Below are 57,671 nucleotides of genomic sequence, written 5' to 3'. Positions count from 1 at the left end.
AGTGGCGGGTATGCGGGGTGATGTTCAGGCTCTGGCATATTCATGCCGCCGTTCGGCAAGATGGTTTAGGTCTGTGGATACTGACAGTTCAGCATCGAAGTCCATCATGCGTACACCTCGTCGATCACACCGTTGGCCGTGTCCATGCTGTCGACCTTTGCGTAACGGAGGTCGTCGAGGTCGAGGTTGACCCGAATTGCATTGAAGTGGCACTCCGCCGCGTAAACCTTGCCCCTCTCGACCGGACGCAGCAGCTCGGGATCGATCGAGCCCTTCGTTTCGAAAACCAAGTAGCGGCTGCCGTCGGGGCGCTTGATGACGACCGCCCAGTCTGGGTTGTAGTCGCCGAGTGGTGTTGGGATGGTGAATGCCGCAGGTAGCTTTACGAATGTGCTGACGTCGGTGCGCTGCTTGAGTGCGATGGCGAAGGCGCGCTCGATAGCAGAGTCGACGACGATGTACTTGTACGGCGACTTGGCGTCGAATGCGAGCAGTTCGCCGTCGTCCCCGGTGACGATGTTGCCGCCCGGGCCCCTGTAGCCGGCGAGATCCGCCTCGGCGAAGATCGAGAGGGGGTACCGGCGGGCAGCATCGGGCCTGGTGTCGTCGACGAGTTCGTAACGGAGGCCCGTGACGAGCAACTGTTCTTTCGCATTATTGATCGCTTGAGTGGCTTGGTCGACATAGACCTGTGGGTTCCTTTGAAACTGCACCAGCGTGCCCGATTCTGTCAACGCCTGGGCGAGGGTTCGGCGGGTGAGCTGGGTGCGGTCGGCAAGGACGGACAGGATGTCCGGCAAGTCGTCGCGGTCCGCGTAGACCACGTCGACCCGCTCGCTGCGCATGGTGGTGCTTCGTAGGCCGCCCTGGTCGATGTCATTGACGACGGTGGTCTCCCACACTCCCTTGCGCTCCGGCACCGGAGGCAGGGCGCGCAAAGCTGAGACGATGGCCGCCTGCAGCCCGGCTTCGTCGACGTTGACGCGAAACTGGGTGCGGTGCTTGATTCGCTCCCACAGCGCCTGGAACTCCGGGCTCTCCAGACGCTCGCCGACCACTGGAACGGAGACCCGGTTATCTGCCTTCTTGACGTCGATGGGTTTGACGAGCCGCTTGATAAGGCGCTGGACAACGATCCGAGCCGTCGCACTGGGAACGGCCGCCGCGATGAGCGCGCGCAACTCCTCGGTGTCACCCGCGACAGCCTCACGCAGACGGTCCTCGACCCTGGCGACGCCCTTACCGCTGGGCGCGACATACCCGGCGGCGGCCAACGCCTCGAAGAGGGCACGGGCGGCCTCGTCCCCGACCGGCACCGGCCGGGCATCGGGTGCGGGCTTGTGGGTGAGGCGGGCGAAGCCGTCGATGCTCACGCGGCCGAACTCGATGCCGAGGTCGTCGGCGAGCTCGCGTTGGAGCTGCTCCGCGAACTCCTCGTACGACTCGTTCGCGATCACCGTGAGGCGGTTGACGTCGAAGCCGGGGACGCGCTTACCGTCGCCGTCGACACAGATGCGCAGGCCACGGCCGATGCTCTGCCGTCGCCACCGCTCAGTGCCCATCGTGCGAAGCACGCAGACTTGGAAGACGTTCGGGTTGTCCCAGCCCTCCTGCAGCGCGGAGTGGGTGAAGACGAAGCGGATCGGGGTGCCGGGAGTGGTCAGCTCAACCTTGCCCCTCATGATCTGCTCGTAGGCCAAACTCGCCTGCTGGCGGCCCTTGTCGTTGGTTTCCGAGGTGTCCACAAGCCGCTCGGATTTGCCCTTGGACCGGTCGATGGAAAAGTAGCCCTGATGGGCGTGACACGCGACCGCGTCAGCGGGATCGGACCCCAGCAGGCTGCGGAACTCCGGCGCGGCGGCGATCCTCGCGTACTCCTCCTCGAAGATCCGCGCGTACTCGCCCGGCTGAGCCCCGCCATCACCGTCGTAGACGCGGTACTTCGCGACCGAGTCGACGAAGAGGAGGCTGAGCACCTTGATCGCTTTGCCCGCGGCGGCGAACTCCTGCTCCTTGCGCAGGTGCTGCCGGATCGTCTGGGCAATCATCTGCCGAGCACGCTCGTCGACGCTGATCTCCGCACCGACAGCCTCATGGACCTTCAGCTCGATGAGGTCACCGAAGCGGACCGACTCCGATCCGAGGACCACACTGACCGCGTCGAGGGTGAGGTCGCGGTAGCGTGCGCGCCCGGTCACGTCCTCCAGGTTGGCCCCGACAGGCACGTCGACAGCCTTGCGCTTGATCTGGTTGCCGACTTCGACGTCGACCTCCAAACGGGCCTTCATCGTGGAGCCCGTCCGCTTGGTCTGGAGCAGGCGGACATAGGGCGCGGTGCCACTGGCCTCGGTGACCAGGGAGTCGACCTCGATCTGTTTGACGAGGGCCTGCTCGTATGCGGCGATCGCGTCAAGGCGGTAGACGAGGTTCGCCTTGTCGTGTCGGGGATGTGTCGCGGAGTAGCGCAGCACCGCTGTGGCGTGCATGCCCTTTGCCAGTGACTGTTTGCCGACAGTGCTGTCTTCCGGGGTTGGCAACCGGCCTTCGATGGCGACTCGGCCTGCGCCTTTCGTCTTGCGCGGGTTGCCGTCATCGCCGTAGACACTCTGCGGCTCGTCGACGATGACGATGGGGCGGGTGCTGCGGATCAGGTCCATCGGGATTTCGAAGCCAAGGTCCTCCACCTGCTGATGCACCTTGTTGGTGGCCTTGTTGATCGCCGCGGCGGTGGTGATCATCACCTCGATGCCTGATGAGGTGGCGAAGGAGCGCACCCGCGAGAGGTTGCCGCCATCGAGCCGGAACGAGGAGAGGCGCTGGCCGGGGTAGAGCGCCTCGAAGTGTTCGCGCAGCAGGGCGATCGAGGTGGTCACGCCCTCGCTGATGGCGACAGAGGGCACCACGACGACGAACTTCGTGAACCCGTAGAGCTTGTGGAGCTCGTGCATCGTGCGCAGGTAGACGTAGGTCTTGCCGGTGCCGGTCTCCATCTCGATGGTGAAGTTGACCGAGTTGAGCTGCTCGTCGTGGGCGATGCCTGCGCGGTCCTGCACAGTGTGCAGGTTGGCCAGGATGACATCGGTGTGCAGGCGCAGCCGGTTGCCGACACCGAGGGTCTGCACCCCCAGGTCGGCCTCGTCCAGCCCGAGCGTGTCGTCCTTCAGGGACTTGCGCGCCCGGACGGTGAACTGGCCCGTGAGGGAGTCCTGCCCTCGGAAGAGGTCGGTGACGGCGCCGATGGCGGCGCGCTGGTAGTCGAGGTTGGCCTCGAAGGTGAATTTCATGTCTGCCTCAGATGCTGCGCAGGGTCGTGACGCCAGCCTGCCGCAGCGCCGCAGCGAGGTTCAGCTTGGCCCCGGAGTCGAGGAAACCCGTGTCCCGGACCACGACGGTCACGTCGGAGTCGACCGGGTCCTCCTCTCGCCACCCAATGATCGCCCTTGCGACTTCGTCCGCCTTCGCGGTGTTTAGATCGCCACCGAAGAAGGCGTACAGCGTGCCCGCGATGCTGTAGAGGGTGGACCCGGCGACTTCCCTGGTCTCTACCGGTGTCACCAGGTCGATGCCCAGTCGGAGCATCATCTCCACCAGGAGATCGTCGGTGCTTCGGCCGCCGACGAGGTTGTTGACGGACTCACGCAGGTCCAGCTCAGCGGTACCGTCCCAGGGCTTCACGTTGGAGTCGGCCAGCTTGTAGGAGCGGAAGCCGGTATCGATGTCCTGCGCGTCCAGCGTCCGCTGCTCGGCGATCTGCGCACCCGCGCGACGCAACCGCTCACGGGTGATGTCGGCAATGGTCGCGTAGCCGTCCTTGTTCACCGGCTCGTCAAGCTGGACCAGGATGTAGCGGCGGTTGCCGCCATCGGCCGCGTTGAGGTCCATCACCGCATGACCAGTCGAGCCAGAGCCGGCAAAAAAATCAAGAACCAGCGCCTTCGAATCAGACTGTGAGACAAGGTCAATCCATCGAGCAAGAACGCCGACGTCCTTCGGAAACTCGAAGATATCAGAACCGAGAAGACGCTCTAGCGCCTGCGATGCCGAACGTCGGGGCTGTTCAAATACTGACAGTGTGACCTCATCGGTCTGTTCTGCCAGATAGCGCTTGTAGTATGCCAGAGTCGTATGGTCCGCCCCGAAGAGGATGCGACCTTCGGCAATTTTTCTCTCCATTGTTTCACGGGAGAACACCCAGCCGTTTGGATGACGCCTTACGGGCTCGCCTGTCAGCGGATGAGGCAGATCATACATCAGGTTTTCGCGCGGATTGGGCGAACGAAGGTTGTCTCCGTAGTAGACCCGGCCTTGATCATCAATTCGGTTGTAGTTCGTAAGAGACGCCGTAAACCGACCCCGCTGCTCCGCAAACCACGCCTTCAATTTTTCTGTCGCTTGCACCTCTTCCTGATCCGACTCTATCCAGATTCTAGAGGCAACTTCGAGAACCTCATCTATCCCGCTTTTCCTAGCTCGCCAGCGAACGTTGAGATTGCGCAGAAGGGTCTCATTTTTTGCGTAAATGAGCATGTAGTCGTGACTGTCTGAAATATACCGAGAATCGTTCTTTTTTACTCCCTGCCAGATCACATTCGAGATCAAGTTTTCGGCACCAAAGACGCGATCGAGCGACAGCTTCAGCCGAGCGTGCTCGACATCATCTATCGCGACAATAATGACGCCGGTTTCCTTGAGGAGATGATGAGCAAGTAGAAGGCGGGGGTACATCATTGAGAGCCATTTCGAGTGACGCGATGCGCCGGCTCGGCGGTCAGCGGCAAGATCGGACGCTTGGCCGTTCTCTAGTGTGCCGCTCTCATCACGAAACCCCGCAACCTCCTCAGTCTCGACGCGGCTTGTGGTGTACCTGTCGTCATAAACGAAGTCGTTGCCGGTGTTGTACGGCGGGTCGATGTAGATGACGTCGACCGCGCCGGTGTAGCCCCGGCGCAGCAGCCGGAGGACCTCGAGGTTGTCGCCCTCAATGACGATGTTTCGGGTGGTGTCCCAGTCCACCGACTCGTCCGGGCGCGGGAGCAGCGTCTGAGTGGCTGGCTGGGCCGAGAGCCTGCGAGCCTCGTTCATGCCGGGCCAGCGCAGGCCGAAGCCCTCCACGCCGCTCCGGTCGGCCTTCTGGCCGATCAGGTCGGCCAGAACGTCGAGGTCGACCCTTCCGTCGACGACGGCGTCGGGGAAGAGTCGGGCAAGGATGTCGATGTTGCCCTGCACCTCTCCGGGGCCGTGGTGGTCGCGCTTGTCGTTGATCGGCTCGAACGGGTTGCTGTCCGCGGTCACGTCGTCGTCTCTCCCGGGGTCGTGCATCGGCGATGTGGGGTCTCGCCGGATCACTTCGATGGGTCGGCACTGTAGAGGTCGGTACGTACCGTAGCGACCTGCTGCCTCAACGCCTTGGCCGTGGTGTTGAGTGTGATGCGCGACTGCTGCGACCTCGCGCGCTTCGCCTCCCGCGTGACGGCGTCGAGCTCCGCCTGGAGAGCGGTAAGCCGATGGTGCAACCGCACCGCCTCATCGGTCCCGAGCGCGGCCGACGCGGGACGGCCTCCAGTCGCGGCGATGCGCACCAAGTCGCGATAGAGCGCCCACAGGTTGGTACGGTCGCGGCGGTTGGTATCGAGAACGCCGTCGGGTAGCTCGGCCACCGGGACGGTGATGCTGGCGTCGATGACCGAGGTTCGCTTCTCGGGGTCGGTGCGGCTGACGTGGGTGAGAGCGAGGGCCAGCTCGCCCGGCAGGTCGGGACCGTCGAGGAAGAGCACCACGAGCCGGGGCATGGCCCGCTGGACCAGCTCGACCAGGCGCCGTCGGTCGGACGGGGCGATCTTCTGCTTCAGACGTAGGTGCAGGACGGCGATGTCGGTGACTTCCCGGCGGTCAGTCCCGTCGCGGCCGTGGTCGCGATATGCGGGTATCAGGATCGTCTCCGGCCGGAGGATTCCGACCACTTGTGCCGAGGCGACGACCCTGTCGACGAACTTGCCTTCCGGGGTGCTCCCCGTGCCGCCGCCGACCTGTTCGCGCAGCAGCCGCTTCGTGAGCCGCTCGGAGAGTCGGGCTCGCTCGGGCAGACCCAAGAGCTCCGCTGGGTCCAGAGAGGTCTTCTCGCTCACGGCACCACCGCCAACCAGGCGACGACATCGACGGCATCGAGACCGATGGCACCGCCGTTGGCGCCCAGGGTTGAAGGCCCTGGTGAGAAGAGGGAAGCCACAGCGGTCTCTGTCGCCTGCCTGGAGGCCGCCGTGACGGCTACGTCGAGCAGGCCCCGGTAGTGGGTCATCCGAGCGCCGTGCATGGTCGTCCGATGGAAGGCTGAGAGTGCGGCCGCATCGGGCTCCGTGCGGTCCAAGCAATGGCGGCGCAGGACGTCGAGGGCGAGCTTCGGCTCATCGATGGGATGAGCCAGCACGCCGTCGTCCCCGACGTAGGCGAGCAGGTGGGGAGCCAACGGGTAGGAGCCCGGTATTGCGATTGCGTCCCCCCGCACCCGGAGCAGAAAGACCGCGCCCGGTGTGAGCCCGTCGGCGGCGAGTGTTTGATCGAAACGGGTGACGCCGAACAACGCCAAGGGCCAGCCGGCCAGATCCTTGCGCTGCCGCCACGGGCGCGAGGCGGCATCCATGCGGAAATCACCCAAGGTGAGATCGGTGATGCTCAGCCCTCCGGCCAGGTCCTCCATCGTCGGAGCGGCGTTCTGCATCTGCTCGAGCTGCTTGCGGCGGTAGTCCAGGTCGTTCATCGCTTCGGCGTCGAGGATGTTTTCTTCACCGGTGGCCGACACGTCGAGGAGGGTCATTCGACTGGAGACGCGCTTCTCCAAGTTGATGTAGGTGTCCAGGTCGATGTCGGGCCAGAAGTTGACCAGTTGCACAGACTTGTTGGTGGTGCCGAGGCGGTCGACGCGGCCGAAGCGCTGCACGATGCGGACTGGGTTCCAGTGGATATCGTAGTTGACGACCATGTCACAGTCTTGAAGGTTTTGCCCCTCGGAGATGGTGTCCGTGGCGATGACGATGTCAATCTGCTCGGCAGCTGGGTCGCCGCCCTTCGAACGGGGCGAGAATGCCGTCAGCAGGCTGTGCATGTCGTTTCGCGTGCCCAGAGTGCTCTTGTTGCTGGTACCAGTGATGAGCGCGGCATGCAGGTCGAGCTCCGAACGCGCCCAGCTGGCTATTTCGGCGTAGAGGTAGTCGGCAGTGTCGGAGTAGGCGGTGAAAACCAGCGCCTTCCGACTTCCCTCGTTGGTGGGCTTCTCTGCCTTCTGTCGGAGTACGTCTTTGAGTGCCAAGAGTTTGGCGTCACGACCGGGGTTAACGGCCTCGATATCGGTCAATACCACGCTTAGCCGGTCCCGGTCGTCGCGCAGATCCTGGAGCCAGGCAGGGCGGTCGATGTCGGCCAGCAACACCTTCAAAGTGCCGCCGATGACGTCCTCCAACTCTTGATCATCGAGATCACCGACGTCGTCCAGGCTCTCAATGGAGACGCCGGTGTCACCTGCGGCGTCGTACTCCTCCACCCTGGTGATCACTGCATCGACCTTGCCGAGGATCTTCGCCACAGTGCGGGTGAGCGACGCCACCGACGACTCCAGCCGCTTCAGCAGCCCGATTCGAACGAGGTGAACGACGTTGGCGTCACGGTCGGACTGCCGCCATACTCGGGCGCCACCGGTGCGCAGTCGCTGGTCGTAGAGCTCGGCGTACTTCTTCGCCTTGCTGGGCAGCACATAGGAGGTCGGGCGGTAGGCGGCCAGGTTGAGCATGAGGAGCGTATCGTTGAGCTGCTCGGGTCGCATCAATCGACCGTCGATGTCGATCGTCGGTGAAAGGTTTACCGGCGCAAGTCGCTCAGGGAACTTCCCGACGTCCACCGTGCCGTAGTACTTTTCGATGTGTTTGCGAGAGCGGGCGATTGTGACCAGATCGAGGAGGCGGATGTAATCCATGCCGAGCACGCCGACCAGCGACTTGGTCGACCTGGTAGTTGCGTCGCTTTTCTGCCAGGTCGTGAATTGAAGTTGCGCCTTGCGCAGTGTCTGCTCGATGGAGCTGATGCCGCTGCTCGCGAGGGCATCGTCGACACCTTCGGTGGCGAAGAGTACCTGGTTTTTCAGATCGGCCAAGCGGGTGTTCACCGGGGTGGCACTGAGCATGAGAACCTTCGTCCGTATCCCTGACTTGAAGACTTCATCCATCAGCCGCTGGTAGCGGGTGACGTGACCCTTGAGCTGCGGGTTATTTCGGAAGTTGTGGGATTCATCGACGACGACCAGGTCGTAGTTGCCCCAATTGACATGGGCCAAGTCGATGTCACCCGACCTGCCCTCGGCACGGCTAAGGTCGGTGTGGTTGAGCACGTCGAAGGCGAACCTGTCGGCGAGTAGCGGATTGCGGGCATCATTGGCACGGAAGATCGTCCAGTTCTCCCGTAGCCGCTTCGGCGCTAGCACAAGGACACGATTGTTGCGCAACTCGTAGTACTTGATGACGGCCAAGGCCTCAAAGGTCTTGCCTAGACCGACGCTGTCGGCAAGAATGCAGCCGTTGTGGAGTTCCAGCTTCTGAATGGCGCCGAGCACGCCATCGCGCTGGAACTTATAGAGCTTTCGCCACACCTCAGTGTCGAAAAATCCGGTCTTGCCGCGCTCCTCGGTCTCGTCGCCAGCCTCACTCACGAAGTCCGCAAAAAGTGCGATTAGAATTCGCAAATAGACCGACTCCGGCGGATTGTCCCGATGGAGCAACTCGATTGCTGTCAAGAACCGCTCGCGCGCGTCCTCGCTAGCATGCTCGTTGTGCCAGATTTTTTCGAAATTCGCGGCAAGTCGTTCGACGTCGGCGACATCGCTGATCTCCTCCGGAAAGATCAGGTCGTCCGACGGCACCAGTCCGAGCCCTTCGGCGTCAAGGCCAGAGCCGCTCACGGCGTACGGGAACATCCCATTGACACTCACCCACGAGCGCCGGGTACGCCTCGTCAACCTGCGAACCTGCAGTCGTTCTCTGGCCCACTCGGCACAATCCATGGCGATTCGATGCTGGTCCAGCTTGGCACGCAGGTGGTGTTCATTGCCTAGGCCATTAAGCGGGTACGAGTCCAGTGAGCCATCCCACAGGAGCAGGCGGGACGAAATGTCTGAGGCGCCCTTCATGATCGCGTCGTAGACAAACACCGAGAACGACTCGCTGAGCGCGTCCACGCTTGTCGCTCCGGTGAGGTGGCGACGAAGGCTGTCGACGATCGGTCCAACGGCCCCTGCGTCTGCCATGTTAGTCCTCACCGGTGCTGAAGTCTTGACCACCCGTCAGGATTTGCGTGGGTGGCGTCTAGACATCGATCCTAGGGGTTCTGAGGTTGTCCTCGAAGACCGGACACCGGATCTTATTGAGTCAAAAGTATTAAGTTGCCTACATGATGGCGTAGCGGACGTGTGGGGCCCCGAAGCAGCCACGGACGATGTGCGGCTGGTGTTGACGGTGGCGCAGGAAGCGCTGGGTCTCATGCGCGAGCCGGTCGACGTTGCGGGCTCGTCACGTGTTGACGTTGCGCTTGAGGTCGGCGCCTGAGCAACTACCTCGGGGTTGCGTTCGGGTCCTGTAGCCGGGCATCAGGTGCGGCTCGACCGAGTCGGCGTTGGCTTGCGACCAGGCGCGGACGGTCTTCTTCGGTGCACCGGGTGCCGGTCGGCGATGACGTGGACCTCCCGATCTGCCTGACGGGCCATGCGGTCAAGGAATGTAGTGAACATGGGTGGCGGTGAACACGGTGAACCACAACGCGGCCCACGGGGCGACCGCGGACATGACGTTGACCGCAGCCGTTTCCCGCCTCACCCGCACCACCGGCGTGCGGCCCTTCGGCGCCCAGGACCGACCCGGTGGCGCGGTATCGGAGCGCAGTCCGCACCGCTCGACCCACGCGATCGCCGCCCCCCGGTCTTCGCACGTGCCTCAATCGCCGGGAAGTCCTCGTCTAGTCAGGCCCGCACCGCGGCGGGCTGCTGTTCGTAGGAACGTCGGGCCGGTCACTGCGGGGTGAACCCGTGCCTTTGGAGCCACAGCCCCACGCCCTGCTCGGTCATGTGGATCTCGACCACCAGCCGGATCGGCAGTCTCACAGGGCCGGGGCGACAGGGGCGTCCTGATCATGTCGAGCAAACACCGGCCCGGTAGACACCGACTTGAGCCGATGATGCGTGATCGGACCTCACCGAAGGCCAACCCACCGACGCCGCCGCCATCCTGACCCAACGGTGACCAACCACGACCAACGGGCCGAAAGCGGGTTCGGCTACGCGTCTGACCTGGGCGGATGCGGAAGGTTCGGGAAGGTTGGCGAAAATCACCCGATCGAGAAGATCAAACTTGACCCCTCAACGAGATCAACAGCCAGCAGGAGGAGTTGATCTCCAATTTTCTCCTTACCGGCCGGTAGGATGATCTTTTCCTCTACAGGGAACGATCAACACCGTGCGGTCCGGGAGAGATCAAAACGCCCGCCGACCTGGGATTTCTTCCAGAGTCGACGGGCGTCTGATGACCGTCGGGCTGACAGGATTCGAACCTGCGACCCCTTGACCCCCAGACGTGCCCCGATCACGGCCTGACCTGGGGAAACGTAAATCAACACTCTCGGTTGACGTTCACTGCGGTCGGCTCGGTGCACTTGTCGTCGGGTCAAGCGCGTTGCGATCTCCGCTTTCGCCCCTTCCATCCGACACCGCCATCTGCGACTGGTGGTTCGTCGTCCGCGTCTACAGCCCCCATGACACGGCGATCGACAACGCCAAGGTGGCCGACCCCGAAACCGTCTCCGAAGGCCGGCAGCGGCAACAGCGCCACCAAGGCTGCGGGCGACAGCGGATCCGGTCGCAATGTCGTCTATCGCAACCTCGACTCCGCCGACGACCGGCCGAGGGGTGAGGGCGAAGAACCCGAACATGAGCTGCCTGCCCGGCGGGCGCGTCTCCAACGGCAGCAAGCCCGGTTTCACGTCGCGGTACATTTCCACGACGAAGGACGTGGGCGTCCTGGAGGAGTGGAACGAGGGCAGGGCGGTGCGGATCGACCTCGACGAGTTCGGCGGTCGGGTGATCGACGCCTCGACGCAGGCGGCCTGTGCCGCGGGGGGCATCCGGGGCGCCACCGCGAATCGACTGGCGGAGAACTCGGAAGAGGTCCTGCTTGAGGGGTTCGTCCCGTCGGGAGCGGTCAGGTGGCTGGGAAAGGTCTGAGTGAGATGACCGGTATCGCGGATCGGCTGATGGACGCGTGGGGTGATTACATCGTCGCCCTGCGGTCGAACGAGGGCTTCAAGGAGGACCTGTACGACAGGTTGGTCTCGGTACTGCGCGACTGCGCACCGGAGTGGCGCGACGCCGAGGCCATTCCCAAGCTGGCTGTGAACGTGCTGGTGGACATCGTGTCCGTGAGCCAGGCCGTGGCCGAGTCCTACTCGGAGCCGGTCCGGCAGCGGGTCTACGAAGCCAATTTCGAGCTCTACGACCTGATCGTCGAATGCGTGGGGGCGGCGCCGAGCTGATGCGCCTGTCGGGGACCGAAGGGGTGAGTACGAGACGAGGGGTGCTGGCCGGGCTGGGGCCCTGCTGACGGCGGCGGCGTCGGTGGTGGTGCCCGCGGGCGTCGGGCACGTCGGGGTTGCCGTTGTCCGGGTTCGGGGATGTGGTGGTCGATGCCGCGCACCGGCAGGTGTTCGTGTCCGGGGGGCGTCGTCGAACAGTGTCGTGGTGGTCGACTTCAACGGGTTGGCGCGGAGGACGATTCCGAACCAGGCGGGGACCGACGGGCTGGAGTTGAGCGCCGACGACTCCCCGGCTGTTCGTGGCCCTGTCACCCGGCAACGCGCACGTGGTCACCGGCACCTCCGCCACCGACCTCCTGATCTACCCGACAGGCGGCGCCACCCCGACCCGCACGATCACCCTCGACGGCGGCGAGGCACTGCTGCCACGCGGCCTCGCCTGGTCAGCGGACCAGGAGTACCTGGCCGTGGTCAGCCGCTACGGCAACGAAGCGCAGCCGCGCCTGTCGCTCAAGTACCGCCCCCTGGGCTGGCAGGCCGTTCCCGGGACCGTCGCCCGGAGCCCCCGGGCGACGGCCCCCTTTCGCGGTCACCGGGGCTTGGCCGCGATTTCGAGAACCGACAGCGCCTCCGACAGAACTCCCGCTCGGTCACCGTCGTGCACGACGGCAAGCGGGTGTCATCGATTCAGAGTTGCGGCGGGTGCAAGCCTGTTCAACACCAGATCGAGATCTGGCACGACCCCGGCGGCCGGTTCACCACCTGCGACGCGCCGGTGCTGGTGCCGTTCACGAAGAACGTCCGCCGCGACCTGCTCAACGCCCCGTGCATCCTCTGGCCGATCAGCCCTCACGGGTCGAGCCTCTCCGAGGACTTCGTGGGCGAGAAAGCTGTGATCCGCAAGGCGAACGCGCAGCTCAGGACCACCGTGCGCACTGAGGTCGAGCAGCTGATCCCGGTCCAGCTGACCGGGCGGGATTCGCTCACGGTGACCCAGGCGATCATCGCCGCCGGTGGCCTCCCGGCCATGGTCCGGGCCTTTCCGCGCGTCGGGTTGTCGTCGGCACCATCGCACCCCACTGACGATTGCCGCGGGTCGCACTGTTCGGCGAAGCGGCGTTGTCAACTGGCGAGCAGGGTTGTGGCGGGGAGTTCGTCGCGCAGGATGTGTTCGAAGGCTTCGCGCACGTTCGGGCCCGGTTCCACGCCCAACTCGCTGCCGAGCCTGTCACGCAGTTCGTGATAGACGCCGACGGCGGTGGCCTGTCTCCCGCTGTCGGCCAGGGCGAGCATGAAGCAGATGTGCAGTGTCTCGTCCAGGGGTTCGTGATGGGTGGCGGTCGCCAGGAAGGGGACGGTGGCAGGCAGTTCGCCCTGCAGCGCCGCCACCCTGGTCAGTTCGACGGCGGTGGAACCGAAGCGCAGCCGTATGGGGAGAGTGGGCCAGTGGAGGTCCTCTCCCACTCCGATGTCCGCCGCTACGCCGCCTTCCCACAGGGAGAGGGCAGTTCGCAGTTTCTCCAGTGCGACATGCAGGTCACCTCGGTGCTCGGCGACCAAGCCCTGAGTGCGCAGGTGCTCGAACCGCAGCAGGTCGAGGTGCTCCGAATCGGCGTCGTACTGGTAGCCGCCTCCGGTGGACTGTATGTAGCGGGAGTCGCCGCGACGGCGATGCCCCGGTTCGAGTATTCGCCGCAACCGGGCCACGTAGGTGTGCACGAGGTTCACCGCTGATCGCGGCGGGCTCTGGGGCCACACCATCTCCACCAGTTCATCGCGCAGGACGGTGGAGTTCGCCCGGAGCGCCAAGGCGGCCAGCACGCGGCGCTGCTTGACCGGTCCTGGGTCGAGCGCAACAGGGCCGCGGTACAAGCGCACCGGTCCGAGCACTTTCAGGAAGACCTGGCTGTCGTCGACGGCTCCGCCGACCGATTCGGTCGTCGACGCGTACGGCATCATCGGGCTTCTCCCTGTGTGGTTGTTCTGCGACTGGTACATCACTACAGACATCGGATGATCCTTTCGTGGCCACCGTATGCACCAGCCATCAGGGAGTCAATGGTCCTTTCCGGTGTTCCGTCGTCAGTACCCGTGAACTGTCGGATGGAAACGTCCGAATATTGAGAACTAGGAAAATTTCTCCGAAAACAGATTATTCCGGACCTGCCAGAGATATTCCAGAGCGCATACAGACCGACCTGTCAAGGTGGTGCCGAAGCGCCGCGGCGTCCCGGCAGCTCCTCGGCGGGCCACCCTGAAGCGGTGGCCGCGCACACCTGAGACCGCATATCCAGAACGGTGGGAAACGATGTCCGTGAGCACGAGAACCGGTATGGTCGTGGACCCCGCGCTCAGCGAGGTCCGCGCCACCCGGTACAAAGCGAAGGTCGAGTCGGTATCACCGAAGGCCAACCGGACCGCATTCGAGGACGCCGACGAGTGCTTCCTCGGTGTCAGTCTCGAGAACGACAGCTTCGACGTGCCGAAGCTGGAGGGTATCGTCGAGTGGATCTCGCGGCGGTTTCGCCGCTGCACGGTGCTGGTGGGTGACAGCATCCACCGGTTGACCCTCAGCGCGACGGCGGCGCTGTCGCCGGAACCCGCCCTGGCCAGGGCGCTGGAGCTCGGTCGGGAATTCATCGCCGACCGCCAGCCGGTGTTCGATCTGTTCAGCGACCGCACCGACTTCACCGTCGTCACCTGTGCGGAGGTGCGGTGGTGGGCTGATCACGACGGCTTCCACCGGCGATTGCGCTCCCAGTTCGCCGAGGACCCGGTTTTCCGAGCCTCGGTGGAGTCCTTCGGGCGCAGATACCACTCCCGCGGTGCAACTGACCTGGATGGGCAGGAACTGGCGAAGCGTGTGGCGATCTCGTCGGAATACTTCCTGGAGGAGTTCGCCGTCTTCTGCTGCCTACGGGCCAGAGGTCTGTCGGTGATGGTCTACCCGGGCTCATTCAGCAGTCTGGCCGAGGTGGCCGAGGGCGCGCACCCCGACGCACCACGGGAGCTGCGCGATTTGACCGTGGTTTCCCTGCAACTCAAAGGACGGTGAGATGAGTACTGAAGCGACTCCTGTAGCTCGGGGCCGAATCTACCGCGACGTCTACGCCAAGCGCGTGGACACTGACCCGGTCACCGCCACCGCAGACCTCCGCCGCGCCGAACTGGACGCTGACGGACTGCACTTTGTCTCCGTCGGTGACCGCGCCGCAGCCCTGTCCGACGGCGTCTTCCTGGTGCGGATTCCTGACGGCATTCCGATCCCGGACGGTGACGCATTCGCCTCCGGTTTCCACAGGGGGCCGGAGCACCCGCCCTACGGAAGATTCCGCGACATCACCGCCGGCCGTTTCGGCGACCCTCTGCTGGGCTTCCACCAACGGGTCAATCAGATTGAGCAGTTCTTGCTGGAACGCCGGTTCTGGCCCACCGACTACCCTCAGGAGATCGCCCGCCTCGGCGAACGGCTGACCATGCTGTCCAGGCTGATCCTCGCCTCCGTCCTCGACCACGTCGGTGTCCCGACCGAGGAGCGGCACACGGCCACCGGCGGCTGCTCGGATGGCACCGGTTCCTACCACCTGACCTTCAACCACTACCGGCCCACGATGTCCTCGGTCGGACTGAGCTCGCACAAAGACGACGGTTTCCTGACGATCCTGCGCACCACGACGCCCGGCTTGGAGGTCAATCGGAACAACCGTTGGGAACGGGTACCGGTCGATCCGGACCACTTCGTCATCAACTTCGGGTTGTCGATGGAATTGCTCACCGCCCGGTCGGGCAGCCCAGTGGCGGCCATCATGCACCGCGTCACGCAACAAGGTGAGGACAGGTGTAGTTACGGTCATTTCTCATCGAGCAATTGCCTGCCCGGCAGTGACGACGGAGTGTACCAGTGGAGTCCGACCGAGGGCCTGACCCGCATCTGCGGATCCCGGGAGCTCATCGACCTGAATGACTACGAAATCTACGCCGGGACTGACGTTCCCGAGGAGGAATCCGATGGTTGAGCAACGGGCGCCCGAACCGGTGGTCCTCGAACGGGCGGCGGTTCGCGGCGGCGGGATCGTGTTCGCCGAATCCGATGGACTCGGCCGTGCGCTCGACGCCGGGCTCTTCGCGCTCGCCGTGCCCGAAGGCCTCGACCTGCGGCCCGGGGTTCGGCTGTGCAGGGAGTTCCACCGGCCCCGCACGGGTGCCGACGCCGCGACGAGGCCCTACCGCGGGATGCGCGAACTCGAGGGCGTGTACTTCGACCGCGAGCACTTCCAGACCGAGCACCTGCTGGCCGACGCCGAGGCCCGCGCGCGGCACTTCCCGCCCGAGGTCGTCGCCATGGCCGACCGGATGAACGAGTTGGCACTGTTGGTGCTGCGCACCGCCCTCGACGCGGTCGGCGTGACAGCGCGGTTGTGGTCGCAGGTCACCAGTGGAGCTGTCGACGGCTTCGGCACACACTGGTTCGCGGCCAACCACTACCGCAGCGACCGCGACCAGTTGGGGTGTGCCCCGCACAAGGACACCGGGTTCGTCACACTGCTGTACAACGAGCAGGACGGCTTGGAGGCGTTCTCCGGAGGTCGGTGGTCACCGGTGCCGCCAGTGTCCGGGCACTTCATCGTGAACTTCGGAGGCTCTTTCGAGCTGTTGACGGAGGACCTGGCGCGGTCCGTGCATGCTGTGCTGCACCGGGTGCGGCGGTGCGCGCCTGCCTCTTCCGACGACGAGCGGTTCTCGTTTGCCGCGTTCGTCAACCCCTCACCGGCGGCGTTGCTGCACAAAGTCGACGACGGCGGTGGGCACCGGGTGGTCAGCACGGTGGCGGACTTCCTGCGGGATTTCAACCGTGACACCTGGAATGACCGGCACGACGACTTCGGCATCGCCACGACCCGGGGTGGTGGTACCGCGTGAGCGCACCCGAGGCGATCGCGCGGGGCGCGGTCCTGCCTGGCGTGCTGGCCCACCACGACGGGCCGTGTCCGGTGACCGGCCACCGGGCGTCGTTCCACGAGGCCACGGTGGTGCGAGGCAGGCAGCCGACCGAATACTTCGCCGACACGGGGGTGGCGGAGCTGGCCGCCGCCGCCGGTGGGGTGTGCACGTTCTGGATGGGCGACACCCCCGCCGTCTACCAGATGACCAACGCCCCACTGGTGCCCGATTCCGCCCTGGCTCCCTCCACCGACCTCAATCGGGACATGTTCGGAGACTTCATGGGGTCGCTGAACCACGACGACCCGCGCAGACCCGCCAAGCGGCGGATGATCGAGGCCACGTTGGGCAGCACGCGCTTCGTCGAGTCGCTGGAGCCGCACATCGCCCGGCACGCCGAGGAGTACCTGCGGCCGATGGCCGGGAGGCAGATGCCGATCGATCGTTTCGCCACCGGACTTGTCGCGCACGTCGACAGCCACCTCCCCGGTGTGCTCGACCTGACCCAGCGCCCACTGACGGCGTACCTCACCGACCCGCTGCACCGGCGAGCCGCACTGGAGTTCTTCGAGATCGCCTCGCGGGTGATCGGCACGGTCGACCCGGATGCGATGCGCGAGTTCGACTCCGTCGCCGACTTCATCCGCGATCTGCTGGTGGCCAACGCGGACGCCATCGCCGCCGCTCCCGCCACGAACCTCGTGCGGGGGCACTTCGCACTCTGGGGCCTGCCCTTCGACCGGACCGCCGCCCAAGCACTGGACCCCGTGTTGCTCAAGGAGTTGGGCACTTCGCTCGTGGCCGTCTACGACACCTCGGCGCTGAGCCTGACCTGGGCCCTGACATGTCTGGGAGCGTGTCCGGCCGCGCACCGGGCGGTCGCCGAGTCCGCCTGCGGCGGTGTGGATCCCGGGCCCGTGCCGGTGGTCGACCTCGCCGTGGTGGAGGCGGTGCGCTGGGGCGGGTCGAACCCGACCGCGTTGTGGCGGTGCACCACCGAGCCCGTGGAGATCCGGCACCGCGGACGGGCCGGCGAAGTACCCGCCGGGACGATGCTGTGGCTCGACCGCAGCCGCGCCAACCGGGATCCGGCGGTTTTCCCCGTTCCCGACCGGTTCGACCTGGCCAACCCCGCCGCACTGGTGCGATCGGATCGGGAGACCGTCTCCTCGCTGCTGTCGCGGTCCCGGTACGAGATCAACTCCTTCAGCATGGTCAACACCACCCGCAACCCGCGCAAATGCCCCGGGCGCCTGTTCTCCGTGCGCGTGCAGTCCGTGCTGCTGCGCACCCTGCACGCGAACTACGACGTCGAGGTGAGAGACGCCGACCCCGGCCTGCGCCCGGCGTCGGCGATGCCCCGGCCCGCCGAAGCCGGGTTGATCACGCTCACCCCGCGACCCGTCAACCCCAGAGGAGGACGCGCATGAACCAGTCGATGACCTACCGCGACCGGGTGCCACTGCCCCCCATGCCGGACGAGTACGAGGCCGGTCTGCGCTATCCACCCGCGAACCTCGAACGGGCACAGGTGAGGGCGGGTGAGTTGGTGTTCGACCGCGAGGATGGTCTGCAGCGTGCCTGTGCGCAGGGTTTCTTCCTCGTGGGCATCCCGGAGGGTGTCAACACCGACCCGGGGGACACCCTGGCCGCCGAGTTCCACCGCGACCGCACCGGAGATCACCTCGACCCGTTCCGAGGGTGGCGGGACGTCGAAATCCCCGGCGACTACCAGGGCTACTTCGACCGCGAGCACGATCAGTGGGAGAACCTCTACGTCGAGTCGGCCAACTGGCACCTGCTGCCGCCCGGTGTGGCCCCCCTCGGTCACGCCATGACCGATCTGGGGCTGCTGGTCCTGTGCTCGGTCCTGCGGGGCGTGGGGATCCCCCGCGACGCGTGGGCCACCGTGACCTCGGCCTTGTCGGAGAAGCGAGGTCACCAGATGCTGGCGTTCAACCACTTCCGCTCCACGAAGGACACCCGAGGCTCGAAGTTCCACCGCGACTCCGGCTGGGTCACCGTGCTGCGCTCGACCGAACCGGGGCTGCTGGCACTCATCGATGGTGAGCTGCGTTCCGTGGATCCGGTCCCGGGACACTTCATCGTGAACTTCGGCAGCTCGTTGGAGGTGCTGACCGAGCGCCTACCCGCCCCGGTACGGGCCAACGTACACGGTGTCGCACACACCCGGCGGGCACCCGGGACCCCAGACCGCACCTCTTATGCGATCTTCCTCGACTCCGCGCTCGGCGGAACCATCCACCGTTGGGAGGACAACACCGCTCACCCGGTGCAGAGCGTGGCGGAGTTCGCCGAGCAGGAGGTCAACCGCACTTATGACGACACCACCCACCTGTGATCGAGGAGTCGACGTGACCAGCACTTACTCAGGACACAGCAGCGAAAGCACCGAGCACGTGCGGTTGCCCGTCGCCGGGACCCGGGGTGGTGGGGTGGAGTTCGACCGCCCTGACGGTGCTGCGGAGGCACTGCGGGCCGGGGCCTTCCTGCTGCGCATGCCCGACGACCTCGACCCCGCACCCGGCCTGGACCTGTGCAGGCGGTTCTACCTCCCGCCGGTGCCCGGTGATCGCTACCGCGGTCACCGGGAGCACGGGCACCTGGCCTCGAAGCTGGGCTATGAGGATCGGCCCGATCAGGTGGAGCAGCTGCAGATCGAGGCGCACCTGTGGCAGCGGTACTTCCCCGAAGAGGTGACCTCCCTGCTTGAGCGGATGGAGGAAATCACCGGGACCGCCCTGCACGCCCTGCTCTCCGCCGCCGGGGTACCCGCGGGAGACGCCGACGAAGCGCTGGGTGGGCACCACGGTGGCCTGTGCTACACCACAGTCAACCACTACCGGGGTGATCTCGACCGGCGGGTGGGCATCGTCGAACACACCGACAGCGGGTACATCACCCTCTTCCACGCCGACCAACCCGGCTTCGAAGTACTGGACAACGGCAGGTGGACACCGATCGAACTCCCCGAACGGCACTTCGTCGTCAACCTCGGGGACGCCTTCGACGTGCTGACCCGACACCTACCCCACCCCGGAACAGCGGTGCTGCACCGTGTTGCGGCTGCGGGACCCGGCCAGCCGGACCGTTCCTCCTTCACCATCTACATGGGCCCCAGCTACGGCATGGTCCTGCGCCAGTACACCTCCGACGGGGAGCTGGTCGACTACCAGTCCTTCCGCGACTTCTCCGTCGCCAAGGCGGCGCGAATGGGGTACCAGTTCCACGACCGGATCTGAGAGCAGGAAGGAAATGGCGATGCACCACAGGAACGGCTGGGATTGGCAGCGGGCCCAGGTGCGCGACGGGCGACTGGACTTCCGCGAACCAGACGGGCTGGACCGCGCTCTGCGCGATGGCTTCTTCTTCGTCGACCAACCACCGGACACCGACCTCACCGGTGGCGATCGGTTCGCCCGCAGCTTCTACCTCCCCGCGGACAGTGGCGACCCCTACCGCGGGTTCCGGGGCTGGGACGAACAGCGCCTGGGCAAGCACCAAGGTTACTTCGGCCGAGATGAGGACCAGACCGAGCAGTTCTTCCTTTCCAGTGCGCACTGGAAGGACGTCTACCCGCCCGAGGTCGCTGACCAGGCAGCGCGGATGCGGGACTTCGCCCTGGTGGTGCTGCGGTCCGTGCTGGCGCGGCTCGACCTGCCGGAATCGCAATGGGACACAGCGACCGGCGGGTGCCTCAGCGGCCGGGGAACCTACACACTGACGTTCAACCACTTCCGTCCACAGGTGCGCGCCCGTGGCCTGAACGTGCACAAGGACTCGGGCTGGGTCACCGTCCTGCGCTCGACCGAACCGGGACTGGAGGTGCTGCGCGACGGCGAGTGGCACCCGATCAACCCCACGCCGGGGGCGTTCATCGTGAACTTCGGCTGCGCCATGGAGATCCTGACAGCACAGTCCGCGACGCCGGTCTCGGCGGTGGCTCATCGAGTGGGCGAACAGAACTCCCGCGGCGGGCCGGACCGCTTCTCCTATGCGCTGTTCGTCGACAGCAGCCTGGATGGAGAGGTGAGCCCCGGCATGTTCCGGTACGAACCGGGCAGGGGGCTGGTTCTGGCAGGCCGTTTCGACGAATTCCTGGACCGCATCCTCGGCAACACCTACCGCAAGGACACCACCGGCCTGTACTGATCCACCCTGTGGGTGAGGGCACCGGTTGGCGTCCTCACCCACAGGTGCTATCGTGGGCCTCTCTGGGGTTCTTCCCTGCTTCGGCATCTCATACGCGGCGCGGTGTTCTTGCCTGCGCTTTCGCGTGCCCTCCCCCTGCTGCCCAGCCGACAACTGTGGCGGTCCTGGTCCGCCACCCGCTTGAAAGGTGGTCAGTCGATGAGCGCACACCCCCACCGGTGGTGGGCACTGACTGCGGTGGCTCTCGGGATCTTCTGCATACAGTTGGACTCGTTCGCGTTGAACCTGGCTCTCCCGGCGATCGGGCGGGGCCTGGGGACGAGTTCGGACGACGTGCAGTGGGTGGTCAGCGTCTACTTGCTGACCGTGGGCGCGTTGATGCTCGGCGCGGGTGGGCTTGCCGACCGTGTGGGTCGCAGGCTCGTCCTCGGCGTCGGACTCGGCCTGTTCGGGGTGGCATCACTGGTGTGCGCGGTGGCTCCTGCCCTGCCCGTGCTGGTCGCGGGGCGTGCACTGCAGGGCGCGGGTGGGGCGCTGATCATGCCCGCTGGGCTCGCGCTGCTGTCCACGGTCTTCGCACCCGGGCGGCGTGAACGGGCGATCGGCGCCGCGATCGGACTGGGCGGTGTGGCGACCGCCATCGGTCCCTTCGTCGGTGGGGCGCTGACGGAGGCGCTGGGGTGGCGTGCGGTGTTCTGGCTCAACGTCCCGGTCGCCGCGGTGGCGGTCCTGGCCGCGCTGCGGGCACCGGAGTCCAGGGCTCCCCGGGCGGGCGGGGACTTCGACCTCCCCGGGCTCGCGCTGGGGACGGCCGCGCTGGCAGGCCTGGCGCTGTTCGTCGATCGAGGTCCGGTGTCCGCGACCGGGGTGATGGCCGCCGCCTCGGCGGTGCTCCTCGGGGTGGGTTTCGTGCGGCGGGAGCGGCGGGCGCCTGCGCCGCTGGTGGAGTTGTCGTTGCTGCGCAACGGTCCTTTCGTCGCGTTGACCGGAGCCGGGATGGTCGCCAACGCGGCGACGGTGGTGTTCCTGTTCGTCGTGCCCTGGTCGTTGCAGCGGGTGTGGTCGTTGGACGTCGCCGCCGCGGGCCTGGCGTTCCTGGTGCCCGCTGTCCTGATGGCCGTCGCCGGACCCGTGGCGGGAGCGGTGCGCGCCCCACGGGCGGTGGTCACCATGGCGGTGTGCCTGGTGGCAGCGGCCATCGCTGTCGCCGCGCTGCCGCTTGCGGGTTCGTTGCCGCTCTACCTGGCGTTGAGTGCCGCCGCCGGGGCCGCGTTGGGGGTGGCCAATGCCCTGACACTGGTCGCCACCCAGGCCCTGGTGCGCCCCGAGCGGGCAGGTGAGGGATCCGGGGTCACCAAGACCGCCATCACCGTCGCGGCCGGGATCGGGGTGGTCCTGTCCGGTCCGGTGGCCGACAGCACTCCCGCCGCTCCCACTGCGGACGTGGCCGCGGTGGTGCTGATCACGACCGGGGCCGGTTGCCTGGTGGCAGCGGCAGTCCTGGTGCTCTGGCTTCGCTCGGGCACACGCAGGGCACCGGCCCCCGTGTGATTTCAAGGCGCACTGTCGAGACCTGTTCGGTTCGTGCCGACGGGCGCCGACCTCGCGTAGGCGGGCGAACCCGCTCACCGCTCCTTGGCCACCCTGCCCTTGAAGCGGAGCTGATGTCCGACGGCTTCGTCCCCGACGTCTCCGACATGCCCAAGCACGACGGCGAAGCGACCTCCGGTCTTTCCCGAAGACCTACCTCTACCCGAGAGCTGTCTCGTAATCCGGTGATCGGGTTGTGTGGCAGGTGGTTGTGCAGGTGATCTCGTCGTCGCGTTCGGAGTGGATGGCGCCGTTCACCGGGTTGGAGCCTGTGGGGTGCCAGAACCCCGCACGGGGCTGCTGAACTGCGGGTTCGCAGGCGATGGATCGTAGGAGCATGATCGAGGCGTGGTGTTCGGCTGCTGTATCTGATCTTTGCCCGCCTGCTGCGCGCGCACCGAGTGGTGACACCAGGCACTGTCTTGCGATGGCATAGGTGGATGGTCGCGAGGAAGTGGACCTACCCGAACCGGACAGGGCGCCCACCGCTCGACGACACGGTTGCGGCGTTGATCGAGCGGATGGCTCGAGAGAACGCCGGCTGGGGCTACCTGTGGATCCAGGGCGAACTGCTCAAGCTCGGTTACCGGGTAGCCGCCTCGACCATCCGGCGCGTGCTCAAGCGCCCGCGGATACCACCTGCCCCGATGCGTACCACCGACCTGTCATGGAGGAGATTCCTCCATGACCAGGCTACGAGCATGCTGGCCTGCGACTTCTTCCACGTCGACCGCGCGGTCACCCTCAAACGCGTCTACGTGTTCTTCGTCCTGGAGGTCGCTACACGCCATGTCCATGTCCTGGGCACCACCACCAACCCTGACGGCCCGTGGACGACTCAACAGGCCCGTAACCTCCTCATGAACCTCGGCACCGACATTAAAGGCCGGGCCGACGAGTTCCGGTTCTCGATCCGCGACCGGGCCGGAGAGTTCACCACCGCGTTCGATGCCGTCCTCGCCGACGCCGACATCGACGTTGTGAAGATCCCACCACCGTGTCCGCAGGCGAACGCCTATGCCGAGCGGTTCATCGGCACCGTCAGACGTGAAGTCACCGATTGCCTGCTCATCGTCGGCGAGCGTCACCTGAACTCGGTGCGGGACCGCTACGTCTCGCATCACAACCATCGCCGCCCTCATCGGGGATTGCAGCTCATGCCACCACGACCAGACAGCCCAGTTCCGCAGCCGAACCGCACAGCTGTACATCGCCGACCGGTCCTCGGCGGCCTGATCAACGAGTACGAACCAATAGGGGCTTGACGCAGGTCAAGGCCTGCGCACCGACTTTTGACACCCCACAGGGGCGCCCAGGACGTGGTGACCCGCACCGACACCCGTCTCTACGGCACCGCGACCGCACATGCCTGGAACCGCCTGCATCCACGACTGACCCACCGGGCCGCCTGGATCGATCACGACGGTTCCCTGCCGATCATCGAGGGCACCGTCGTCCGTCTGACCGTCGAACACCTGCCCAGCGGCGGGGTGAACAAACCGGTCTGGCTGTGGTGCTCCGGCACCGACGCCGACGAGGCCCAGGTCGACCGCTATTGGCAGATGTTCCTGCGGCGCTTCGACATCGAGCACACCTTCCGGATGCTCAAACAGACCCTGGGCTGGACCAAGCCCCGACTGCGCGATCCCGAGGCCGCCGACCGCTGGACCTGGCTGCTCCTGGCCGTCCACGCCCAACTCCGCCTGGCCCGCCCGCTGGTCGCCGACCTGCGCCACCCCTGGCAACGACCCGCCGAACCCGCCATGCTCACCCCCGCGCGCGTCCGTCGAGGGTTTCGCAACCTCCACACGAAGATCGCCCGCCCAGCCGGGGCGCTGAAACCCGGTCACCCCGGCCCAGGACGACCGGCCGGATCGAAAATCATGTTGTCGCGCAACGCTTCGACGTCGGACTACTCCTGGTCACCGGCCAAGCGCACACCCAACCGGCCCACCACAAGAAGGGCACCAAACCCCGCCGAAAAGGTTAAAAGACAAGCTTAGAATGAAGAACTCGAGATCGTCAAGCCAGAGTCTGTAGACCTCGCGCGAGATCGTCCTGGGCTACGACGTCGCGTTCGGCCGCAGTCAACCAGGCTGCTGTGGAGCCGGAGGCGTTGCGCTTCACCCACAACACGTCGTCAACCGCCTCGGCGACGACGTGGAGGTGGCTGATCACCAAGACCAAGCGGTCACTGCCCGCTTGTGCGCGCAGGACGTCTAGGGCCGACTCGAGCGCCGTGGTGTCCAACGTTCCGAAGCCCTCGTCGAGGAAAAGGGCTCCCAGTCTCGGCCCGCTGCGGGAGTGCAGTACCGCCAACGCCAGGGAGAGGGCGAGCGATGCCAGGAACTTCTCACCGCCGGACAGGCGGTTGGGGGTGTAGGTCACGTCGGACCCGCGGCTGACGATGTCGAAGTTCTCGGCGAAACCGAACCGCATGTCGGTGAGCCTGCCCAACAGGTCGCTCGCGACACCCAGCAGTGCGCCGGTGTTCAGGGCGGTTAGGTGCCCGAGGAACTTGGCGTCGACGAGGTTGCGGCGCAGCACGTCCAAGGCGTCTCGGCGGGCGGTCCCTGCGGCGATGGCGAAGTCCAGGTCCGCGGCAGGCTTGACTAGCGCCTGCGCCCGGGCCTCCTCTTTGCGCTGGGTCGCCTCCTCCCTCCGCGCCGTCGCCGCCGCAGCGACCAATGGGTGCAGCGCGTTCTGGGCGGTCAGGTCGGCAGTGGAGTCGAAGCCGTCGACATCGCGAAGGGGGGCGGCCAACTCCCGGAGGCGGTCAACCGCGGCACGGGTGCCTGCTGTGTTCACCTCGTGCGCCGTGGTCAGCTCGTTGACGAGTGCGCCGGAGTACGAAGACAGGTCCGCCGCGAACGCCCGGGTCTCGTCGATTCCCCACGCCGAGGGGCGTTCGACTGCCGTGAGGCGTTGATCCGCCCGGCAGTGGGTGCGGGCCCTCGCTGCGGACTCAGCCCACGCCTCGAGCGCGCGGCGCAGGGCGTCGAGCGGTTTGTCGTGTTTCGTGATTGCCTCCCTGTCCAGGGCCGCCTGCTCCACCAACAGGTCGGATCGGGTCGCGCCGAGTGCTTCCTTGGTCTTGATGGTCTGCTTGATCTGCGACAGCAGGTCGGCGAGAGTGACCTGCGCGGCTGACAGGCTTTCAGGGGTGACGTCCGCGAGTTCCCCCGGCAGCACCGATCGAAGCCTCGGCGGCAGACTGTCCAGGTCCGCGGAGCCGTCTGCCATCGTGAGCCGGAGTCGGGCGGCCCCCGCGTCGACTTCGCGGCAACGCCGCTCGTGCGCCTTCTTCCTGGCTTCGAGGACCTTGCTGTCCGCTGCGAGTTCCTCGGTGTGGCGATGTTCGTCGTGGACGAAGCCTGCAGCGCGATCCGATGCTTCCCGGGCACACGACCCGAGAAGCGCCGTGCTGGATTCCACAAACCGCCTGGCCGCCGCTCCGGCAAGCCCGACCTGGTCGGTGCGAAGCTCGGCGAACTCAGTCAGCATCGACAGCGCGGAGTCGACGGCGAAGTCCGATCCTGCTTCCTCGGCGAGACGACACACGAGTTCGTAGTCCTGCCGCAGCGCGGACACGGCTGTCGTGGCATCGCTTCTCGCCTGTGCGAGTCGCGTCGCGCATGCCGCCTCTCGCTTCTGTCCCTGTCCGGCGGCCGCTGTGGCCTCCGCGACCTCGGTGCCCAGGCGGTTACGGGCCGCCGTCGCCTCCTTGACCCGCGTGCGTGCCGTCCGCAACTCGACCGCGCTCGTGTGGGACGCGGGCTCGAACCCAGCCGGTACCGGTCTCCGGCACACCGGGCAGTCGTCGCCTGGATGGGTGGTCGAGGCGAGCGCCGCTGCCCGGTCGCGCGACTCGAGCGCGTCCACCTTCCCACATGCCTCGGCGAGTTCTCGGTCGACTTCGGCGGTGTCGAGTCGGGCGACGAGATCACGGGCGGTCGTCAGCTCGTGGCACGCGGTGGCGTGGTCTTGTTCTGCTTCGGCGCTGTCGGTCATCGCGGTCCCCACGGCGGTGACGAGTGAGCGGGTGCCCGTGAGGTGTGAGTCGAGCGCACTGCTCGCCGCGACCGCGATCCCGGTCGCTGAGCGAAGAGCGGCGCTCCGCTCGGCGCGGGTGACCAGGTCCTGCTCCACTCTCGCGATGCCCTTCTGCTCGTCACCCAGCTCAGTGCCCATCGTCGCCAGTCGGGCCCGTTCGGAGCGGTGTGAATCCGCTCGTGTGCCCAGACCGCGCAGGACCACCTCGGCTTGGATGAGCGCGTCACGGCCCTCACCCACGGTCTCGGCGTCGGTGATCATCGTGTCCAGCGCGCTCTCGCGGGCGTCGACGTCGTTACGGCGCGATGCCAGGGAACGTCGTCGGGCGGTGATGTCGGCGGCGACCGCATCGAGGCCTGCCAGGGTTTCCCCGGTTCCGAGAACCGTCCGCCCTCGCAGGTCCTCCAGTGCTGCGGAGATCACCGTCGCCTGCTTCTGCCTGGTCGCGATCTCCTGTCGCGCGGACGTCATGTCCTCGATCGTTCCGGCCAGGTTCGTTGCCAGGGCCTCGGCGGCGTCAGCCGCCGCGCGCGCCGTCGCGGCTGTGTGGGTCGGGTTGTCCGGCATGTGCGCGCGGACGGTCCTCGCCTCGGTGAGCCGCAGGTCGAGCCTGGCCTTGCGCTTCTCGGCCAGGCCCTGCTGATCCGCCAGTGAGTCGGTCGCGAACAGTTCCCGGAGGAGTCCGCTGCGCTCCTTCGGGGTGGCGGTGAGCAGTTTGTCGAACCTGCCCTGGGGCAGGAGTCCCACTCGCAGGAAGGTCTCGTAGCCCATGTGCAGCAGGCCCGCGATCCGATTGTCGACGGCGGTGGCGCCGTCGACCTCCTCCCCGGTGTCCAGGTCGGTCAGGTGATGGCGTCCCGGGGTGGTCTTGGCGTTCATGGTGCGGCGCACTCGCCAGCGGTGCCCGTCGTGCAGGAAGTCCAACTCCACGCTCAGCGAGTCGGCCCCATCCGCGATGAGCGCCCTGGGCTCCCGCGCGTCCCAGGAACTCTTGCGGTACAGCGCGAACGTGATGGCGTCGAGCAGGCTGCTCTTGCCCGCTCCGGTGTCACCGATCACTCCGACCAGGCCCTTGCCGGTCAGGTCGACCCTGACCTCGGCCGAGTAGCTGCGGAGCCCTTTGATCGTGAGTCTCAGCGGTTTCATCGTCGTGCCTCCGTCCCGGTGACCGTGCCGTCGGTGAGCAGCCCGGTGCGGTCGATCCCGTCGAACCCCTTCCCTGCGATGGCTGCGTCCAACAGCTCCTCCTCGCAGCACGGTGTGGTGTCGGCCGGATCCGGTTCGGCCCGCATCCCCGCGAACGTGGACATGGCCTGATCCAACGCGATCCCGTGCGTCCCGTGCTTGGACAGGTAGTCGTGGAGCATGTCGTGGACATCGGGAAGGTCGGTGTCCACCGCGACGCGGTCGAGCACGGCGGTCACGGCGCCGGGGCAGCGCTCCTCGACGTCGACGATCGTTGCTTGGGGAAGCAGTTCCTCCAGCCTTTCGCCCAACAGGGCCATGGGGCTCTCGCTGTCCACCACCGCCTTCACCCAGGCGTCGCCGACGCCCGCCGCACGCTGCGCGATCTGGTCGAGCGTTCCGGTCAGGCGCCGCAGCGGCCTGCCGGAGTCCAAGGGGGCGAGCTCGACCCGAGGCGGCCTTCCCGGGGTGATCTCCACCAGCGCGATGCTCTTGGCGTCGCGCGTTTCGCCGAAGTCCATCTGCAGCGGGCTGCCCGCGTAGTGGGCGGGATACCCCGCGCGGGGGACGAGCTGCGGCTTGTGGATGTGGCCGAGCGCGCCGTAGTCGACCTCCGGCAGGGCGACGGCCTCGACCGCGTAGGCGGAGGACACCGAGATCGTTCGCTCCGAGTAGGACGGTGTCGCGCCCTCGACGAACAGGTGGGCGGCGTACACCAACAGGTCTCGCGGACCGCGGGATGCGGCCAGGCGCCGGTACACCTCCGCTTGCACCTCGCGCATCCGCTCGGCGTAGCTCGCCGTCGCCGAGGCCGGGTCGTCGAACTCGTAGGCGAACCGGTTGGGGTGCAGGTAGGGAAGCGCCCCGACGCGCACCGTCAGCTCCCCGGTTTCGGCGGGGTACTCCGCCAGCAGGAGCCCTCCCGGCCGGGCGTCGGTGGCGAAGCGCACCCGCGCCCGATCACCCGTCCGTGCGCCCAGGTCGCTGAGCATGTAGTCCAGGAACGCCAGGACGTGTCGTGTGTCGTGGTTGCCCGCGACGACGACGACAGGGGCGATGTCCCCGAGTTCGCGCAGGGTCTGGGCGGCCCGACGCATGTCGTCGAGCGAGGGCCTGGGGCTGTCGAAGAGGTCTCCGCTGTGCACGATGAGGTCCGGGGCGAAGTCCTGTGCGACGGAGACGATCTCGCCGAGGACGGCGTCGAATTCCCGATCGCGTCGGTGGCGGCCGATCTGGCGGCCCAGGTGCCAGTCGGAGGTGTGGAGAACACGTGCGGACAAGGCATGCCTCCCGGGGAAGGAGAGGGGTGCCGCGATGGGCGCGCACCCGGGGTCGACGGGTTCAGGGCGCCCACCGTACACCATAGTAGGGAAGACTATGGAAGAGTCTGGATTTCTGGTACGATGAGACCATGAGCGACCCCTTGGACGTGCTCGAGAAGAGCATCGCCGACCTGCGCCGCGCGATCCGTGACGCGTCCGCCGTCGGTGACGCGGAACGCGCGGGCATGCTCCGCGCGCAACTTCGCCGCGCGGAACGGGCCTGGGACACGCTCATCGATGTCGACCCGGCGCCTGTCGCCCCGGCCGTCGAGATCCCGCCCCGGACCGGGGCGACGGGTGCCCTGCTCCCCGCTCGCGAACATGTGCACCGCGCCCTGACGCTCTTGCGGGCCCCGGCCGCGCCGAAGTTGATCGTCAACGTGCACGAGGCGTTCTTCTCCGGTGAGCTGCCGCCCACCAAGCTCTCCAGCCTCCGTCGAGACGAGGAGCGCTCCTACCGCTCAGCGCCCGGCGCCCGGCCCTACTACCTGTGCCCGGCCCTCGCCCACGACCTGCTGGCCCCGGCGCGGGCACTGCTCACCCTCAGCACCTGGCCCCTGGAGCGACGGATCATCGGTCCGCTGTCACCCAGGGTCGATTTCCTCGGTAGCGCGATCCGCGTCGGGGAAGCGGTCTTGGCGGCCACCCCGTCGACCGACAACGCGGGCCACCTGGCCACCCGCCTGCTGCGGCGCTTCGCGACGAACATCCCGAACGCGCTCCCGCACAGCCACGGCTCACGCGCGCAGTCCGACCCGCTGGATCCGGAACGGGTCATCGATGCGGCCCACGCCGAACTCGAGGTCCACCTCGACGCCGACCACCGCACAAGGGTCGAGTCCGCCACCCGCGCGCGCAAGCAACTCCGCGACGACGAACAACTGTTCGGAACCCGGCTGCGGCGCGTCGGGAGCGAGCACCAGGCCTGACCGGACACAGACCACCACACGCGCCACCGCAAGGAACAGAAGCACCGTGACACCAACCACCGACGACCGCCTGGACGCGCTCCGCGGCTCGGCACCGCGCCTGACCTACAGCGCCAGGTCCCTGGCGGCATTGGAGAACAACCCCCGCTGCACGCTCCGGGCCGTGTTGGACGCGTCCGGCTCGGACAAGGCGGCCATCGCCACCCACGCCGGGTTCCCCGCCCCCTTCGGGCAGTCGACCTTTGCGATAACCCGGGGCAACGCGTTCGAGAACATGGTCAAGGACAACGGTTGCGCCGAACTGCTGCGTGTTCTCAGGGAGACCTTGGGACTCACCCTCCCCGAGGTCGGGTACGTCGACCTCAACGACGTGGGCGGCGACGCCAGCCAGCCTGCCCGGTTCGCGCGCACCAGAGGACTGCTGGTCGCCGCCGCACGGGGACAGGGCGACGGCACCCTCTTCGACCACCCCGTGCTCCGCTTGGTCGTAGGCGGGCACGCCGTGTTCCTCGAGCCGGACCTCGTGGCCTTCCGCGTCGACGACCGCTTCCACGTCGTAGAGATCAAGAGCTTCCCGATCGTCGACGAGCAGGCCGACACGGCCAAGGTGCGGGCGGCGACGACGCAGGCCTGCGCCTACATCATCGCGCTGCGAGCCGTGCTGGCGGAGTCGGGCATCGGCCCCGAGGCCGTGTCCGAGACGGTGGTCCTGGTGGCCCCCAAGGACTTCGGCAACCGGCCGACCGGGGCTGTGGTCGACGCCCGCAAGCAGGTCGCCACCCTGACCCGCCAGCTTGCCCGCATCGAGCGCATCGGTGAACTGGTGGGCCTGTTGCCGGACGTGGTCACCTTCGACCTCGACCCGGACGACGCGGGCAGGCCACGACGCCCTGCCGACGCGCTGACCGCCGCCTTGGACCAGGTGCCCGCCACCTACCGGCCCGACTGTCTCAACCACTGCGAGATGTCCTTCTACTGCCGGTCCCGCGCCCGCGCCGAGGGCTCGCTGGACGTCCTCGGTTCCGCGGTGCGCGAGCAGCTTGGTGGCCTGGACACCATCACCATGGCCTTGGGCCTGGCCCAAGGCGAGCTGGCGCCGGGGGCGGACCAGGCCGAGATCGCCGTCGCACTCAGGCACGCCGACCGGCTGCGCTCCGAGCTGACCGGGACCTCGGGGAGCGCGTCGTGACCACGGTGTCCGCGCTGGCCCGCCTGCACGCCGCGCGGAACATGGCCGCGGAGCCGCTCACCCGGTTCCGGCACCGTCACTTGTCCGACCGGCCACTGGTGGTGATCCCGCTGACGATGGCAGGTGAGGCGGGTACCCCGCTGGCGGCGATGGTCGGCAACAACAGGCGCGCGCCGACCTTGTTGGTGGTCGGACAACCACGCAACCGCGACCAGCGGTTCGCGTTCGCGGCGGCGCTGGGCAGGCTGGTGATGGACCACATCGATTCCTGCCGCCAGGATCGCAGGCAACTCACGCCCAAGGTGTCCGGCTACACCCGGACACCGCAACTCCTCGTCCCCAACCCCGGCGGCGTCAAGGCCCTGGCGGACCTCGGGCGCGTGTGCCGCTACCGACAGACCACCGGGGACCACGCCGTGCCCGGGATCGTGCCCGAGCTGGGGAAGTGGTTGACGTTCCTGGCCGAGCAAGCCGAGCAGGCGGGCACCTCCATGCTGTTGGCGGTCACCGACCTGCTCGCCGAGCACTGGGCAACCGGCCAGAGCGCGCTGGAGGACCGCAACCTGGCCTCCATCATGGCCTGGATCGAGCCGCCGTCGGGTCTGACGGTCGCACAGGCGCTGGAGGACGCCGAGAACCCCACGGTGTGGCCCCCGGCGGGACCGACGACCTCACCGGAGTTCGACAACACCTACCTCTCCACAGCGATCAAACGCTTCGACGCGGCCCGCGCGGCGGGCGATCCGGCCGCGATCGCGACGGCCCAGGCCGACCTGCACGACCTCATCGGCGCACAGATCAAGCCCACGTGGCGCATGATGTGGGACGCGATCGCGCTGCTGCGCGGTGTGGCCGAGGCGCCGCGGACGAGTACGCGCTTGGCCCAGGACCGCAAGGCGTTCACCGGCTACTCCGACTACCAGGAGTCCGAGGACCCGCGCCCGCAGCGCAGGCGGGATGACGCCATCGGCGCAGCGAGACGGCTGAGCAGGCTCGAGCGGGCGCAGGCGGATTTCGAGGCCGACATGGCCTTCGACGACCCGTTCGTGCTTGCTGACAGACGCAGCGCGGGCGAGGCCTTCGCGGGCGAGGTCGTGGAAGCAGAACCCGGCCGGGTGGTCGTGAGTGCCGCCAACCGACGGACCCTGCGCCCCAGGGCCATCATCCGCACCCTCGACCCCACCCGGCTGGCCGACGGGACGACGCTGATCAGCCCTACGATGGGCGCGAGCCACAAGGCCGTGGTCATCTCGACGACACCGGACGGCGCCGCCAGCCTGGTCGAGGTCGAGGTGACCGCGGGCATGGGCGGAGTCAAGTCCCCCAACACGGGCAACATCCCCACCGCCGGTCAGAGCATCGCGTACCTGCCGGACCCGGGCTGGCGTCCCTGGCCGGTGTTCCCTGAGCGCGACGATGCCCCCTGGACTCACACCACCGACACCCCGGGGTCCGATGCCCCGGCACCCGACGAGACAGCCGCGGAGGCCTGGGGCGATGACTCCTGACGACAACACCCCCGACCCCGCTCGCGCCGCCGAGGCGGTGACGGCGGCGATCCTGGCGGACCTGGCCTCCACCGACCACCGCGCGGTGGTCGTCGACTCCCCGCCCGGTGCGGGCAAGAGCACCCTCGTGGTCCGGGCGGCGGGCGACCTCGTCGACGGCGGCGAGCGGCCGATCATCATCGCCCAGACCAACAACCAGGTCGACGACCTCGTCATCCGCCTGGCCACCGAACACCCCGACCTCCCGGTCGGCAGGCTCAGCGGCGGCAACTACACGGCACCCGCTGCGATCACCGACCTCGCCAACGCCACCGTGGGCGGGACCCTGGCCGACCTGGCAGGGTGCGGACTGGTCGTGGGGACCTCCGCCAAGGTCGCGACGGTCCGCGACGGCACGTTCGGCTGGGCGATCCTGGACGAGGCCTACCAGATGCGGTCGGACATGCTGCTGCAAGTCGTGCCGCGGTTCGACCGCGGCCTCTTCGTCGGCGACCCGGGACAGTTGGACCCGTTCACTGTCGTGGGAACCGAACGCTGGATCGGGTTGCCGCACGACCCGACCCAGAACGGCGTCACCGTGCTGCTGGAGCACAACGAGGGCACCCCCGTGCACCGCCTCCCGGTGTCGTGGCGGTTGCCCGCCTGTGCCGCGCCGACGATCTCCCAGGCCTTCTACCCGTTCACCGGGTTCTCGGCGGGGACGACGCACGGTGTCCGATCACTGCGCTTCCGCAGCGCCGGGTTCGGTGGGACAGACCTGGACGAGACCCTCGCGATGGCGTTCACCACCGGGTGGGCACTGCACGAACTGCCCCGCCGACACGTCCCGCGCACCGACACCGAGACCCTGCGCACCGCAGCGGGCCTGGCGTGCAGGCTGCTCGAACGCGGCGCGGTCGGCGTGTGCGAACGCCACCCCGGCGAGCGGGACCTGAGCGCCTCCGACATCGCCATCGGAGTCGCCCACCGCGACCAGGCCGACCTGGTCCGGTCCGTGCTCGCCCAAGCGCCCAACCCGACGGCCCGGCAGGTGGCGGTCGACACCGCCAACCGCCTGCAGGGCCGCGAGTTCGAGGTCGTGATCGTGGTGCACCCCCTCTCCGGTCGCCGCGACGCCACCGCGTTCCACCTTGAGGCCGGGCGGTTGTGCGTCCTCACCTCCCGCCACCGGCAGGCGTGCATCGTCGTCGCCCGCGAGGGGATCGTCGACATCCTGGACAGCCACCCCTCGACCGACCCGGTGCACCTGTCGGTGCCCGCGAAGTTCCCCGACGGCTGGGAGGCCAACCAGGTCGTCATGGCCAAGCTCGTCGATCACCGGGTCGCGGCGTGAACCCGGAAACCGCTGTCACACCGGACCGGCCCCGTCCGATGTCCCCGCCGACAAGAGCCCGTCCCGCGCGCAGGTGCCCGATCATCGTCGTCCGAGGAGTCCACCTATGAGCAGCACGCCGGAACAGCCCCGAAGTTGGTGGCGCGGTGTCGTCGCCAGTGACTGGACCGTGTTCTCCCTGCCCGAGGACATCGTGCGGGATCGCTACTCGGCCTTGCTGGCCGCCCTGGAGGAACTGAGCACCCGGGGTCCTCGGTCGACCGTGGCGGAGATCGTAGATCGGCTGCGCGCGGTCGGCTTCCACGACCCGTTGACCGACGCCGACCTGCGCGCCCTGCTCGACCAGCTCGCCACCTGGGGTTTCGCGGAGCCGTTCCGGGATTTCGCCGCACCAGTGCGCAACTACCGCGGTGTCGTGGCCAGGCAGGAGGCGTGGGCGCTGACCCGTCGCGGCCGGGCCGTGGTCAGCGCCGTCCGCACCGCGGTCGCCTCGGCCGACCGCGCGCTGCAACTGCCCAGCAAGCTCCTCGACAGCGTCGAACAGACGGTCCGGACGCTGTTGGCCCACGCGGACGACAAGGAGGCCCACGGCCTGCTCGGGGCCGACCTCGGCAACGTGGGCACGCGGATTGCCGAACTGCAGCGGGTCACCGCTGACTTCTACGACGCGCTCGGCAGGCTCGTGCAGTCCGACGTGACCCGCGACGAGGTCTTCGGCAGCAACCGCGACCGGGTCGTCGAGGCGCTGCGGCAATTTGCGCGGGAGTACGACCGGGGCTTGGTCCGGGTCTGTGCCGCGCTGGACGCGCTGCGGCGCGTGGGTCACCAGCACGTGGTCCAGTGCGCTGTCGAGCACGCCGGGCTGCTCGACTCCTCCGCGCAGCAGCAGTGGGTGACCGAGCAGGTGTCGCTCCTGTCGGCACTGGAAGCCTGGTTCACCCCGGAGGGGAGCATCCCGGCACTGGTCGAATCCGCCCACGGAGCCGTGAACACCCTGCTCAACGCGATCGACCGACGCTACAACGCACGCCTGCGCGGTGCCGACCTGTCCGTCGACTTCCGACTGCTGGCGCACTCGCTGCACCGGCAAGCTGACGACGAACAGGCCCGCCGGGTCTACGCCGCCGCGTTCGGTGACTGGCCCGCCTGGCACGTCCTGGCAGGTCCCGCGCGCGAAGACGTCGACCACTCCTCCACAGCGGCCGCCGGGACCACTCCCTTCGTCGTGGAGCTGACCTTGCGCGAGCACGAGCGGCACGGGCCACCCAGCGGCCGCCCGAGGAAGGTGGCCGACGCGTCGACTGAACGAAGCCGTGCCCTGGCGGAGGCCAGGGAACAGGCACAGCGCCGCGGGCGCCGCGCGGCGGCGTTGCTCACCCCAGGCGAAGTGGGGCTTGAGCACTTCACCGATCTCGACGCCGACTCCGCCGCCGTGCTCTTCGACGCCATCCAGTCGGCACTGGACGCGGTCGACCCCGCGACCGGTGTCGGTCAGGTCGACGCGGACGAGGCCGGGGTGCTCGTCGCGGTGCGGGTCCCCGTCGGTGCCGAGCGGAGCCTCGTGCGGCTGGCGGAGGGCGACCTGGATGCACCCCGGCTGCGCGTCACGGTGACCGCGGCGGAGTCGGCCCTGCCCGATCCCGACACGATCGGCACCGGATCGAAGGCTTCCCGGAGCGTCGCATGAGACAGGACACACTCCTGCCCCCGGACCTCGCCGACTGCGCCAGGCAGTTGGCCGCCCGGGGCAGGCTGCTGGCGGAGCGGGACCCGGAGCTGTACCGGACCGCGGTCCTCGGGCAGGAGCAACTCGGGAAGTTCTTCGCCACGGAGTTGGGGTGGCGGGTGGACGTCGTCGAACACGCGGACATGGTCCGGCTGCACAAGCGCAGGCAGGACGTACCGGGAACGCGCGGTCCTCGACTGCGGCGCGAGAGCCGGGACCGGCCGCTGGCACCCCGTCTGGTGCTGATCGTCGTGGCTCTGGTCTGCGAACAGTTGTGGAGACGACCTCGGATCACGGTCAACGACCTCATGCAGGCCGTCTCCCAGGTGTGCGCGGCCGACAGCGCGGACGGGTTGCTGCCGAGGTTCCGCATCGTCCCCGATGAGGAGGTCGGCAAGCGCGAGGCGCGGGAGAACCGGCAGAGCATCGTGGACGCGTTGCGCCTCCTGGACGCCGACGGCACCATCGTGTTCGAGGGCGACCTGGACCACGCGGTGGACGAGGACGGCGCGGACGGAGTCGTCGCGGCGTCCCGCGACCGGCTGTCCGCCCGGTTCTCATCGTTGTCGCCCTCCCTGCTCAAGCTCTCGCAACTGCCCCCTGACCGACACGTCGAGGCGCTCGCCTCGGACCGGGTGCCGGACGACGCGGACGTGGACGATGGAGGCGCAGAGGATGGAGGCGAGGAGGACTGGGACACCGCGGCGCCAGGCGAGCACAACGCCCGCACCGCGACGACCGTGCGCCGTCATCGGGCGGTCCGCAGGCTCGTCGACGACCCCGGCACCGACCCGGTGGCCGATCACTACCTGCAGAGCTCGACCGGGCGCAACAGGGCACTCAACGTCCTGCACGCGCTCGGACTCGTCGGGACTGTGCGCCGGGACTGGTGGCAGGTGGGCGATCCGACCGGCCTCGGCAGCACGATGGACTTCCCCCACGGCAGACGCATGGAGAGGCAGGCGGCGCTCGCCCTGCTGCGGCACCTAGGGACCCGCCCGATGCTCGACGGCGGGGAGGCCCCGGTGACCTCCGCGGAGATCGAGTCGCTGTTCGAGCGGATCCGGGAACGGTTGCCGCGCTGGGCCGCCGCGTACGACCGGCAGCAGGCCGCCCTGGCCCGTGCCGCGGCGTCGGAACTCGTCGACGCGGGCTTCCTCGTCGACGTCGCCGAGCCCCCCGACCAGGCGACCGCCACTCCCGAGCCCCACTGGCGGCCCACCCCCGCCGCGCGGATGTGGCAGGTCAAGGTCACCGAACCCGATACATCCGACAGCCACCACAGGTCTGGTGGCCACCACACATCCGGTGGCCACCAGACATCCGACGGCACAGTGCCGAAGCGACCAGTTGTGCCCGACGACTCGGAAGGAGGCCTGTGGTGACGGCTCTCATCACCGGTGCGGAGACAACCGGATCGGCTGCGCGGCAAGGCCTTCCCGCCGTGGAAGGACGGTGGCAGCCGACCCGCGCCGGTGTCCTGAACAGTTGGAAGTGGACCGACGAGCGGTTCCACTTCGCGAACGGGTGGTTGGCCTTCATCGGGAGCAACGGATCCGGGAAGTCCCTGACGGCGTCCGGGCTCGTCACCGTCCTGCTGGACGGTGACACGTCCCAGGCCGCGCTCAACGTGTCGGGCAGCGCGGCGGGCACCCTGTTGAGCAGGCACACCGACAACAGGGAGAAGGAGGACAAGACCGGGGTGTGGTGGCTGGAGTACGGCCGGACCGACCCCGACACCGCGACCACCGAATACGTGACCACCGGCCTGTGGCTGCGCTCCTCGGGACCCACCCTGCTGAGGGCGTTCTTCCTCGTGTCCGGCCGGGTCGGCCACGAGATCGAGCTGCAGCAGGATCGGAACCCGGTGGGCATCGAACGCATCAGCGAGCAGTTGGCGGCCCACGGCGGTGAGCTGTTCACCGACGCTGCCCGCCTGCGGACGAAAGCCGGGGCGGTGCTGCGGACGGTCAGCCCCCAGGGCGCCTATCGCGCGGCGGTGCGCCTGCGCCTCTTCGCGCCGCTCGATGAGGTCCAGTACGACGCCCTGCTCAGCGTCCTGCGGACGCTGCGCAGCGTCCGGACGGCCGAGAAGATCTCCGCCAAGGACATGCTCAGCGTGCTCACCGACGCCCTTCCCGCGCTGGACCAGGTCAAGCTGGCGGAGATCGCGACGGCGATGCAGCGCATCGCCACCCAGGAGGCGCGCCTGGTCGCCACAAGGGACCAGGCGAGGAAGCTCACGAGGACCGACCGTGCCTACGACCGGTACCGGCAGGCGGTCGCGCTGGCCACCGCAGCGTCACTCCGGTCGGCCAACACCGAGTTCGACAACCTGACCCGATCCGAGACGGCGGCGGAGAACGACCTCGCCCGGGCGACCGCCCGCGCGGACGACGGCAGGGAGGCGCTCATCCAGCGCAAGCAGGAACGCTCCCAGTGGGAAGGCAAAGCGGGCGCCGCTGAGACCCTGCTCCGCAAGCACGCTGGGGCCGAACTCCCTTTCCGGGAACAACGCGCCCGAGAGCTGGATGAAGCCGCCGAAGCGGCCGAACGCCGCGCGCGGACCGCGATCGACCAGGCCAGGGCCGGGGGAGCCAAGGCGGCCGAGACCGCCCGGGTGGCGGCGGAAGCGCAGCAGAGCGCGTCCGGCATCGCACACGAACTCGCCACGACCGGGAGACCGCTCGGAGCGGCGGGCGCGTTGGAGAACATGCTGGCCGCCACAGCGGGGCTGACACTCCCCGAAGCGCTGCTGCCGGACGCACCTGACGTGGAACTGGCCGTCGACGAGCTGGCAGTGGTCCCCCTGGTCTGGGTCGAGGCGCGCGAGGAGGCTGTGGAGAACGTGGTGACGGCGCTCGGCAAAGTCGGAACCGCCAACCAGTCGGCGGTCGACGCAGGCGAACGACTGCGCCTTTCGCAGGACATCGCGGCCCAACGAGCCGACCAGCTCACCCGGCACACCGCGGATCGGGCCAAGGCCGAGCAGCACTTGACGGCCACGATCGCCGAGTGGCACCGGGGATGCGACCACTACCCACCGGTTCCGGACGACCTGCTCGCGCCGGATCTGGTCGACAACCGGGTCGACCCCGCCGGGCTCGCACACTGGCTGGCCCAGCAGACCGACCGGATCAGGCAGGACATCGACGTCCCCGGGCACCGTGGGAGCAAACAGAGCGCCGACCGCGCCGCCGAGCAGGCGGTCGTGTTCGCCCAACAGCAGAAAGACAAAGCCGACACGGCCGCCGACGCCGTGACCGGGGCCCGACGGACCCTGGACGACCAAGTCCGTGAAGCCGATGACGAGGCGGACAGGGATGCCGCGGCGCTGGCGGACGCGGAGGCAGCGCACGGCCGTCGGGTCGAGGCCGCGCTGTCGAAGCGCCACGACCACTTCCTCGCGCTGCTCGACGACACCGGTGCCGCACTGGAGGCCCTCCGGCACTGGGAGCGAGAGGCCGAGCGCTGGCGGACCGGACTGCGCCACCTGAACGGGTCTGCTCTGACCATCCCGATCTCAGCGGCCACCCGCCTGTCGCGGGAACTTCGCGATGCCCGCCGCAGCGTCGCACAACCGGAACTGGAACAGTCCTCACCTGCGGTCCGCGTCGCGGGCAGCGCCCTGGAGATGCTCGCCGGGCACGACGACACCGCCCTGCGGTCGGCCGTGGCCAGCGCCGCCCAACAGACCGCGCGGCGCCTGCACGGGAAGGTCGTCGACGCCGACAACGTCGTCAGGCGGCTTGGCCAGGAATCGGCCGCGGTGGAAGCCGACTTGGCCGAGGCACGGAAGGCGCCGTCCCCACCCCCCGCACCAGCGTGGCGGACCAGGTCGGACGGGCACCCCCTGTGGTCATTGGTCGATTTCCACGACGACGTGCCCACCGAGTTGCGCGATTACTGCGAGGGGGCCCTGCTCGCCGCCGGCATCCTCGACGCGGTGGTCACCGCCGACGGCCGGGCGCGCGTCGGCGACACGGTACTGGCAACCGACCGTCCAGCGGCAGACCGTTCACTCGCCGAGGTCCTGTTCCCCGAGCGCGATGCCGCGATCGAACCCGGTCGGATACAGGCCCTGCTGCGCGCGGTCGACCTCGTCGACGTCGAGGCGGGTGTGGAGGTGCGTTCCGGAGTCATCACCGCCGTCGCACCACCCGGCCACACGTCGCGCTTCATCGGCACGACGGCTCGGGAACGAGCCCGAGCAGCGCGGGTCGTCGAGCTGCAAACCCAGCTCGCTGTCCTCGAGGGTGCACTGGAAACAGCCACCTCCGTTCTCCGACGATGCCAGGACGACGAGACCGAGGCCGCTGAGGAGCAGGCCACCCTGCCCGGCTCCGCCCTGTGGCAACCGGCCCACGCAACAGCTCGGGCCACGAACGGTGCCGCCCAACGAGCAGACCGTGACGCCACCACGGAACAACAGCGGGCCGGAGCGGAACTCGACTCCGCACGCGAAGCGGCTTCGACCGCCCTGCGGCTCAGGGAGCGGAAGCTGTCAGCGGCCCACACCGCCTTCGACAAGGTGGTGGCCGCCGCCGAGAACGCGGCGAACGCCGCACAGGTGGCGTCGGACAAGGCAGAGGAGGTCAGGGCGACGGCGGCCGAGGCCGCCGCCGCCCTGCGGAACACGGTCGAGGAACAAGCCGGTGCCGACGAGGAGCGGCAGCGGTTTCCCTCGTCTCAGGCATTGACCGAGGCCAGGGCAGCGGAGGACGACGCGGAGCGCCGCTCGACCGACGCGCAGGCACAGGTCGTCGAGGCCACTGAGCGGTCCCGGCTCGCCAAGGACAGGTCGAGGCAGGAGATCACCGCCCTCAACCGGCTCGCCGACCTCGGCGGCGGGCGGATGCTGCCGACCGGGCACCCCGAGATCAAGAAGTTCCGAGACGACCTCCAGCGGCTGTCCCACATGGTCCGGTCCTGGCAACGGGTCGCCGAGCGGACCCTGCGCCTCTGCGAACAGGCCCGGGTGGCGACCGCCGCGTCGCTGGAGCGGGCAGAACACGCCGAGACGGAAAGGGCCTCGGCGGCCGAGGCCCGGGCCACCGCTGTGTCCGAGGCCGCCGCTGTCGCGGACCTGCGCAGGATGCATGGTGCCGACTACGAGCTGCTGCGCGAGAACCACGACAAGGCCAGACGGGCATTGGAGGCCGCTGTCAAGGCGGTGGAGGACACCACCAACGACATCCATGGGGCAGAACTCGCAGAGGAAAGAGCCCGCGCCACTCTGGACGGGATCGCCCCTCGCCGCGCCGACGCCGAGCAGGAACGGGGACGGTGCCTGGACCGCGTGCACCTGCTGGTCGAGGAATCCTTCGCGAAGGTGGGGGACGGCGTCCCGGTCGACGACTCCGGCAGACCCGCCAACCTCACCGCCGCGTTGACCTGGAGCACACGGTTGCTGGACGACCAGCCGCGTGGGCAGTCCCGCGAGGACCTGGCCCGAGCGGTCGAGGCCCACCGGTCCCGCTTGGAGGCGGAGGCGAAGCGGGTCAGCGCCGAACTCACCCGCTACGACCGGCAGGTGACGCTGCAGACGATCCCCCGCACGGACTGGCGTCGAGCCGTCGTCGCCGCGCCGGAGGCCCTCGTCGGCGAGGACCTGCACACGACGGTCACCACCTTGGAGCAGACCGCGGAGCAACTCGAGTCCGACCTGCGCGACGATGTCAAGATCACGCTGAAGACCAGCATGTTCACCGCGCTGCGGCGGGACATCGCCACGCGACGCGCCGCCGCACAGGAGCTCGTCCGACAGATCAGCTCCACCTTGGAGGGAGTTCGGACGGGAGTGGCCAGGGTGGGCGTCAAGGTCGAGTGGGCTGTGCGCGACGATCCAGACGCGAAGCGAATGGTCGGCCTCATCAACGCCATACCCTCCGACGACACCTTCCAACAGATGTATGACGTGCTGCGGCAGCGCTTGGAAGACGCCACCGGGGACACGTGGGAAGCGCGCGTCGCGCACACCTTCGACTACCGCATGTGGCACGAGTGGCGCATCGACGTCACCCACGCGTCCTTCAGCGACGGCACCACCGAGGTCTTCCGCAGGCTCAAACCGCGTTCCAACCCGCTCGCCATGTTCAGCACCGGCGAGATGCGCCTGGCCACGATGCTCCCGCTGCTCGCCGCGGCGTGGTCGACCTACGAGGCACCCGGCTACCAGGGGCCGCGCCTGCTGTTCGTCGACGAGGTCAACGCCGCGTTCGACCCGCAGAACGTCCGCAAGCTCCTGGCCCTCCTTCGCGAATGGGAGTTCGACGTCCTGGCCACCGCGCCGGAGATGAGCGCCATGCTCAAGGCGGAGGCGGAACAGGTGATGATCGCGCAGGTGACCCAGATGGGCCGCATGCGGGTGTCGGTGCCCTGGCTGTGGAGCGGATCGGGCCAGCCCGTTCTGGTGGAGGGCACCGCATGACCGACGCCGTGCCGGAGGTGGTCCGGGTGCTCGCCGAGGACGCGGACCTCGTGCCGCTGTGGCAGGCGGTCCACAGGAGACTGTGCGCGGGAGACGCCCCGGACAGACTCGCAACCGTAAAGGTCGACGGCATGTCCTCGGCGGGCATCGCGGTGCTGCGCGGACTCCTGGACACCACCACCCGCCGGACTCGGGGCAGCTCGGCCGTCCAGAGCGTCGGTGGAGTCACTCGCGTACCGCTGCGGGAGTTCCTCACCACAGTGGGAGTCGCGGCCGCCCAGCTCCAGCTCCTCGTGGAGGTGGCCGTGGGCCGTGCGGTGGTGAACCGGGCACACGAACGCGCGGCAGGCACTACCGCCCGCCGGGCACTGTGGGCGACTGTGGAGACGAACCTGGCCGCTGTCCCCTCGTTGGCCCGGCGGATCAGGGCGGCAGGTGTCTCCGAACCCGACATCCCGCTGATCGAGGCGCAGTCCGAGCAGCTCGGCGCGGCCCTGGCACGCATCGCCACCCTGCGAGCACCCGTGTCCTTGGCCAAGTTGGCGCACGATTGCGCGGGCACTCCCCACGCCTTCGACCTCGGTACCCTCACAGGCAGACGCCTCGTGGAGGCGATCGCGGAAGTGCGCGCCGAAGCAGTACCGGAACGTCCGGACGCCGTGCGCGCCATGCTGGCCCGAGCCCGTGTCCTGGCCGACCGACTCTCAACCTCCGTGCTGTTGCTCAACGTCTGGGCCACTGGGCCCGGAGTGGTCGACCAGCGACTGCGACTGGGCGGAGGTCCCGTTCCGGTGACGCTGTACGACCTCACCGTGAACCCGCCAATCCTCGGCTCCGCCCCCCTGCTGGTCGTCGAGAATCCCTCGGTCCTCGAAGCGGCAATGGCGGCTGGCCACACCGCTCCGCTGGCATGCACTAGTGGACATCTGGGCGCCGTCGATCATACGTTTCTGCAGCGAGCCGTCGAATGCGGAGTACCTTTGTCCTACGCTGGTGACATTGATCGAGACGGGCTAATCATTGCTCGCCAAGTGCACCAGTTCTATGGAGCCGCCATCATGGGCATGGACGCGGACATTGTTCGACGAGCGGGCAGGCACGCGTCGGTAACACCGTTGGGGCCTCTGCCCGACGGAGTGTCACCCGGCTTGGCGTCCGCGCTGGCGGTCACAAGAAGGGCTGTTTTTCAGGAGAATGATGTGGTGCTGGATCGTCTATTGGCGCGAAAACAACCAAAGCAACAATGATCCACTATCCTGGATAGGTCGCGCTAACAGAAATGAGTTGTCGCTGATCGCGGGTTGGCGCACTTGATTTGGTGAATATCCCGACAAGCGATCTCACCGTCTTAATGTGAGGCGCTGCGTCAGGGGCCTTACCCGTCACCCCGAGGTAGGTGACGAGTTCCCTGATTCAGCGCTGGTAGACGACCCTACTTTTTGCTGTCGTCGAAGTTCAGCAAGGCGGCGTTCACCAGACTAATCCGGGTAGGTCGCGTGGCGCTCGGCCACGTACTCCGGACTCAGTGATTTCAGCAAGGAACCGAGGACGATTCCCCGGTGCCCTTGGTGCGACGGCTGAATGGCCCTCAGGTTACCGGCCCGTCAGGTTCGCGCCCTGTCTCGGGCCATCATCAGGCGAGACACCTGACAGACGCACAAATGCCCCTGCTCTGACCAGGGCAAACGGTCGCTGTGGTCGCGGTGTGGTCGCATGGCGCGCACGCTCGGTGCGGGCGGCCTGTCGTGGGCCGCCGACAGGACCATTCGAGCCGAGGAGTGCGTGATGAAGAGTCCGACACGGGGAAGGGTCTACCGCCGGTGTGCCTGCCGGGGTTCTGATGGGCGGCAGCGGGGTGCGAGATGTCCGAAGTTGGGGACCAGGGGGCATGGCCGTTGGTCGTTCGCGGTGGACTTGGCGACGGTGGACACTGCCCGGAAGACGATGCGTCGCGGCGGGTTCGCGACGCGTCGGGATGCGGAGTCCGCTTTGGGGAAGGTGTTGGAGTACGAGCGCAGCGGTCTGCATGTGGATGACCGGGAGACGGTGGCCGAGTACCTGCGCCGGTGGTTGCAGGTCAAGGCATTGGAGCTCAAGCCGACCACGATGGCCGGGTACGAGGACTACGTGGCCAAGGACCTGGTCCCGGCGCTCGGGGCGCTGCGGTTAGAGGAACTCAGCCATCGGCACATCGCGTTGTACATCCGCGACCAGCTCGGACGCGACCGCGGTGCGACCACCTTGCGCCGGTGCGTGGCCACCCTGTCCAGCGCGTTGGGCGACGCGGTCCGTCAGCACCGCCTGTCTCACAACCCGGCCCGGTACGCGACGGTGCCCCGGTCGCCGAAGTACGAGCCGGTGTGCTGGACACCGGCCGAGGCGGCCCGTTTCCTGCGCTACTGCGCCGACCAGGGCGACAGGCTGACGAACCTCTTCGAGGTGCTCGTCGGCACCGGCCTGCGCAAGGGAGAGGCTCTGGCCCTGCACTGGGAGGACGTGAACCTCGACGACGGTGTACTCCTGGTCCGCCACACCCTGTCGAACATCAACAACACCACCCCGGTCTTTACCGCCCCGAAGACCAAGTCCAGTCACGCGTGGGTCTGCCTCTCACCCCGCGTCACCGCCGCCTTCCGGGACCAAGCGACCCGACAACCCGGCCGGGACCTGGTTTTCACCCGCGAGAATGGCCAGCCACTGCGCCCCGAGTACGTGCTGCGCCACTTCCACGCCCTCACCGCCGAGACGGGTCTGCCCAGGATCCGGGTCCACGACCTCCGCCACTTCGCCGCGACAACCATGATCAGTGCCAACGTTCCGCTGGCCATGGTCTCGAAGACACTGCGACACTCCACGGTCTCGACCACCACGCAGGTCTACACCCACCTGCTGCTGCCCGCGGCCCAACAAGCCGTCGGGGCCATCGCCGACGCCCTCGACAATGCCGGGCAGGAATCAGGCGACCACACTGCGACCACAAACCCGTAAAATGAGACCAGCGGGCTTGTCCGTGAGGACAAACCCGCTGGTCACGGCCGTCGGGCTGACAGGATTCGAACCTGCGACCCCTTGACCCCCAGTCAGGGCGGTCACGGCACGTAGGACGCGGTTGGCGTCGGGTCGAGTGCGCTCAGATCTCCAGTTCTGCTCCTCCGGACCTCGGCGCCTGCTCAGGAGTCGTCGTACGGGGGCGGGCCGTTGATCACGGCCGCGAACGTGGCCGCGACTTGTTGGTGGTGACTGGCGTTGAGGCTGGTCCTGGCTTGCTTCCTCGAGTTCGAGGCTGGTGGTCCCAGAGGTGGGATCGTGGCCAGGAACGCGTGCACGTTCGACCCGTCGGTCCGGGCTCTGGCGCGCAGGCCGTCGGGGTAGTGTCACCGATCGAAGCGGCGAGGTCCTGCTCGACCGCGTCGGCGATCGCGGTCACCGAACCGGTGGTGCGCCTCGTGTGAGGGGACACACGGCACATCCACCTGGGGTTGCTTGTGGACGTGGCTACAACATGTAGTGTCTCGCACGTCGATGGTTCCTCCGCTCCCGGCGGGAGCGGAGGAGGCAAGAGGGAACCCGGTGTGATTCCGGGACTGCCCCGCAGCGGTGAGTGGAAACGACAGCCGTCACAGAGCACTGAGGGCTCGCGCCCTTGGGAAGCGACGGCCAGTAGGTTCGGCTGGGAGCCGGGTGTCCGCGAGTCCGAAGACCTGCCGTCGACGCGTGCGCCGTCCGGCGCACGCGTGTCCGGGGCCTCGTGGGCGGGCCGACACGGACGGCGCGCCGGTTGTGCGCGCCCCTGTGTGGTCGCCTCGCGCCCCGGGCCGCTCCAGGCCGCGAGGAGAGGGCTGTGACGACCACAACGACGACCACGCCGACGAACCCGTCCACGGGTGGCGGCGGCGCGCAGGTGCGGGTCATCCGCCGCGACGGTACCGTTTCGGAGTTCGACGCCACCAAGATCCAGGTGGCGATGACCAAGGCGTTCCTGGCGGTTGAAGGCGGCGCCGCGACGTCCTCGTCCAGGTTGCGCCCGCTGGTGGTGGAACTGACCGACCAGGTGCGGCAGGCGTTGCTCGAGCACGCGGGCGCCGGAAACCCGCTGCACATCGAGCAAATCCAGGACCAGGTCGAACTGGCGCTGATGCGCGACGGTCATCACCGGGTCGCGCGCGCCTACGTGCTCTACCGCGAGGAGCACGCGCGGGCCCGGGAGACCGCGCCCGCCGCGCCCGGGTTCCGCGTGAAGGGCGCGGACGGTGAACTGCGCCCGGTCGACTGGGACCGGATCGGGGTGGTGGTCGCCGAGGCGTGCGGGGGACTGGCAGACGTTTCGCCCGCGGCTGTGCTGGGCGAGGTGCGCCGGGTCCTGCACGACGGGATCACCGTCGACGAACTGGCCGTGGCGCTGGTGATGGCGGCGCGGGCGCTGGTGGAGACCGAGCCGAACTACTCCTCCGTCGCCGCCCGCCTGCTGCTGGACCGGTTGCGGCGGGAGGTGCTGACCAGGGTCGAGGGGCGCCCGGTGGAGGCGACCGGGGCGGAGCTGTCCTACGCCGACCACTTTCCGGCGTACGTGCGGCTGGGCATCGAGCTGGGGCGGTTGGACCCCGAGTTGGCCGCGTTCGACCTGGACCGGCTGGCCTCGGCCATCCGCCCCGAGCGGGACCGGAAGTTCGACTTCCTGGGGATGCAGACGCTCTACGACCGCTACTTCCTGCACGACCACGGCACCCGCTACGAACTGCCGCAGTCGTTCTTCATGCGGGTCGCGATAGGGCTGGCGCTGCGCGAGGATGACCGCGAGGCGCGGGCGATCGAGTTCTACGAGCTGCTGTCCTCCTTCGACTTCATGTGTTCAACCCCGACCCTGTTCAACTCCGGTACCACCAGGGCGCAGTTGTCGTCGTGCTTCCTGACCACGGTGGAGGACGACCTCAAGAGCATCTTCCAGGGCTATCAGAACAACGCGCTGCTGGCGAAGTTCTCCGGTGGGCTGGGCAACGACTGGACACCGGTGCGCGGCATGGGTGCGCACATCAAGGGCACGAACGGCGAGTCGCAGGGCGTCGTGCCGTTCCTCAAGATCGCCAACGACACCGCGGTGGCGGTCAACCAGGGCGGCAAGCGCAAAGGCGCGGCGTGCGCGTACCTGGAGACCTGGCACGTCGACGTGGAGGAGTTCCTCGACCTGCGCAAGAACACCGGTGACGACCGGCGGCGCACGCACGACATGAACACCGCGAACTGGGTGCCGGACGAGTTCCTGCGCCGGGTCGAGGCCGACGCCACGTGGACGCTGTTCTCCCCCGACGAGGTGCCCGACCTGCACGACCTGCACGGGACCGCGTTCGCCGAGCGCTACCGCGCCTACGAGGCCGCCGCGGAGCGCGGCGAGGTCCGCGTGGTCAAGCGGGTGCGGGCGGTCGAGCTGTGGCGGCGGATGCTGACCGCGCTGTTCGAGACCGGCCACCCGTGGATCACCTTCAAGGACCCGTGCAACCTGCGCTCGCCGCAGCAGCACGCCGGGGTGGTGCACTCGTCCAACCTGTGCACGGAGATCACCCTCAACACCAGTGCCACCGAGGTGGCCGTGTGCAACCTCGGTTCGGTGAACCTGGCCAGGCACGTCACCGCCGACGGGCTCGACGGCCAGCGGCTGCGGCGGACGGTCCGCACCGCCGTGCGGATGCTGGACAACGTGATCGACATCAACTTCTACACGATTCCCGAGGCCGAGCGGTCCAACCTGCGCCACCGCCCGATCGGCCTCGGCCTGATGGGGTTCAGCGACGCCCTGTTCACCCAGCGGCTCGTCCCCGGTTCACCGGAGGCGGTGGAGTTCGCCGACCGCAGCATGGAACACCTGAGCTACCACGCCCTCTCGGCGTCGGCGGAGCTGGCGCGCGAGCGCGGCAGCTACGAGTCCTTCGACGGATCGCTGTGGAGCCGGGGGGTCCTGCCGATCGACTCGATCGCGCTGCTGGCCGAGGCCCGCGGGGGCGACCTCGACGTGGACACCTCGTCCACCCTGGACTGGGACGCGCTGCGCACCGAGGTCCGCGGCGGGATGCGCAACTCCAACACGATGGCCATCGCCCCCACCGCGACCATCTCCAACATCTGCGGTGTCGGCCAGTCCATCGAGCCGCTGTTCCGCAACCTCTACGTCAAGTCCAACATGTCCGGCGACTTCACCGTCCTCAACCGCCACCTGGTCGCCGACCTCAAGGAGCGCGGCCTGTGGGACGCGGCGATGGTGTCGGACCTGAAGTACTTCGACGGCTCGCTCGCGCCGATCGACCGGGTGCCCGACGACCTCAAGGCGCTCTACGCCACCGCGTTCGAGGTGGACCCCGAGTGGCTGGTCGAGGCGGCGTCGCGCAGGCAGAAGTGGATCGACCAGGCCCAGTCGCTCAACCTCTACATCGCCGCTCCCAACGGCCGCAAGCTCGACAACCTCTACCGACTGGCGTGGCACAAGGGCCTCAAGACCACCTACTACCTGCGCTCCACCGCCGCCACGAGCGTGGAGAAGTCCACCCTGCGCGGCACCGACGGCAAGCTCAACGCCGTGCGCCCCGTTCCCGGGCAGGCGCCGGAACCCGCGGTGATCTCCGAGGACGCGCTCGTCTGCTCCGTCACCGACCCCGACTGCGAAGCCTGCCCGACGTCCAGGAAGACCGGTGGCGCCTCCCGGGAAGATGGTGAAGATCATGGCAGGAGTCAGGGCACGGCGGGTTCTCGGCGTGCTGGCCACCGCGATCACCGCGAGCGCGCTCGTCTGGGTGACCCACCCGAGCGCGCAGGCGGCCGCGCCGGTGCAGGCGGTCGCCGACGACGGGGCCAGGGTCGTCGCGCAGCAGCAGGTCGATTCCCGCACCATCGATCTGACCATCCAGTCGCCCGCCCTCAACGCCCAGGGCAAGGTGCGGTTGCTGCTGCCCCGGGGCTGGGCCCAGGGCGACGGGCGGTCGTGGCCGACGCTGTGGCTGCTGCACGGGTGCTGCGAGAACTACGACTACCAGTCCTGGACGCACTTCACCGACGTGGAGCAGTTCACCGCGGACAAGCCGGTCATCGTGGTGATGCCGACCGCGGGCAAGATCGGCATGTACAGCGACTGGTGGAACTACGGCTGGTCGAGCACACCGAACTGGCGGCAGTTCCACATGGTCGAGGTCATGCAGATCGTCTCACGCCATTACGGTGCCAGCGGGCGCAAGTCGGTCGCGGGGTTGTCGATGGGCGCCTACGGCGCGCTGGAGTACGCCACCCGCTACCCCGGCACCTTCGGCTCGGCCGCCGCCTACAGCGGGGCGCCGGACGTGCTGGCACCGGGCATCCCCGAGATCACCCAGCTCAACGTCCTGTCCCAGGGCTTCCCGATCTGGAACGCCCTGTGGGGAGACCCCTACGCCCAACGGCAGCGCTGGATGGAGCACAACCCCGCCGACAAGCTCGCCGCGCTGCGCGGGACCGAACTGTTCATCTCCGCGGGCAACGGCGATGTCGGTCCCCTCGACCCCGACGGCAAGGGCATCGTCCCCGGCCTGCTCGAATCGGCCGCCTACACCAACTCCAAGACCTTCGCCGAAAAGGCCACCCGCGCGGGCATCCCCATCACAACCGACTTCTACGCCCCGGGCACCCACTCCTGGCCCTACTGGGAACGGGAACTGAAGCGCTCATGGCCGATGCTGGCCCGCGGCATGGGCATATGACCTGACCACGGGTCCCAGGCTCGCGGCGGGACAGCGGAGGGTGCGGTGGGGCATCACCGCGAGCAGCACCGGCTGCACCACCGGCACCGTCGAAGACACCCGCCTGCGAGGGCAGTCCGACCTCATCACCGGCTTCCGGAACTCCTTCATCCAAGCCCCCGTCGCGAAAGGGTGCGGTCAATTATGACCTCCCGGCCCGACGCGACGTGGAACGGTGCACCCCGCCGGGTGGGGTGCACCGTTCCCGTCGACATCGGAACTCAGACTGTGAGGGTCCAGGTGTCGATGTTGCCGGTGTCGTAGGTGTAGACGTCGGTGACCTGGAGCTTCCAGGTGCCGTTGCGGTCCTGCGTGGAGGCGTCCACGGTGTAGGTCTCGTGGATGCCCGCGGCCGAACTCGCACCGCCCGCCCTCTTCAGGCTGTGGACGGTGCCGGACGGGCCGACCAGGGCGATCACCAGGTCACCGGTGTAGGTGTGGTTGATGTCCACCTTCACCTTGGTCGCGGTGGACGCCCGGCCGTCGCAGCCGGACATGGTGACCGAGGAGGAGACGGCGGTGTTGGTGTCCGGGATGGCGATGTCGTCGCCGTTGGTGATCGGGGCGCAGGTGCCCGGGCCGGGGCCACCGGTGATGAAGCCGGTGTGGAGCAGCTTGTTCGGCGAGCCCGAGCCCGGGTTGGTGACCTTGCCGTCGGTGGCGTTGCCGACCAGCGCGTCGCGCAGGGCCTGGGGGCTCGCGGACGGTTTGGCGGACAGGTAGAGCGCGGCGGCACCGGCGACGTGCGGGGCGGCCATCGAGGTTCCCGACATGGTGGTGGTGCCGCCGTCGCCCAGCGACAGCGAGGTGATGTTGTCGCCGGGGGCGAAGATGTCGGTGCACCTGCCGTAGTTGGAGAACGAGGCGCGTGCGTCGTTGGAGCTGGTGGCGTTGACGGTGATCAGCGCCGGGGTCTTGGCCGGGCCGGTGGAGCAGGCGTCGGTACCGTTGTTGCCCGCGGCGGCGGCCATCTGGATGCCCGCGTTGACCATCCCCGCGAGGGCGTCGTTGCCGATGTCGGCGGTGTCGAAGGTCCAACTGGCGTTGACCACGGCGGGCTTCACCGCGTGCGCGGTCACCCACTCGATGGCCTTGACACCGGCGGAGTCCGGGCCGTTGCCGGTGCAGTCGGTGCCGAGCATCCGGACCGAGACCAGCTTGACCTTCTTGGCGACGCCGTAGGTCTTCGAGCCGATGGTTCCCGACACGTGCGTGCCGTGGCCGCTGCAGTCGATGCCGTCGCGGCCGTCCGCGATGAAGTCGGCGCCGACGGAGGCGCGGCCCTCGAACTCGGCGAGCGAGGTCTTGATGCCGGTGTCGGTGACGTAGACGGTCACGTTGGACGCGCCCCCACCGGGGTGGTTGTACTTCTTGTCCAACGGCAGGTTGGGCTGGTCGATCCGGTCCAGGCCCCAGGTGGGGTTGTTCTGGGTGTCGGCCACGCGCGCGGTGCCGTCCTGGTGGACCTTCTTGACCGACGGGTCGGCGGCGAGCCTGCGGGCCTCGGCCTCGGTGAGGTCGGTTACCTGGAAACCGTGCATGGACGCGGAGAAGACGTAGTCCAGGTCGCCGCCGTACTTGCGCACCAGTGCCGCGGACGCCGACCGGACGCCCTCGGCCGACGCCGCCGCGCCCGGTTTCAGGGACACGATGAAGCTGCCGCCGGGCGCGGGCCGCTCGGCCCGCACGAAGTCGGCCTCGGCCGCGTGCGCCGGACCCGCGGTGGCCACCAGGGCGATGGCCGCGGACACGACGCCGACGAGGGCAGGCACGACCCGCCCACGGGGCCGGGTGGTTCGTTGCATGGAGGAGTCCTTCCACGGTGGTCAACCGCCGGGCCAGGCGGGGGCGCCTGGCGGGATGGGGTGTTCGTCCTTCGCGGAACCGGCCGTCTGACGTCCCCGACCCCGGGTGACGACACCGCCCGGAAACGCGGCCGTCGGGCGGGGCTCGGGGACTCTCAGCGGCCTGCCCATCACCATCGGGGACTACGGCGGTAGGAACAAGCCGGATAGCACTAGGTAGAGGTACCCAATCTTTGCCCTGAGACCGACTTCGCGATCCACCGCACCCCTAGGCCTTCGCCGGCCACCCCGTACTCCACAACCGCCACGGGAACAAAAGTGAGCGACGAGTCCAATCCAGGCAGCTGAGAACACGGTGAATCCAATGAAAGTGTGGCAACCCTTGCCACGTTGAATCACGAAACTCGACCGCCTGCAATAATATCCCCGCTCACGCGATCCAATCATTTCCCGCCGTATCGACCATTGACTGCACAAGGTGGCGCGGGTAACTTTCCTCGAACCCTGTCAATTGACGATCGCGCCGTCGGTGAGCCTCGAGATTTCACAGGAACCCGCCACACCTGTCGTTCGCGGCGAATCCGCGCGCCCGCGCCTCGCCACTCGACCGGCGCCACGGCTCGACCGTTGCCCGAAGGAGAGCTCGCATGTCCCGAACACCACCGCCCACGTCGAGATCGCGCACCTGGGTCCGGGCGATCGAGGTCCTGGCGGGTCTGGCGCTCCTCGGCCTGCTGCTGGGCGGCTCCCCCGTCTCCGCCCAGCCCATGCCCCCCAACGACCTCGGTCGCGGCCTGGTCTACGACGGCCTGGAGCGGGACACCGGTGACCTGTGCCGGGGCCTGTTCCGCATCCCCGGGACCGATCGGTGCACGCACGGCCCGGACGCGCCACCACCGGGGTTCGACATGAGCAGCTCGGTGGCGCCGCTGGTGTCCGCGAACGCGACCGCCTCGGTGGCCTGCATCGGTGACGGCGTCAGCGGCAACCGCGTCCAGATGATGTACGTGCACCCGCCGGGCACCGACAGGTACTCGACCTACCTGGCCTCGTTCCGGCAGTGGACCGCCGACATGGACACCATCTACAACGCCAGCGCGGCGGAGACCGGCGGCAGCCGCCGGGTGCGCCTGGTGCACGACTCGTCCTGCGTGCCGGTGGTCCTCGACGTGGAGGTCAGCGCCTCCGCCCTGAGCACGTTCGAGGGCATGTTGAACGCCCTCAAGGCGCAGGGGTACAACCGCACGGACCGCAAGTACTCCGTGTTCGCCGAATCCAAGGTGTACTGCGGTATCGGCGAGTTCCGGGGTGACGACCGCAAGACCCCGGCCAACCGCAGCAACACCGGACCGAACTTCGCCCGCACCGACTCCTCCTGCTGGGGCGGTCACACGCTGGCGCACGAACTCGGCCACAACCTCGGGGCGGTGAACAACAGCGCGCCGAACGCGAGCGGCGGGGCGCACTGCACGGACGAGTACGACGTCATGTGCTACTCCGACACCCCCAACCGCCCCCCGATGCGCTACCTCTGCACCGACAAGGCGCACGAGAACCACCTGGACTGCGGGCACAACGACTACTTCCACACCAACCCGCCCGCGAACTCCTACCTCGCCACGCACTACAACGTCGCCGACAACACCTTCCTCGACAAGGGGTCCACACCCTCCACCCCGACCGGCCCGATCACCGGCATCGGCAGCAAGTGCGTCGACGTGAGCGGCGGCGGCTCGGCCGACGCCACCCCGGTGGTGCTCTACACCTGCCACGGCGGAGCGAACCAGGTCTGGACGAGGCAGCAGGACGGCACCCTGCGCGCGCTCGGCAAGTGCATGGACACCAACGGCGGCGCCACCACCGCGGGCACCACCGTCCATCTCAACACCTGCCGCGGCGGCGAGTCCCAGCAATGGGTGCCGCGTTCCGACAGCACGCTGCAGAACAAGGGTTCCGGCCTGTGCCTGGACGCCGAGGGCGCCAGTTCCTCGAACAACACCCGGCTGCTGATCTGGACCTGTTCCACCACCGCCAACCAGCGGTGGAACCTACCCGCCTAGCCTTCGACGCCCCGGGGCCCGACACGGGCCCCGGGGCACACCGGGTGAACCCGAGACGGGAAGTCATGCGCACCGCAGCAACGGCGATGATCATCCTCCTCGTGCTGGTGGCCGTGGGCGTTCCACACGCCCAGGCGCACGGCACCACCATCGCGTTCACAGTCGTCGGCGACGGCGCCGGGCACATCCGCGCGGCCGGGACCTGGGGGGACGAACCCCACCCGGTCGAAGAGCCGATGCGCGCCCTGATGACCGCCACCCCCGACGACCCCACCCAGCCGCGCATCGGACCGGTGCCGATGGCCGCCGTCGCGGGGCAACCCGGCGTGGTCGAAATCCCGCGCTCCCTGCCCGCCGGGCAGTGGACCGTCGTGGTCGAGTCCATCAACCCCGCCCTCGGCCGCGGCGAGGCCAGGCTGGGCGTCGGCGCGACCACCACCGGCTTCCCACCCGACTTCCCTCCACGACCACCCGTCCCGCACGACACCTGGTGGGGCCGGCTCCTGTGGCCGATCGCCTTCGCGGTGATCGTGGTGATCACCATCCTCCTCGCCCGCAGGCCCAAGGCCCGCTGACCGGAGTGGGGCCGGTGGCAACCCGCACGAACTCCGTCATGGAACCCCGGCGCAGCAAGGGCGCGAGGCGCAGTGGACCGGCAGCGCCCCGACGGAGCGGGCGCCGTCGCCGGAGGTGGCCGACCTGCACAGGTCGACGGTGCTTCCAGGATCGGGTTCGGGTAATCCGCGATCCAGCCCACCGCGCCCACCGCCCATTTGACACGGTGGGCGTTCGGCGGCAGCAGCCGTCCGGCATTGACTACCGGGGGGCTTGCCTGCGCAGCCGTCGCCGCTCCAGGGTGTAGCCGAGTCCGGCGAGGGCCAGGGCGGGTCCGGCGACCACCTTCTGCGGGAAGAATCCTTCGCCGGGTGGGTCCACCGCTTTGGCACCGGGGTAGGCGAGGGCGGAGATCTGGGTGAGCCAGTACAGCGCCGCGCACAGGGCCGCGGCGTCCAGTGCGGTGCGGGTGGCGGCGGGGGTGCGAGCCGGGCGCCACAGGTGCCACAGGGTGGCTGCGGCGAGCCCGGCGCCCATGCTCATGGTCTGGGCGTTGTGGAACTTGGCGTGCGGGGGCCAGTGGGGGTTGTGGATGTGCGTGTCGTTCCAGTCGAACACGTAGGGGCCTGCGCCGCTGATCACGGCCGAGGCCGAGATCAGGATCTTGCCGAGGCTGGTCCGGTTGCCCATGTCGGGTTGCTCCTGTCCTGTCACCGGGTGGGGGTCGGGGGCGCCCAGCCGCCGGAACGCAACCAGGCGGGCAGGTCCCACGTGCCGGGCTCGATCCTCTTCACCGCGTTGATGTCGGCCTGGTAGGCGGGCGGCTGCGCGAACCAGCGGAACATCGCCCGGGCGTCGGTGTCGTCGCCGAGGACGTCCAGGGGCAGGGCCTCGTACCGCGCGGGGAGGCCGGTGTGTTCGCCGAACGCGGCGGCGATCTGGCTGCCGGTGCGCTCGTCGCCCGCGATCTCGACGGCACCGCCGGGTGCCCGCGCGGTCCCGAGCAGGAACAGGGCGCTGATCCGCCCGATATCCCGGACGGCGACCAACTGCAACGGGACCCCATCGGGCAACGGCCAGCGCAGCACGACCTCGCCGTTGTCGACGGTCGGCCCCGGGGAGGCGAAGTTGTCCATGAAGGCGACCGGGCGCACGAGCGTCGCGTGCAGACCGGACTTCTCGAGGTGTTCCTCCACGCGGCGCTTGGACTCGAAGTGGGGCACGCCCGAGTCGCGTTCGGCGCCGCCGACCGAGCTGAACACGACGTTGGGCACGGCCGCCGAGACCACCGCGTCGACGAGGGCGACGCCCTGCCGGGTCTCGGCCTCGACCTCGGAGAGGGTGTGGCCCTCGGGGGTGGTCATGAAGAAGAAGGCACCCACCCTCTGCAACGCGACCGACAGCGACACAGGATCACCGATGTCGATGCGCGCGAGTTCGACCCCACGGCGGACGAGCGCCCGCGCCCGGTCGGACCCGGGGTCGCGGACGAGGGCGCGCACGCGCGCACCGCGGGACAGGAGCGCGTCGACGACCGATCCGCCCTGCTTGCCCGTCGCGCCGAAGACGGCGATCACCTGTGATGGCTGCGTGTCCATGCTTCCTTCTCCCTCGTCCCCAGTTGGTTCTTGTTGTGAACCAAATTAGTTCACAACAAGAACAAAGGCAAGAAGTTCATGCCGTGTACTTCCATGGAGTAGGCTGCCGGGGACGACGGAGGGAGGCGCCGGTGGCGGGCAGTGGCGGCTTCGGAAGCGACCTGGTGTGGCTGTCGGTGCTGGTACAGCGCCGATACGCGCAGATCTGCGCCGACCACGGCCTCACCCCGGTGCAGGCCACCGTCCTGTGCGCGATCAAGGACCACCCGTGGTGCATGGGCGAACTCGCCCAGGAGCTCGGCATGGCGAAGAATGCCCTCAGCGGGCTCGTCGACCGGATGGAACGCCGCGGGCTCGTGCGGCGGGGGGCACTCCAGCGCGATCGGCGAGCGGTCGTGCTCAGCCCCACCCCGCTCGGCAAGCAGATCGTCGACGCGCTCTACGCCGACGTCGTCGAACACGTGCCTGACATCGCGGGCGCGTTGCCCGCCGACGAGCGGGACCGGCTCGCCGACTCTGTCGCCCGGATCACCGCTTCCGCCCACCTGACGGCACCTGCCCCCCGAGCGAAGGCGTGAACTCCTCCGCGTAACTCCTCGGACTCGCCCGCAGACCGTATAAGTCGGGTGCACCGCGAGCGTGACTCCTGGTGATGGCACGGACTCGAAGAGGCCCTGAACGGGTGAAGCGGTTCATGCCCCAGGCACTGAACGGGAAGCGGCCTGTGATTAGTGTGAGCTGTGAACGGGCGGTTGAGCAGACAGCCGTCGCCGCTGATGACTTCCTTGACCAGGAGAGTTCCCGGTGAACGATCGTCTGCTCGAGACCACCGTGCGGTGGGCCGCCAAGGGGCTGTCGTGCACGTGACGGGCGAGATCGACTTCCTGACCGCGCCCGCCCTGCGGACAGCCGTCTCCGATGGCCTCGCCCGGCCCGCGCTCTCCGCGCTCGTGGTGGATTTGACCGGGGTCACTTTCCTGGGGTGCGCGGGTGTCACGGTGTTGATCGATGCCAGATTGCGAATCCGCGAACGCGGTGGTGCCCTGGTCGTGGTCTGCCCCCGGGGAGCCGCCCCTCGTCGAATCCTCGTGCTCTTGGGGCTCGATGACGTGCTGACCCTGGTCGAGGACTTCGATGCCCTTGACGGAGTGATCTGACCTGCGGGGAGCACTGGGGAACCGCTCCGCTTCCCCAGTGGCCACTGCGTCCCGTGTCGCTCCGCCACTCGCGTAAAGCGGCATCTCGGAACTCCGGCATGGGGTTGCTCCGATCAGGCCTTCACCGTGTGACCCGCGTCGGAACGCCATAAGCGGAGCCCGTCGGGCCTGTCTCCCCGGTGGGCAGCGGACCAGGAAGATCGAGGAGGTCACGTGCGGCAACCCATCTACGCCGACTACACGACCGCGGAGAACGGATGGACAGTCACGGTGACCTGCGACGGCCAGCAGGCCGGTGATCGGGTCGAGGGCGGCCTCGTCGCCGCCCGCGACCGCGCCGACACCCTGGTGGCCGCCGAGTCGGCCCCGGAGGCGGTCGAGCCGGAGGTCGCCCCCACGCCATCGGCGAAGAACATCGACGGGCGCACCGGCTGACACCCGTGTATGCCACCTCGTCATTCCCGTCTTCGACAGAAGGCATTCACCTGCCCATGCCGAACGGGCCGATTCGGCGTGCCGCTGAGCTCTGATTCTGCGGAAAAAGCGGGTTTCGACGATGAGACGCCGTGGGCGGCCTCGCACCATTTCCCGACAAAGGTGAACCGGCGACCCCTTCGACAAGGGGTCGCCGGTTCACCGGATGGATCAGAGCAGGTCGATGAAGATCTTGGAGACGTCGATGTCGTCGATGACGTTGATGTCGTCGATCACGTCGACGAGGTTGTTCTTGAAGACGAGGTTGTCGCTGATGGTGTTGTTGTTGAGGAAGTCCTCCAGGGTGACCTCCAGCAGGTCCAGCTCGTT

General features: G+C 68.1%; 38 protein-coding genes, 1 pseudogene and 1 riboswitch. Of the genes and pseudogenes, 28 read left to right on the top strand and 11 right to left on the bottom strand.

Annotated features, from left to right (window positions below):
- Positions 1-104: 104 nt before the first annotated feature.
- From DFQ13_RS19740 to DFQ13_RS34455, 5 genes are all read right to left on the bottom strand, one after another.
- The gene (locus tag DFQ13_RS19740; RefSeq protein ID WP_110080854.1) at positions 105-3,284 is read right to left on the bottom strand and encodes a restriction endonuclease; all 3,180 of its coding nucleotides are present in this window, start codon (positions 3,282-3,284) and stop codon (positions 105-107) included.
- 7 nt (positions 3,285-3,291) lie between these two features.
- On the bottom strand, positions 3,292-5,292 hold the full coding sequence (locus DFQ13_RS19735; RefSeq protein ID WP_146241287.1) for a site-specific DNA-methyltransferase: 2,001 nt from the start codon (positions 5,290-5,292) through the stop codon (positions 3,292-3,294).
- A 50-nt stretch (positions 5,293-5,342) separates the two neighbouring features.
- Entirely contained in the window at positions 5,343-6,125 is a 783-nt protein-coding gene (locus DFQ13_RS19730) for a DUF4391 domain-containing protein (protein WP_181400064.1), read from the bottom strand.
- Entirely contained in the window at positions 6,122-9,217 is a 3,096-nt protein-coding gene (locus DFQ13_RS19725) for a helicase-related protein (RefSeq protein WP_219994520.1), read from the bottom strand. Before DFQ13_RS19725 ends, DFQ13_RS19730 begins: the two co-directional genes overlap by 4 nt.
- Before the next feature lie 825 nt (positions 9,218-10,042).
- On the bottom strand, positions 10,043-10,135 hold the full coding sequence (locus DFQ13_RS34455) for a winged helix-turn-helix domain-containing protein (RefSeq protein ID WP_146241285.1): 93 nt from the start codon (positions 10,133-10,135) through the stop codon (positions 10,043-10,045).
- A gap of 822 nt (positions 10,136-10,957) precedes the next feature.
- Here DFQ13_RS34455 and DFQ13_RS19720 point away from each other — a divergent pair.
- Complete coding sequence (locus tag DFQ13_RS19720; RefSeq protein WP_110080852.1) at positions 10,958-11,251, top strand: hypothetical protein; 294 nt, start codon at positions 10,958-10,960, stop codon at positions 11,249-11,251.
- A 5-nt stretch (positions 11,252-11,256) separates the two neighbouring features.
- Positions 11,257-11,559: a hypothetical protein gene (locus DFQ13_RS19715; RefSeq protein ID WP_110080851.1), complete on the top strand. Its 303-nt coding sequence runs from the start codon at positions 11,257-11,259 to the stop codon at positions 11,557-11,559.
- A gap of 1,122 nt (positions 11,560-12,681) precedes the next feature.
- On the opposite strand, the gene DFQ13_RS19710 is transcribed toward DFQ13_RS19715, so the two are convergent.
- Positions 12,682-13,569: an AfsR/SARP family transcriptional regulator gene (locus DFQ13_RS19710; protein WP_035277585.1), complete on the bottom strand. Its 888-nt coding sequence runs from the start codon at positions 13,567-13,569 to the stop codon at positions 12,682-12,684.
- Positions 13,570-13,873: 304 nt separating this feature from the next.
- Between DFQ13_RS19710 and DFQ13_RS19705 the strand changes: the two genes are divergently transcribed.
- The 10 genes from DFQ13_RS19705 to DFQ13_RS19660 all read left to right on the top strand — a co-directional run bounded on the left by DFQ13_RS19705 (position 13,874) and on the right by DFQ13_RS19660 (position 24,266).
- A complete protein-coding gene (locus tag DFQ13_RS19705; protein WP_161784394.1) occupies positions 13,874-14,614 on the top strand; it encodes a tRNA-dependent cyclodipeptide synthase in 741 nt (246 codons plus the stop codon).
- 64 nt (positions 14,615-14,678) lie between these two features.
- Entirely contained in the window at positions 14,679-15,575 is an 897-nt protein-coding gene (locus DFQ13_RS19700) for a 2OG-Fe(II) oxygenase family protein (protein ID WP_181400063.1), read from the top strand.
- A complete protein-coding gene (locus DFQ13_RS19695) occupies positions 15,568-16,479 on the top strand; it encodes a 2OG-Fe(II) oxygenase family protein (RefSeq protein ID WP_052020297.1) in 912 nt (303 codons plus the stop codon). The genes DFQ13_RS19700 and DFQ13_RS19695 overlap by 8 nt, the downstream gene beginning before the upstream one ends.
- Complete coding sequence (locus DFQ13_RS19690) at positions 16,476-17,930, top strand: cytochrome P450 (RefSeq protein ID WP_084175177.1); 1,455 nt, start codon at positions 16,476-16,478, stop codon at positions 17,928-17,930. The genes DFQ13_RS19695 and DFQ13_RS19690 overlap by 4 nt, the downstream gene beginning before the upstream one ends.
- The gene (locus DFQ13_RS33965; RefSeq protein WP_035277589.1) at positions 17,927-18,862 is read left to right on the top strand and encodes a 2OG-Fe(II) oxygenase family protein; all 936 of its coding nucleotides are present in this window, start codon (positions 17,927-17,929) and stop codon (positions 18,860-18,862) included. Before DFQ13_RS19690 ends, DFQ13_RS33965 begins: the two co-directional genes overlap by 4 nt.
- A 13-nt stretch (positions 18,863-18,875) precedes the next feature.
- Positions 18,876-19,763, top strand: coding sequence for a 2OG-Fe(II) oxygenase family protein (locus DFQ13_RS19680; RefSeq protein ID WP_181400062.1), 888 nt, complete (start codon positions 18,876-18,878; stop codon positions 19,761-19,763).
- A gap of 13 nt (positions 19,764-19,776) precedes the next feature.
- A complete protein-coding gene (locus tag DFQ13_RS19675; RefSeq protein WP_181400061.1) occupies positions 19,777-20,673 on the top strand; it encodes a 2OG-Fe(II) oxygenase family protein in 897 nt (298 codons plus the stop codon).
- Positions 20,674-20,871: 198 nt separating this feature from the next.
- Entirely contained in the window at positions 20,872-22,224 is a 1,353-nt protein-coding gene (locus DFQ13_RS19670) for an MFS transporter (protein WP_035277592.1), read from the top strand.
- A 479-nt stretch (positions 22,225-22,703) separates the two neighbouring features.
- Positions 22,704-23,528, top strand: a complete 825-nt coding sequence (locus DFQ13_RS34450; RefSeq protein WP_233427380.1) for an integrase core domain-containing protein — start codon at positions 22,704-22,706, stop codon at positions 23,526-23,528.
- A 57-nt stretch (positions 23,529-23,585) separates the two neighbouring features.
- Positions 23,586-24,266 carry a hypothetical protein gene (locus tag DFQ13_RS19660; protein WP_200873260.1) on the top strand — a complete coding sequence of 227 codons (681 nt, stop codon included), beginning with the start codon at positions 23,586-23,588 and terminating at the stop codon, positions 24,264-24,266.
- A gap of 19 nt (positions 24,267-24,285) precedes the next feature.
- Here the strand turns inward: DFQ13_RS19660 and DFQ13_RS19655 are convergent, their stop codons facing one another.
- Both DFQ13_RS19655 and DFQ13_RS19650 read right to left on the bottom strand, forming a co-directional pair.
- Positions 24,286-27,462, bottom strand: a complete 3,177-nt coding sequence (locus tag DFQ13_RS19655; RefSeq protein ID WP_035277595.1) for an AAA family ATPase — start codon at positions 27,460-27,462, stop codon at positions 24,286-24,288.
- The gene (locus DFQ13_RS19650) at positions 27,459-28,781 is read right to left on the bottom strand and encodes a metallophosphoesterase family protein (protein WP_035277596.1); all 1,323 of its coding nucleotides are present in this window, start codon (positions 28,779-28,781) and stop codon (positions 27,459-27,461) included. The genes DFQ13_RS19655 and DFQ13_RS19650 overlap by 4 nt, the downstream gene beginning before the upstream one ends.
- A gap of 131 nt (positions 28,782-28,912) precedes the next feature.
- Here DFQ13_RS19650 and DFQ13_RS19645 point away from each other — a divergent pair, with 131 nt between their 5' ends.
- The 11 genes and pseudogenes from DFQ13_RS19645 (at position 28,913) to DFQ13_RS19595 (ending at position 49,653) form a co-directional block, all read left to right on the top strand.
- Complete coding sequence (locus DFQ13_RS19645) at positions 28,913-29,752, top strand: hypothetical protein (protein WP_035277598.1); 840 nt, start codon at positions 28,913-28,915, stop codon at positions 29,750-29,752.
- Between the two features lie 46 nt (positions 29,753-29,798).
- Positions 29,799-30,941: a hypothetical protein gene (locus tag DFQ13_RS19640; protein WP_035277600.1), complete on the top strand. Its 1,143-nt coding sequence runs from the start codon at positions 29,799-29,801 to the stop codon at positions 30,939-30,941.
- Positions 30,938-32,449, top strand: a complete 1,512-nt coding sequence (locus DFQ13_RS19635) for a hypothetical protein (protein ID WP_110080849.1) — start codon at positions 30,938-30,940, stop codon at positions 32,447-32,449. The genes DFQ13_RS19640 and DFQ13_RS19635 overlap by 4 nt, the downstream gene beginning before the upstream one ends.
- Positions 32,439-33,782: an AAA domain-containing protein gene (locus tag DFQ13_RS19630; RefSeq protein ID WP_110080848.1), complete on the top strand. Its 1,344-nt coding sequence runs from the start codon at positions 32,439-32,441 to the stop codon at positions 33,780-33,782. The genes DFQ13_RS19635 and DFQ13_RS19630 overlap by 11 nt, the downstream gene beginning before the upstream one ends.
- Positions 33,783-33,888: 106 nt before the next feature.
- Positions 33,889-35,469, top strand: coding sequence for a DUF2397 family protein (locus tag DFQ13_RS19625; protein WP_035277604.1), 1,581 nt, complete (start codon positions 33,889-33,891; stop codon positions 35,467-35,469).
- Entirely contained in the window at positions 35,466-36,893 is a 1,428-nt protein-coding gene (locus DFQ13_RS19620) for a DUF2398 family protein (RefSeq protein WP_110080847.1), read from the top strand. The genes DFQ13_RS19625 and DFQ13_RS19620 overlap by 4 nt, the downstream gene beginning before the upstream one ends.
- Before the next feature lie 59 nt (positions 36,894-36,952).
- Positions 36,953-41,938 (top strand): SbcC/MukB-like Walker B domain-containing protein, encoded by a 4,986-nt coding sequence (locus tag DFQ13_RS19615; RefSeq protein WP_110080846.1) that lies wholly within the window; start codon positions 36,953-36,955, stop codon positions 41,936-41,938.
- Positions 41,935-43,185: a TIGR02679 domain-containing protein gene (locus DFQ13_RS19610; protein WP_035277605.1), complete on the top strand. Its 1,251-nt coding sequence runs from the start codon at positions 41,935-41,937 to the stop codon at positions 43,183-43,185. Before DFQ13_RS19615 ends, DFQ13_RS19610 begins: the two co-directional genes overlap by 4 nt.
- 676 nt (positions 43,186-43,861) lie before the next feature.
- Positions 43,862-44,926: a tyrosine-type recombinase/integrase gene (locus tag DFQ13_RS19605; protein ID WP_233438505.1), complete on the top strand. Its 1,065-nt coding sequence runs from the start codon at positions 43,862-43,864 to the stop codon at positions 44,924-44,926.
- Positions 44,927-45,444: 518 nt separating this feature from the next.
- A riboswitch (cobalamin riboswitch) is annotated at positions 45,445-45,661 on the top strand.
- Between the two features lie 118 nt (positions 45,662-45,779).
- A pseudogene (locus DFQ13_RS19600) lies at positions 45,780-48,599 on the top strand (ribonucleoside-diphosphate reductase subunit alpha); the annotation flags it as partial.
- A 34-nt stretch (positions 48,600-48,633) separates the two neighbouring features.
- Positions 48,634-49,653, top strand: coding sequence for an alpha/beta hydrolase (locus tag DFQ13_RS19595; protein ID WP_325050948.1), 1,020 nt, complete (start codon positions 48,634-48,636; stop codon positions 49,651-49,653).
- A 260-nt stretch (positions 49,654-49,913) separates the two neighbouring features.
- Here DFQ13_RS19595 and DFQ13_RS19590 read toward each other — a convergent pair whose 3' ends face one another.
- On the bottom strand, positions 49,914-51,497 hold the full coding sequence (locus DFQ13_RS19590; protein ID WP_110080845.1) for a S8 family peptidase: 1,584 nt from the start codon (positions 51,495-51,497) through the stop codon (positions 49,914-49,916).
- 647 nt (positions 51,498-52,144) lie between these two features.
- On the opposite strand from DFQ13_RS19590, the gene DFQ13_RS19585 reads away from it, so the two are divergent.
- Both DFQ13_RS19585 and DFQ13_RS19580 read left to right on the top strand, forming a co-directional pair.
- On the top strand, positions 52,145-53,557 hold the full coding sequence (locus DFQ13_RS19585) for a ricin-type beta-trefoil lectin domain protein (RefSeq protein ID WP_110080844.1): 1,413 nt from the start codon (positions 52,145-52,147) through the stop codon (positions 53,555-53,557).
- A gap of 65 nt (positions 53,558-53,622) precedes the next feature.
- Positions 53,623-54,132 carry a hypothetical protein gene (locus tag DFQ13_RS19580; RefSeq protein ID WP_146241284.1) on the top strand — a complete coding sequence of 170 codons (510 nt, stop codon included), beginning with the start codon at positions 53,623-53,625 and terminating at the stop codon, positions 54,130-54,132.
- 241 nt (positions 54,133-54,373) lie between these two features.
- Here DFQ13_RS19580 and DFQ13_RS19575 read toward each other — a convergent pair whose 3' ends face one another.
- Both DFQ13_RS19575 and DFQ13_RS19570 read right to left on the bottom strand, forming a co-directional pair.
- The gene (locus DFQ13_RS19575) at positions 54,374-54,826 is read right to left on the bottom strand and encodes a DUF6640 family protein (RefSeq protein WP_233438493.1); all 453 of its coding nucleotides are present in this window, start codon (positions 54,824-54,826) and stop codon (positions 54,374-54,376) included.
- Complete coding sequence (locus DFQ13_RS19570) at positions 54,823-55,710, bottom strand: NmrA/HSCARG family protein (protein ID WP_110080841.1); 888 nt, start codon at positions 55,708-55,710, stop codon at positions 54,823-54,825. Before DFQ13_RS19570 ends, DFQ13_RS19575 begins: the two co-directional genes overlap by 4 nt.
- 131 nt (positions 55,711-55,841) lie before the next feature.
- On the opposite strand from DFQ13_RS19570, the gene DFQ13_RS19565 reads away from it, so the two are divergent.
- The 3 genes from DFQ13_RS19565 to DFQ13_RS19555 all read left to right on the top strand — a co-directional run bounded on the left by DFQ13_RS19565 (position 55,842) and on the right by DFQ13_RS19555 (position 57,302).
- A complete protein-coding gene (locus tag DFQ13_RS19565) occupies positions 55,842-56,288 on the top strand; it encodes a MarR family winged helix-turn-helix transcriptional regulator (protein ID WP_233438492.1) in 447 nt (148 codons plus the stop codon).
- A 198-nt stretch (positions 56,289-56,486) separates the two neighbouring features.
- Positions 56,487-56,867, top strand: a complete 381-nt coding sequence (locus DFQ13_RS19560) for an STAS domain-containing protein (protein WP_110080839.1) — start codon at positions 56,487-56,489, stop codon at positions 56,865-56,867.
- Between the two features lie 213 nt (positions 56,868-57,080).
- Entirely contained in the window at positions 57,081-57,302 is a 222-nt protein-coding gene (locus DFQ13_RS19555; protein ID WP_110080838.1) for a hypothetical protein, read from the top strand.
- Positions 57,303-57,671 lie beyond the last annotated feature (369 nt).

It is taken from the genome of Actinokineospora spheciospongiae (assembly GCF_003182415.1).
Taxonomy (GTDB): domain Bacteria; phylum Actinomycetota; class Actinomycetes; order Mycobacteriales; family Pseudonocardiaceae; genus Actinokineospora; species Actinokineospora spheciospongiae.
This window is presented reverse-complemented; position numbering and strand designations above follow the sequence as displayed.

What these genes read in the sequence shown, in the direction of transcription:
- DFQ13_RS19720 (WP_110080852.1), top strand. Translation starts at nt 10,958, where the DNA reads ATGAGCTGCCTGCCCGGCGGGCGCGTCTCCAACGGCAGCAAGCCCGGT.
- DFQ13_RS19655 (WP_035277595.1), bottom strand. Translation starts at nt 27,462, where the DNA reads ATGAAACCGCTGAGACTCACGATCAAAGGGCTCCGCAGCTACTCGGCC.
- DFQ13_RS19620 (WP_110080847.1), top strand. Translation starts at nt 35,466, where the DNA reads ATGAGACAGGACACACTCCTGCCCCCGGACCTCGCCGACTGCGCCAGG.
- DFQ13_RS19610 (WP_035277605.1), top strand. Translation starts at nt 41,935, where the DNA reads ATGACCGACGCCGTGCCGGAGGTGGTCCGGGTGCTCGCCGAGGACGCG.
- DFQ13_RS19570 (WP_110080841.1), bottom strand. Translation starts at nt 55,710, where the DNA reads ATGGACACGCAGCCATCACAGGTGATCGCCGTCTTCGGCGCGACGGGC.
- DFQ13_RS19580 (WP_146241284.1), top strand. Translation starts at nt 53,623, where the DNA reads ATGCGCACCGCAGCAACGGCGATGATCATCCTCCTCGTGCTGGTGGCC.
- DFQ13_RS19710 (WP_035277585.1), bottom strand. Translation starts at nt 13,569, where the DNA reads ATGTCTGTAGTGATGTACCAGTCGCAGAACAACCACACAGGGAGAAGC.
- DFQ13_RS33965 (WP_035277589.1), top strand. Translation starts at nt 17,927, where the DNA reads ATGAACCAGTCGATGACCTACCGCGACCGGGTGCCACTGCCCCCCATG.
- DFQ13_RS19630 (WP_110080848.1), top strand. Translation starts at nt 32,439, where the DNA reads ATGACTCCTGACGACAACACCCCCGACCCCGCTCGCGCCGCCGAGGCG.
- DFQ13_RS19715 (WP_110080851.1), top strand. Translation starts at nt 11,257, where the DNA reads ATGACCGGTATCGCGGATCGGCTGATGGACGCGTGGGGTGATTACATC.
- DFQ13_RS19645 (WP_035277598.1), top strand. Translation starts at nt 28,913, where the DNA reads ATGAGCGACCCCTTGGACGTGCTCGAGAAGAGCATCGCCGACCTGCGC.
- DFQ13_RS19625 (WP_035277604.1), top strand. Translation starts at nt 33,889, where the DNA reads ATGAGCAGCACGCCGGAACAGCCCCGAAGTTGGTGGCGCGGTGTCGTC.
- DFQ13_RS19695 (WP_052020297.1), top strand. Translation starts at nt 15,568, where the DNA reads ATGGTTGAGCAACGGGCGCCCGAACCGGTGGTCCTCGAACGGGCGGCG.
- DFQ13_RS34450 (WP_233427380.1), top strand. Translation starts at nt 22,704, where the DNA reads ATGGTCGCGAGGAAGTGGACCTACCCGAACCGGACAGGGCGCCCACCG.
- DFQ13_RS19595 (WP_325050948.1), top strand. Translation starts at nt 48,634, where the DNA reads ATGGTGAAGATCATGGCAGGAGTCAGGGCACGGCGGGTTCTCGGCGTG.
- DFQ13_RS19675 (WP_181400061.1), top strand. Translation starts at nt 19,777, where the DNA reads ATGGCGATGCACCACAGGAACGGCTGGGATTGGCAGCGGGCCCAGGTG.
- DFQ13_RS19585 (WP_110080844.1), top strand. Translation starts at nt 52,145, where the DNA reads ATGTCCCGAACACCACCGCCCACGTCGAGATCGCGCACCTGGGTCCGG.
- DFQ13_RS19670 (WP_035277592.1), top strand. Translation starts at nt 20,872, where the DNA reads ATGAGCGCACACCCCCACCGGTGGTGGGCACTGACTGCGGTGGCTCTC.
- DFQ13_RS19740 (WP_110080854.1), bottom strand. Translation starts at nt 3,284, where the DNA reads ATGAAATTCACCTTCGAGGCCAACCTCGACTACCAGCGCGCCGCCATC.
- DFQ13_RS19560 (WP_110080839.1), top strand. Translation starts at nt 56,487, where the DNA reads ATGACTTCCTTGACCAGGAGAGTTCCCGGTGAACGATCGTCTGCTCGA.
- DFQ13_RS19590 (WP_110080845.1), bottom strand. Translation starts at nt 51,497, where the DNA reads ATGCAACGAACCACCCGGCCCCGTGGGCGGGTCGTGCCTGCCCTCGTC.